Source organism: Mycobacterium sp. IDUB_5 (genome assembly GCF_055419565.1).
Genome location: NZ_JBVAXX010000006.1, coordinates 205,238 through 262,009, shown reverse-complemented (window position 1 = coordinate 262,009; position 56,772 = coordinate 205,238). Strand labels below are relative to the sequence as shown.

General features: G+C 69.0%; 55 protein-coding genes and 1 pseudogene (1 of these 56 running past the window's edge). 18 read left to right on the top strand and 38 right to left on the bottom strand.

Annotated features, from left to right (window positions below; all coding sequences use genetic code 11):
* The 3 genes from ACZY1G_RS21225 to rplS all read right to left on the bottom strand — a co-directional run.
* Nucleotides 1-567 carry the 5' portion of a ribonuclease HII gene (locus tag ACZY1G_RS21225; RefSeq protein ID WP_463816904.1) on the bottom strand. 198 nt of this gene lie to the left of the window's left edge, so only the first 567 of its 765 coding nucleotides appear in the window; its start codon is at nt 565-567; its stop codon lies beyond the left edge, outside the window.
* Between the two features lie 14 nt (nt 568-581).
* Nucleotides 582-1,400 carry a signal peptidase I gene (gene lepB, locus ACZY1G_RS21220; RefSeq protein WP_463816905.1) on the bottom strand — a complete coding sequence of 273 codons (819 nt, stop codon included), beginning with the start codon at nt 1,398-1,400 and terminating at the stop codon, nt 582-584.
* 61 nt (nt 1,401-1,461) lie between these two features.
* Nucleotides 1,462-1,803, bottom strand: coding sequence for a 50S ribosomal protein L19 (gene rplS / locus ACZY1G_RS21215; protein WP_463816906.1), 342 nt, complete (start codon nt 1,801-1,803; stop codon nt 1,462-1,464).
* 360 nt (nt 1,804-2,163) lie between these two features.
* Here rplS and ACZY1G_RS21210 point away from each other — a divergent pair, with 360 nt between their 5' ends.
* Both ACZY1G_RS21210 and ACZY1G_RS21205 read left to right on the top strand, forming a co-directional pair.
* Nucleotides 2,164-3,099, top strand: coding sequence for a serine hydrolase (locus tag ACZY1G_RS21210; protein ID WP_463816907.1), 936 nt, complete (start codon nt 2,164-2,166; stop codon nt 3,097-3,099).
* A 17-nt stretch (nt 3,100-3,116) separates the two neighbouring features.
* On the top strand, nt 3,117-4,031 hold the full coding sequence (locus ACZY1G_RS21205; RefSeq protein ID WP_463816908.1) for a serine hydrolase: 915 nt from the start codon (nt 3,117-3,119) through the stop codon (nt 4,029-4,031).
* A 14-nt stretch (nt 4,032-4,045) separates the two neighbouring features.
* Here ACZY1G_RS21205 and trmD read toward each other — a convergent pair whose 3' ends face one another.
* The 5 genes from trmD to ACZY1G_RS21180 all read right to left on the bottom strand — a co-directional run bounded on the left by trmD (nt 4,046) and on the right by ACZY1G_RS21180 (nt 6,614).
* Nucleotides 4,046-4,732 carry a tRNA (guanosine(37)-N1)-methyltransferase TrmD gene (trmD, locus tag ACZY1G_RS21200; RefSeq protein WP_463816909.1) on the bottom strand — a complete coding sequence of 229 codons (687 nt, stop codon included), beginning with the start codon at nt 4,730-4,732 and terminating at the stop codon, nt 4,046-4,048.
* Between the two features lie 12 nt (nt 4,733-4,744).
* The gene (gene rimM, locus ACZY1G_RS21195) at nt 4,745-5,266 is read right to left on the bottom strand and encodes a ribosome maturation factor RimM (protein ID WP_463823536.1); all 522 of its coding nucleotides are present in this window, start codon (nt 5,264-5,266) and stop codon (nt 4,745-4,747) included.
* Nucleotides 5,267-5,509: an RNA-binding protein gene (locus ACZY1G_RS21190; RefSeq protein ID WP_003928628.1), complete on the bottom strand. Its 243-nt coding sequence runs from the start codon at nt 5,507-5,509 to the stop codon at nt 5,267-5,269.
* Nucleotides 5,510-5,517: 8 nt separating this feature from the next.
* The gene (rpsP, locus tag ACZY1G_RS21185) at nt 5,518-6,027 is read right to left on the bottom strand and encodes a 30S ribosomal protein S16 (RefSeq protein ID WP_463816911.1); all 510 of its coding nucleotides are present in this window, start codon (nt 6,025-6,027) and stop codon (nt 5,518-5,520) included.
* Nucleotides 6,028-6,182: 155 nt separating this feature from the next.
* Complete coding sequence (locus ACZY1G_RS21180) at nt 6,183-6,614, bottom strand: nuclear transport factor 2 family protein (RefSeq protein ID WP_463816912.1); 432 nt, start codon at nt 6,612-6,614, stop codon at nt 6,183-6,185.
* Between the two features lie 45 nt (nt 6,615-6,659).
* Between ACZY1G_RS21180 and ACZY1G_RS21175 the strand changes: the two genes are divergently transcribed.
* The 4 genes from ACZY1G_RS21175 (at nt 6,660) to ACZY1G_RS21160 (ending at nt 10,746) form a co-directional block, all read left to right on the top strand.
* Nucleotides 6,660-7,544 (top strand): D-alanyl-D-alanine carboxypeptidase family protein, encoded by an 885-nt coding sequence (locus ACZY1G_RS21175; RefSeq protein WP_463816913.1) that lies wholly within the window; start codon nt 6,660-6,662, stop codon nt 7,542-7,544.
* A 103-nt stretch (nt 7,545-7,647) separates the two neighbouring features.
* Nucleotides 7,648-8,487, top strand: coding sequence for a D-alanyl-D-alanine carboxypeptidase family protein (locus ACZY1G_RS21170; RefSeq protein ID WP_463816914.1), 840 nt, complete (start codon nt 7,648-7,650; stop codon nt 8,485-8,487).
* 10 nt (nt 8,488-8,497) lie between these two features.
* A complete protein-coding gene (locus ACZY1G_RS21165; RefSeq protein WP_463816915.1) occupies nt 8,498-9,055 on the top strand; it encodes a hypothetical protein in 558 nt (185 codons plus the stop codon).
* Nucleotides 9,056-9,153: 98 nt separating this feature from the next.
* Nucleotides 9,154-10,746, top strand: a complete 1,593-nt coding sequence (locus tag ACZY1G_RS21160) for a diflavin oxidoreductase (protein WP_463823535.1) — start codon at nt 9,154-9,156, stop codon at nt 10,744-10,746.
* Here ACZY1G_RS21160 and ACZY1G_RS21155 read toward each other — a convergent pair.
* Together ACZY1G_RS21155 and ffh are read right to left on the bottom strand one after the other, a co-directional pair.
* Nucleotides 10,743-11,849 carry a metal-dependent hydrolase family protein gene (locus tag ACZY1G_RS21155; RefSeq protein WP_463823534.1) on the bottom strand — a complete coding sequence of 369 codons (1,107 nt, stop codon included), beginning with the start codon at nt 11,847-11,849 and terminating at the stop codon, nt 10,743-10,745. The two genes, ACZY1G_RS21160 and ACZY1G_RS21155, sit on opposite strands and share 4 nt — an antisense overlap.
* Entirely contained in the window at nt 11,849-13,417 is a 1,569-nt protein-coding gene (ffh, locus tag ACZY1G_RS21150; protein WP_463823533.1) for a signal recognition particle protein, read from the bottom strand. The genes ACZY1G_RS21155 and ffh overlap by 1 nt, the downstream gene beginning before the upstream one ends.
* A 112-nt stretch (nt 13,418-13,529) precedes the next feature.
* Here ffh and ACZY1G_RS21145 point away from each other — a divergent pair, with 112 nt between their 5' ends.
* The gene (locus tag ACZY1G_RS21145; protein WP_463823532.1) at nt 13,530-15,731 is read left to right on the top strand and encodes a molybdopterin-dependent oxidoreductase; all 2,202 of its coding nucleotides are present in this window, start codon (nt 13,530-13,532) and stop codon (nt 15,729-15,731) included.
* Nucleotides 15,732-15,735: 4 nt separating this feature from the next.
* Here the strand turns inward: ACZY1G_RS21145 and ACZY1G_RS21140 are convergent, their stop codons facing one another.
* The 4 genes from ACZY1G_RS21140 to ftsY form a co-directional block, all read right to left on the bottom strand.
* Nucleotides 15,736-18,195: a [protein-PII] uridylyltransferase gene (locus ACZY1G_RS21140; protein ID WP_463816920.1), complete on the bottom strand. Its 2,460-nt coding sequence runs from the start codon at nt 18,193-18,195 to the stop codon at nt 15,736-15,738.
* Nucleotides 18,196-18,271: 76 nt separating this feature from the next.
* Entirely contained in the window at nt 18,272-18,610 is a 339-nt protein-coding gene (locus ACZY1G_RS21135; protein WP_011779408.1) for a P-II family nitrogen regulator, read from the bottom strand.
* A gap of 5 nt (nt 18,611-18,615) precedes the next feature.
* Nucleotides 18,616-19,998 carry an ammonium transporter gene (locus tag ACZY1G_RS21130; protein WP_463816921.1) on the bottom strand — a complete coding sequence of 461 codons (1,383 nt, stop codon included), beginning with the start codon at nt 19,996-19,998 and terminating at the stop codon, nt 18,616-18,618.
* A gap of 171 nt (nt 19,999-20,169) precedes the next feature.
* Nucleotides 20,170-21,585: a signal recognition particle-docking protein FtsY gene (ftsY, locus tag ACZY1G_RS21125; protein WP_463816922.1), complete on the bottom strand. Its 1,416-nt coding sequence runs from the start codon at nt 21,583-21,585 to the stop codon at nt 20,170-20,172.
* A gap of 39 nt (nt 21,586-21,624) precedes the next feature.
* Here ftsY and fni point away from each other — a divergent pair, with 39 nt between their 5' ends.
* Entirely contained in the window at nt 21,625-22,686 is a 1,062-nt protein-coding gene (gene fni / locus ACZY1G_RS21120; protein ID WP_463816923.1) for a type 2 isopentenyl-diphosphate Delta-isomerase, read from the top strand.
* A 31-nt stretch (nt 22,687-22,717) separates the two neighbouring features.
* Here fni and smc read toward each other — a convergent pair whose 3' ends face one another.
* The 14 genes from smc to ACZY1G_RS21050 form a co-directional block, all read right to left on the bottom strand.
* Nucleotides 22,718-26,305: a chromosome segregation protein SMC gene (smc, locus tag ACZY1G_RS21115; RefSeq protein ID WP_463823531.1), complete on the bottom strand. Its 3,588-nt coding sequence runs from the start codon at nt 26,303-26,305 to the stop codon at nt 22,718-22,720.
* 26 nt (nt 26,306-26,331) lie between these two features.
* Entirely contained in the window at nt 26,332-26,616 is a 285-nt protein-coding gene (locus tag ACZY1G_RS21110; protein WP_241204088.1) for an acylphosphatase, read from the bottom strand.
* Nucleotides 26,600-27,016, bottom strand: a complete 417-nt coding sequence (locus tag ACZY1G_RS21105) for an OsmC family protein (protein WP_463823530.1) — start codon at nt 27,014-27,016, stop codon at nt 26,600-26,602. The genes ACZY1G_RS21110 and ACZY1G_RS21105 overlap by 17 nt, the downstream gene beginning before the upstream one ends.
* A gap of 100 nt (nt 27,017-27,116) precedes the next feature.
* Complete coding sequence (gene mutM / locus ACZY1G_RS21100) at nt 27,117-27,968, bottom strand: bifunctional DNA-formamidopyrimidine glycosylase/DNA-(apurinic or apyrimidinic site) lyase (RefSeq protein WP_463823529.1); 852 nt, start codon at nt 27,966-27,968, stop codon at nt 27,117-27,119.
* On the bottom strand, nt 27,961-28,662 hold the full coding sequence (gene rnc, locus ACZY1G_RS21095; RefSeq protein ID WP_463816927.1) for a ribonuclease III: 702 nt from the start codon (nt 28,660-28,662) through the stop codon (nt 27,961-27,963). The genes mutM and rnc overlap by 8 nt, the downstream gene beginning before the upstream one ends.
* Complete coding sequence (locus ACZY1G_RS21090; RefSeq protein WP_463816928.1) at nt 28,659-29,249, bottom strand: YceD family protein; 591 nt, start codon at nt 29,247-29,249, stop codon at nt 28,659-28,661. Before ACZY1G_RS21090 ends, rnc begins: the two co-directional genes overlap by 4 nt.
* 68 nt (nt 29,250-29,317) lie before the next feature.
* A complete protein-coding gene (gene sepIVA / locus ACZY1G_RS21085) occupies nt 29,318-30,055 on the bottom strand; it encodes a cell division protein SepIVA (protein WP_463816929.1) in 738 nt (245 codons plus the stop codon).
* Between the two features lie 108 nt (nt 30,056-30,163).
* Entirely contained in the window at nt 30,164-30,730 is a 567-nt protein-coding gene (locus ACZY1G_RS21080; RefSeq protein ID WP_463816930.1) for a hemerythrin domain-containing protein, read from the bottom strand.
* A 75-nt stretch (nt 30,731-30,805) separates the two neighbouring features.
* A complete protein-coding gene (gene coaD / locus ACZY1G_RS21075; protein ID WP_463816931.1) occupies nt 30,806-31,282 on the bottom strand; it encodes a pantetheine-phosphate adenylyltransferase in 477 nt (158 codons plus the stop codon).
* A gap of 60 nt (nt 31,283-31,342) precedes the next feature.
* On the bottom strand, nt 31,343-31,909 hold the full coding sequence (rsmD, locus tag ACZY1G_RS21070; RefSeq protein WP_463817190.1) for a 16S rRNA (guanine(966)-N(2))-methyltransferase RsmD: 567 nt from the start codon (nt 31,907-31,909) through the stop codon (nt 31,343-31,345).
* A complete protein-coding gene (locus ACZY1G_RS21065; RefSeq protein ID WP_463823656.1) occupies nt 31,906-35,331 on the bottom strand; it encodes a pyruvate carboxylase in 3,426 nt (1,141 codons plus the stop codon). Before ACZY1G_RS21065 ends, rsmD begins: the two co-directional genes overlap by 4 nt.
* Nucleotides 35,332-35,371: 40 nt before the next feature.
* Complete coding sequence (locus ACZY1G_RS21060; RefSeq protein WP_463823528.1) at nt 35,372-36,010, bottom strand: vitamin K epoxide reductase family protein; 639 nt, start codon at nt 36,008-36,010, stop codon at nt 35,372-35,374.
* Entirely contained in the window at nt 36,007-36,774 is a 768-nt protein-coding gene (locus ACZY1G_RS21055; protein WP_463816933.1) for a DsbA family protein, read from the bottom strand. The genes ACZY1G_RS21060 and ACZY1G_RS21055 overlap by 4 nt, the downstream gene beginning before the upstream one ends.
* 44 nt (nt 36,775-36,818) lie before the next feature.
* Complete coding sequence (locus ACZY1G_RS21050) at nt 36,819-37,913, bottom strand: alpha/beta hydrolase (protein ID WP_463823527.1); 1,095 nt, start codon at nt 37,911-37,913, stop codon at nt 36,819-36,821.
* 134 nt (nt 37,914-38,047) lie between these two features.
* Between ACZY1G_RS21050 and ACZY1G_RS21045 the strand changes: the two genes are divergently transcribed.
* From ACZY1G_RS21045 to ACZY1G_RS21030, 4 genes are all read left to right on the top strand, one after another.
* Nucleotides 38,048-38,887 carry an aldo/keto reductase gene (locus ACZY1G_RS21045; protein ID WP_463816935.1) on the top strand — a complete coding sequence of 280 codons (840 nt, stop codon included), beginning with the start codon at nt 38,048-38,050 and terminating at the stop codon, nt 38,885-38,887.
* 18 nt (nt 38,888-38,905) lie between these two features.
* A complete protein-coding gene (locus ACZY1G_RS21040) occupies nt 38,906-39,430 on the top strand; it encodes a hypothetical protein (RefSeq protein ID WP_463816936.1) in 525 nt (174 codons plus the stop codon).
* A gap of 135 nt (nt 39,431-39,565) precedes the next feature.
* A complete protein-coding gene (locus ACZY1G_RS21035) occupies nt 39,566-40,966 on the top strand; it encodes a PepSY-associated TM helix domain-containing protein (RefSeq protein WP_463823526.1) in 1,401 nt (466 codons plus the stop codon).
* A gap of 58 nt (nt 40,967-41,024) precedes the next feature.
* Nucleotides 41,025-41,282 carry a hypothetical protein gene (locus ACZY1G_RS21030; RefSeq protein ID WP_463816938.1) on the top strand — a complete coding sequence of 86 codons (258 nt, stop codon included), beginning with the start codon at nt 41,025-41,027 and terminating at the stop codon, nt 41,280-41,282.
* Between the two features lie 2 nt (nt 41,283-41,284).
* Here the strand turns inward: ACZY1G_RS21030 and ACZY1G_RS21025 are convergent, their stop codons facing one another.
* From ACZY1G_RS21025 to ACZY1G_RS21015, 3 genes are read right to left on the bottom strand one after another with little or no spacing between them, the layout of a single operon-like run.
* Entirely contained in the window at nt 41,285-41,992 is a 708-nt protein-coding gene (locus ACZY1G_RS21025) for an HNH endonuclease family protein (protein ID WP_463816939.1), read from the bottom strand.
* Complete coding sequence (gene recG / locus ACZY1G_RS21020) at nt 41,989-44,226, bottom strand: ATP-dependent DNA helicase RecG (RefSeq protein ID WP_463823525.1); 2,238 nt, start codon at nt 44,224-44,226, stop codon at nt 41,989-41,991. The genes ACZY1G_RS21025 and recG overlap by 4 nt, the downstream gene beginning before the upstream one ends.
* Before the next feature lies 1 nt (nt 44,227).
* On the bottom strand, nt 44,228-45,865 hold the full coding sequence (locus ACZY1G_RS21015) for a DAK2 domain-containing protein (protein ID WP_463816942.1): 1,638 nt from the start codon (nt 45,863-45,865) through the stop codon (nt 44,228-44,230).
* Between the two features lie 221 nt (nt 45,866-46,086).
* On the opposite strand from ACZY1G_RS21015, the gene rpmB reads away from it, so the two are divergent.
* Entirely contained in the window at nt 46,087-46,281 is a 195-nt protein-coding gene (rpmB, locus tag ACZY1G_RS21010; protein WP_014815134.1) for a 50S ribosomal protein L28, read from the top strand.
* A gap of 25 nt (nt 46,282-46,306) precedes the next feature.
* Here the strand turns inward: rpmB and ACZY1G_RS21005 are convergent, their stop codons facing one another.
* From ACZY1G_RS21005 to ACZY1G_RS20995, 3 genes are all read right to left on the bottom strand, one after another.
* On the bottom strand, nt 46,307-46,636 hold the full coding sequence (locus ACZY1G_RS21005; RefSeq protein WP_463823524.1) for a hypothetical protein: 330 nt from the start codon (nt 46,634-46,636) through the stop codon (nt 46,307-46,309).
* Between the two features lie 71 nt (nt 46,637-46,707).
* The gene (locus ACZY1G_RS21000) at nt 46,708-47,385 is read right to left on the bottom strand and encodes a uracil-DNA glycosylase (RefSeq protein WP_463823523.1); all 678 of its coding nucleotides are present in this window, start codon (nt 47,383-47,385) and stop codon (nt 46,708-46,710) included.
* Nucleotides 47,386-47,412: 27 nt separating this feature from the next.
* The gene (locus ACZY1G_RS20995; protein ID WP_463823522.1) at nt 47,413-48,369 is read right to left on the bottom strand and encodes a thiamine-phosphate kinase; all 957 of its coding nucleotides are present in this window, start codon (nt 48,367-48,369) and stop codon (nt 47,413-47,415) included.
* A gap of 128 nt (nt 48,370-48,497) precedes the next feature.
* Here ACZY1G_RS20995 and ACZY1G_RS20990 point away from each other — a divergent pair, with 128 nt between their 5' ends.
* The gene (locus ACZY1G_RS20990) at nt 48,498-48,752 is read left to right on the top strand and encodes an Lrp/AsnC ligand binding domain-containing protein (protein WP_463823521.1); all 255 of its coding nucleotides are present in this window, start codon (nt 48,498-48,500) and stop codon (nt 48,750-48,752) included.
* A 9-nt stretch (nt 48,753-48,761) separates the two neighbouring features.
* Nucleotides 48,762-49,310 (top strand): DUF3515 domain-containing protein, encoded by a 549-nt coding sequence (locus ACZY1G_RS20985; protein ID WP_463823520.1) that lies wholly within the window; start codon nt 48,762-48,764, stop codon nt 49,308-49,310.
* 3 nt (nt 49,311-49,313) lie between these two features.
* Here the strand turns inward: ACZY1G_RS20985 and ACZY1G_RS20980 are convergent, their stop codons facing one another.
* The 3 genes from ACZY1G_RS20980 to ACZY1G_RS20970 are packed head-to-tail and all read right to left on the bottom strand — an operon-like array spanning nt 49,314 to nt 52,528.
* Nucleotides 49,314-50,426: a D-alanine--D-alanine ligase family protein gene (locus ACZY1G_RS20980; RefSeq protein ID WP_463816948.1), complete on the bottom strand. Its 1,113-nt coding sequence runs from the start codon at nt 50,424-50,426 to the stop codon at nt 49,314-49,316.
* Between the two features lie 12 nt (nt 50,427-50,438).
* On the bottom strand, nt 50,439-51,551 hold the full coding sequence (locus tag ACZY1G_RS20975; RefSeq protein WP_463823655.1) for a cystathionine gamma-lyase: 1,113 nt from the start codon (nt 51,549-51,551) through the stop codon (nt 50,439-50,441).
* Nucleotides 51,551-52,528, bottom strand: coding sequence for an NAD(P)H-dependent glycerol-3-phosphate dehydrogenase (locus tag ACZY1G_RS20970; protein WP_463823654.1), 978 nt, complete (start codon nt 52,526-52,528; stop codon nt 51,551-51,553). The genes ACZY1G_RS20975 and ACZY1G_RS20970 overlap by 1 nt, the downstream gene beginning before the upstream one ends.
* Nucleotides 52,529-52,581: 53 nt before the next feature.
* On the opposite strand from ACZY1G_RS20970, the gene cofC reads away from it, so the two are divergent.
* The 3 genes from cofC to mutT1 are packed head-to-tail and all read left to right on the top strand — an operon-like array spanning nt 52,582 to nt 56,457.
* Nucleotides 52,582-53,265, top strand: coding sequence for a 2-phospho-L-lactate guanylyltransferase (gene cofC, locus ACZY1G_RS20965; protein WP_463816949.1), 684 nt, complete (start codon nt 52,582-52,584; stop codon nt 53,263-53,265).
* Nucleotides 53,266-53,319: 54 nt separating this feature from the next.
* Nucleotides 53,320-55,527: an RNA degradosome polyphosphate kinase gene (locus tag ACZY1G_RS20960; RefSeq protein ID WP_463823519.1), complete on the top strand. Its 2,208-nt coding sequence runs from the start codon at nt 53,320-53,322 to the stop codon at nt 55,525-55,527.
* Nucleotides 55,528-55,560: 33 nt separating this feature from the next.
* A complete protein-coding gene (mutT1, locus tag ACZY1G_RS20955; protein ID WP_463823518.1) occupies nt 55,561-56,457 on the top strand; it encodes an 8-oxo-(d)GTP phosphatase MutT1 in 897 nt (298 codons plus the stop codon).
* Nucleotides 56,458-56,555: 98 nt separating this feature from the next.
* On the opposite strand, the pseudogene ACZY1G_RS20950 reads toward mutT1, so the two are convergent.
* Nucleotides 56,556-56,681 (bottom strand): annotated as a pseudogene (locus ACZY1G_RS20950) (hypothetical protein); the annotation flags it as partial.
* Nucleotides 56,682-56,772 lie beyond the last annotated feature (91 nt).

The following is a 56,772-nucleotide window of genomic DNA, read 5'->3' as shown; positions in this document are numbered from 1 at the left end:
CCGCGTGCTGTACCCCTTGTGTTCGGCGAAACCGTAGCCGGGATGCTCGTCGTCCATCGCGACCATCAGCCGGTCACGGCTGACCTTGGCCAGCACGCTGGCCGCCGCGATGCACGCCGCCGCCGCGTCCCCGCGGATCACCGGCAGCGACGGCGTCGGCAACCCGGGCACCCGGAAACCGTCGCTCAGTACGTAACCGGGACGCAGCGGGAGGCCGGCCACCGCCCGTCGCATGCCCTCGATGTTCGCCACGTGCACGCCGCGGCGGTCGACCTCCACCGAGGGGATGAACACGACGTGGTAGGCGAGGGCATAGCGTTTGATCAGCGGGAACAACCGCTCACGTTCGGCTTCGCCCAGTTTCTTGGAGTCGTCGAGCGCGGCCAGGCTGTCCATGCGGTTGGGCCCCAGCACGCACGCCGCCACCACCAGCGGTCCGGCACACGCGCCTCGGCCCACTTCGTCGACGCCGGCCACCGGGCCGAGTCCGGCCCGGTACAGCGCCGATTCCAGGGTGCGCAGACCAGACGACCTGCGGATCACCATCCTCGGAGGCCACGCCGGCACTGTCGAGTCTCCCGCTAGCTCTGCGGATCCACCGAGCTCACGCCACCCCACCGCGACGGCGGCCAGGCGATGAAGCGGGCCTTGCCGATCACGTTGTCGACGGGGATCGTTCCTGCGACCGGGTCGCCGGTGCACAGAACGCCGCGCTGCACGTCAGCAGGCTCGTTGGAGCAGTGTGCGCGGGAGTCCGCCGAGTGGGTGCGGTTGTCGCCCATCACCCACAGCCTGCCCTCGGGTACCGTCACCGGCCCGAATTCGTTGCCCAGGCACGGGTAGACCGCCGGGTCGGCGTTCATGGTGTTCGGGTCGAGATAGGGCTCGTCGAGTTTCTTGCCGTCGACCGTCAATCCCGTGGTCACGCGGCATTCGACGGTCTGCCCGCCGACGGCGATGATTCGCTTGACCAGGTCGTTCTCGTCGGGCGGGACGAAGCCGATGAACGACAGCGCATTCTGCACGGTGCGGAGGGCCGGGTTCTCGGAACGGATCGACTTGTAGCCGATGCTCCAGTTGGGCGGACCTTTGAAAACGATGACGTCGCCGGGTTCCGGCTGGGAGAACCGGTAGGTCAGCTTGTCGACCATGATGCGATCGCCCACACACCCGTTGCAGCCGTGCAGCGTGGGCTCCATGGATTCCGAGGGAATCAGATAGGGCCGCGCGATGAAGGTCAACATCACGTAGTACAGGACCACCGCAACGGTGATCAGGATCGCCGCTTCGCGCAGCGCTCCCCGCTTCTTCTCCGGCGTGTCCTCGGCGGACTCCGGCGGGTCGAGCGTCTCGTCGGCGGACGTGTCGTCGGTCTCGGGGGTGTCCCTGGGTCCGGTCACGAGATCAGCGTAGCCACGAGCCAGCGTGACGCCGCGCCGATCACGGTCCGCCGAAGCGGTGTCAGCGCTTCTCCTTGATCTTCGCCTTCTTGCCGCGCAGCTCACGCAGGTAGTAGAGCTTGGCCCGGCGCACGTCACCGCGGGTGACGACGTCGATGTGGTCGATGTTGGGCGAATGCACCGGGAAGGTGCGCTCCACGCCGACGCCGTAGCTCTCCTTGCGGACGGTGAACGTCTCACGGATGCCACCGTTCTGGCGGCGGAGCACGACACCCTTGAAGACCTGGATGCGCTCCTTGGAGCCCTCGATGACCTTCACGTGAACGTTGATGGTGTCACCGGGACCGAAATCCGGGACGTCGTCGCGCAGCGACGTCTGGTCGACGAAATCCAGCGTGTTCATCGGTCACACTTCCTCGGTGTCGGCGGCTGCTGGCGGCGTCGCGGTGACGCGCGCAGAGCCTGGTGGTTCGGGCGTCTGGGGCCTGTCGTGCAGCGGGGCGCCGGAGTACCGGCCGTGCACAGACAACTGCCCAATTGTGCCAGACGGGGCCCCGATCTCCGAAATCGGCGCCGATCCCGGCGACTGGACCGATGACCGACCCGCGACCGGCGCGACGACGGGGCGATGACGGGGGCGCCGTCGGCGGGCTTGCCACGCGATGCCCAGCGGGTACACAGCAGTTACCCTGGACGCACGGGTGCGCCGTGTGTCGAACCCGTTCCAGGCTTCAGGTTAAGCCCACTCCCGGGAGGACGAGCGATGCGACCGCGGCCGAGGCAGCTGGCCAAGACCGCAGCTGGCCTGAGCGTTGTGGCCGTCGCCATGGGCGGCTGCCAGGCGGAGGTCTACGGCTCGCGGCCCACTGGTCCGCAGCTCACCGTGGTCGCGCCCGTGGGCACGGCCGAAGCGCTCCCCGACCAGCCCGTCGATCAACCGGCCCCCACATTCCGCGGCCTCGCCGACCGCGAGCGCCTGGCGACGGCGACGGCGGCTGATGAGGGTGCCGACATCACCGCGGCGGTGCTGGACCGCAACACCGGGCAACTGGTGACCAACGGCAACGACCGGCCCATCGCGATCGCCTCGGTGGTCAAGTTGTTCATCGCCGACGACCTGCTGCTGCAGGTGGCCACGGGACAGACGACGCTCTCGGCCGACGATCGCGACATGCTCGACGTGATGCTGCGCTCCTCCGATGACAGCGCAGCCGAGGTGTTCTGGAACCGCAGTGGCGGCACCGCGATCATCAATCGCGTGGTCAGCCGGTACGGGCTCACCTCGACGCGCCCACCCACCAACGGCAGGTGGTTCAACACGGTGAGCACGGCGACCGACCTGGTGCGCTACTACGACAAGCTGCTGGCCGGGACGGGCGGCCTACCCGGCGAACAGGCGAGCGTCATCCTTTCGAACCTGGCCGCATCGACGCCCACCGCCCCCGACGGCATGGTGCCCGGCGGGGTGTACCCCCAGCGGTTCGGCATCCCCGAGGGGCTGCCCGGCGATCCGGTCGCGGTCAAGCAAGGATGGATGTGCTGCGTGAATTCCGACTGGATGCATCTGTCCACCGGCGTGATCGGCCCGGACCGTCGCTATGTGATGGCCATCGGCTCGATGCAGGCATCGGACGCAGCGACTGCCCGCAAGACCATCACCGACGCGGTCCGCATGATGTTCCCGGACGGCCGCATATGACGACTTCGAGGAGATACATGCAGAGCTGGCCCCGGCGTCGCGTGACGTCCTCCGTGCTGTGCGCCGTCGCGCTCGTCGCCGGCGGCTGCCAGGCGCAGGCGCCCGCACCTGAGCGCACTCAGTCGTCGGCGGTAGCGCCGCAGAGCAATTCGGTGCCGCTGCCGGCCGCTCCCCCGGCGCAGCCGTCGGCCGGCATCGTCGACCTCGATGCCCGCATGCAGAAGGCCACCGATGACGCTGCGTCGGCCACGGGTGCCGACATGAGGGCCGTGGTGCTGGACCGCACCACCGGACAGGTGGTGTCTGACGGTGGCGATCGCCCCTTCCCGATCGCGTCGGTGGTGAAGTTGTTCATCGCCGACGACCTGCTGCTGCAGGTGTCGCAGGGAAAGACCACCCTCACACCCGCCGACCGGCAGCAGCTCGACATCATGTTGCGGTCCTCGGATGACAGTGCTGCACAGAACTTCTGGGATCGCAGCGGCGGCAACGCGATCATCGGGCGAGTGGTGGCCCGGTACGGGTTGACCGGCACGACGGCGCCGTACAACGGGCACTGGGACGTGACGCAGAGTACGGCGAGCGACCTCGTGCGCTACTACGCCAAGCTGCTCGACGGCAGCGGCGGGCTGCCCCGCGAGCAGGCCGACGTGATCCTCGGAAACCTGGCGCAATCCACCCCGACCGGCACCGACGGATATCCCCAGCGCTTCGGCATCCCCGAGGGCCTCTACGCCGAGCCGGTCGCCGTCAAGCAGGGCTGGTTCTGCTGTTGGAACGGCGGTAATCAACTCCACGTCTCGACCGGGGTGATCGGCGCCGACCGCCGGTACGTGATGGCGATCGGTTCACTGGACCCGACGAGTGAGGCGGGCGCGCGCAAGGACATCACCGAGGCCGTCGAGACGATGTTCCCCGGCGGCAGGATCTGAGGACGCGGCAGCTCTCAGTCCAGCAGGTCGGGCCGCCGCTCCCGGGTGCGCTCGAATCCCTGCTCCCGTCGCCACGCGGCGATCCGGGCGTGATCCCCCGAGCGCAGCACGTCCGGCACCTCGAGGTCGCGCCACACGGCGGGCCGGGTGTAGCTCGGCCCTTCGAGGAGTCCGCCGACCGACTCGGAGTGCGAGTCGTCGCGGTGGGATTCGGGATTGCCGAGCACCTCGGGCAGCAGCCGCAGCACGGCTTCGATCATCACCACGGCCGCCGATTCACCGCCGGGCAGGACGTAATCGCCGATGGACACTTCCTCGACCCGCATGCGCCGGCCCGCGTCGTCCATCACCCGCTGATCGATGCCCTCGTACCGGCCGCACGCGAACACGAGATGCTTCTCGGCCGTCCAGCGCTGCGCCACCCTCTGCGTGAACAGTCGACCGGCCGGGCTGGGCACCACGAGAAGCGTTTCAGCAGAACAGATCTCGTCGAGCGCTTCGCCCCACACGGGAGCCCGCATCACCATGCCGGGACCGCCTCCGTACGGGGCGTCGTCGACGGAGCGGTGGACGTCATGTGTCCAGCGGCGCAGATCGTGCACCGCCACGTCGACGATGCCGGCATCGATCGCCCGCCCGGGCAGCGACTGCCGCAACGGATCGAGAAACTGCGGGAAGATCGAGATCACGTCGATGCGCATGCGGGTGCCTTCTCAGCTCAGGTCGAGAAGACCCTCGGGCGGGTCGATCACCACGGAGCCCTCGGCGAGCGACACCGACACCACGATCGCGGACACGAACGGCACGAGCACCTCGGCCCCGTCCTCGCGCGTCACCGCCAGCAATTCGCCTGCGGCAGTGTGCAACACCTCGGCGACCGTGCCGACGATCACGCCGGCGACGGTCGAGACGGTGAGCCCCTCGAGTTGGTGGTCGTAGAACTCGTCGGGGTCGTCGATCGGGGGCAGCGTCTGCGCGTCGACGAGGAACAACGTGCCGCGCAGCGAATCGGCGGCGTCGCGATCGCCGACACCGTCGAGCCGGATGAGGAGCCGATCGCCGTGACTGCGTACCGACTCGATTCGGTACTCGCGCTCGGCGCCCCCGCGCGGCGCTCGGCCGCGCAGGGTGGCGCCGGAGACGAACCGGCCCTCCGGGTCGTCGGTACGGACGTCGACGGCGATCTCGCCGGTCACGCCGTGGGCCTTGACCACGCGCCCGACCACGAGGTCCATCTACTGGTCGGTGTCCACCACGTCGACGCGGATACCGCGGCCGCCGATACCGGCGACCAGGGTGCGCAGCGCGGTCGCGGTACGGCCACCGCGGCCGATGACCTTGCCCAGGTCATCCGGGTGCACGTGCACCTCGACCGTGCGCCCGCGGCGGTTGGTCACCATGTCGACCCGGACATCGTCGGGGTTGTCGACGATCCCGCGAACCAGATGCTCGACGGCGTCGACGACGACTGAACTCACGGTGTCGCTCAGCTTTCAGTGGCGCCGGCGACGGTGGCGTCCTCGCCCTCGGCGGCGGCCTCGGACTTGTCCGCGGACCCGGACGGATCAGCGGTCGCCTCGATGTCAGAGGCTTCCTTCTTGGCGGCCGGCGCCTTCTTCTTCTTGGGCGTGGTTGCCTCGGTGGACGGGCCACCCTCGGCCTCGGCCAGCGCGGCGTTGAACAGGTCCAGCTTGGAGGGCTTGGGTTCCTTGACCTTCAGCGTGCCCTCGGCGCCGGGCAGGCCCTTGAACTTCTGCCAGTCACCGGTGATCTTCAGCAGCGCGAGCACGGGCTCGGTGGGCTGAGCGCCCACACCCAGCCAGTACTGGGCGCGCTCGGAGTCGACCTGGATGAGGCTGGGCTCTTCCTTGGGGTGGTACCGGCCGATCACCTCGATGGCGCGACCGTCGCGGCGGCTGCGCGCGTCGGCGACGATGATGCGGTACTGCGGATTGCGGATCTTGCCCAGACGGGTCAGCTTGATCTTGACAGCCATGAAGAAACACTCCTACTGAGGTGCCACGCTGCAATTCGGCGATACAGGCGGGTTGCCCGATCCGGTTTTGCCTTACGTGTGTGACCGTCGCGGGGCCTGAGTCCCGGACAGACAGCCGCTCATTGTGCCAGAGCGCAGGGCGCGAACAGAAATCGTCACACGAGCTTGTCGAAGCACTTCTCTTCGACCCGCTTGCTCATCCGCCACCCGTGCTCGGTGCGGACGAACTCGTCGACGTACCAGATGCCGACGAAGTAGATCTGGGCAGGGTTCTTGTCGGGATCGCCACCCATCACCATCGGGTTGAAGCAGATCGCGCGCGATGTCGCGGTGTCGCCCGAGATACGGATGTCGACGTTGCCGAGCATGTGGTAGTAGATCGGGAAGTTCGGCAGCACCTCCTTCAACCAGGCCTTGACCTCGGGAAACCGTCCCTCGATACCGCCGGCGACGCTGTAGTCGATGTACGCGTCCGGGGTGAACACCGCGTCGAGATCGTCGAAGCGCTTCTGGTCGATCGCGGTCGAGTAGTCGACCAGCAACTGTTGGATCTCCAGCCGATCGGAAATCTCCTCGAGGCTCAACATTCCTCGATTGAACACGATCGAGGAATCCCGTTAGGCTCGGCCGCCATGATGAGGCTTCTCGCGTACCTGACGGTGATCATGGGCGTGGTCGGCGGGGTGAGCGCTCCTCACGCGGTCGCGACGCCGGTCGCCGGGGTGAGCCAGCCGGCGGGCAGCGTTCCGATCCCGGTCGGCCCCGCGGAGGCGTGGATCGTCGCGGACATGGACACCGGCGCGGTGCTCGCGGGCCGCGAGGAGAACACCCGGTTCGCGCCGGCGAGCACGATCAAGGTGCTGCTCGCACTGACCGTGCTCGACGAGCTGCCGCTCGACGCGACCCTCGTCGCCAATGAGGCCGACACCAGAGTCGAATGCAACTGCGCGGGTGTGACGCCGGGAATGACGTACACCACCCGACAGCTGCTGGAGGCGCTGCTGCTCGTCTCGGGCAACGACGCCGCCAACACGCTGGCGACCATGCTGGGCGGCCGCGACGTCGCGACGGCCAAGATGACCGCCAAGGCCGCCAGCCTCGGCGCGCTCGGCACCACTGCAGGTTCACCGTCGGGCATCGACGGCCCGGGGATCGACATCTGGTCCACGCCGCACGATCTCGCGGTGATCTTCCGCGCCGCGATGGCCAACCCGGTGTTCGCCCAGATCACGTCCCAGCCCACCGCGGTATTCCCCACCCGTACCGGCGACGTCGTACTGGTCAACCAGGACGAACTGCTGCACCGCTACCCGGGCACCTTCGGCGGCAAGACCGGGTACACCGATCTCGCGCAGAAGACGTTCGTCGGCGGCGCAGAGCGCGGCGGGCGGCACCTGGTCGTGGCGATGATGCACGGGCTCGTCAGAGAGGGCGGGCCGACCTACTGGGATCAGGCTGCCGCGCTGCTCGATTGGGGTTTCGCCCTAGGACCGAACGCGGGCATCGGCACGCTCTAGTGCGATTTCGGCGTGCTCGTCGTCGCTCGGCGACGGCAGTCACGCCGAAACCGGTACCCGACGGTGACCCGGCCGAGTCCTTCCGCGGATAGCGTCGCCCATCGTGCGGCGTGGATTCGCGGGGCTGGTGTGCGCCCTCGGTACGACGATGATCGCGGTGACGGTCATCGTGCCAGCCGCCCCGGTCGCTGCCCAACCGAGCGCCGAACCCGCTGCAGCACAAGCACTTCCACAAGGACCGGCACAGGCGTGGCTGGTCGCTGATCTGGACACCGGTCGCGTGCTGGCCAGTCGCGATCCGTACGGCCGCTACGCACCCGCCAGCACGATCAAGCCTCTGCTCGCGATGGTGGTGCTCGATCGGCTGCGACCGGACAATTTCGCGCGGGCCAACTCCTCACATGACGACGTCGAATGCTCGTGCGTGGGGCTCGTGCCCGGGCAGGCCTACACCACGACGCAGTTGCTCTCGGCGCTGCTGATGGTGTCGGGCAACGACGCGGCGAACATGCTCGCCGACATGCTGGGCGGGCAGCAGGCCGCGGTGGCGGCGATGAACCGCAAGGCCGCCCTCGTCGGCGCACGTAGCACCAGGGCGTCGTCGCCGTCCGGCCTGGACGGACCCGGCTGGGAGTCGGTCACCTCGCCCCACGATCTCGCGGTGATCTTTCGTGCGGCGCTTCAGTATCCACTCATCGCGACGATCATGCGATCGCCGACGGCGCCGTTCCCGGGCAAGACGCTGCACAATCAGAACGAGCTGCTGAGCCGTTACCCCGGGGATCTGGCCGGCAAGACCGGGTTCACCAACCTGGCCCGCAAGACCTACGTCGGTGCGGCCCAGCGTGGCAGCAAGCGGCTGGTGGTGGTCCAGATGTACGGCAGCGGTGACCTCTACGGGCAGGCGATCGACCTGTTCGACTACGGCTTCAGCCAGCCCTAGGCTGACCGGGATGGACACCGGCGCCGCCGAGCAGATCGATCGCCGGCTCGCGCCCTGGACCGGCCACCTCGGCGCCGACCTCACCGCCTACCGCAACCATGTGCTGCGGGTCCTGGCGTATTGCGATGCGCTGCACGCCATCTCCCCCGTCGCCGGCATCGAGCCCGTCCCCTCGTCCACCGAGGCCTACCTGACCGCGGCCGCGTTCCACGATCTCGGCATCTGGTCGGCAGGCACCTTCGACTATCTGGCTCCGTCCGCCGATCTGGCCCGCGCCTGGCTCGCCGAGCACGGCGAGGAGGACCTCGCCCCGCTCGTCACCGAGATGATCGTCGAACACCATCGGATTCGGCGCGCCGGACCGCCCAGCGCCCCTGTCGAGATCTTTCGCCGCGCCGATGCCGTCGACGTGTCGCTCGGCGTGGTGCGCTTCGGCCTTCCCCGCGCCTCCTGCCGGGCCGTGCGCAGAGAATGTCCCGATGCGGGCTTCCACGCCCGGCTCGTCGCGCTGACGCTGGCCCACGCCCGACGTCATCCCGGCTCTCCGCTGCCCATGTTCAAGTGGTGACACCCCGCCAGAGGGACGCCCCCATTGCTCGCTGCCAGCAAGTAAGGTCGCCCTAACTTGCGCCGCGTGGTGTGGTGCGCCGACCGAGGGAGCAGTCGTTGGCCGTCCAGCCCGAGTTCTCGCTGATCGTCGGATACGGCACCGACATGGGCAACGCCGAAGACGCGGCGTTGTCTTTCGCGGAGGCGTGTGTCGCCGCCGGCATCGGTGCCGAGGCCCGCGAACTCAATCAGATCGACATCGACGAACTGCGCAGCGTCAGCCATTTCGTCGCCGTCACCTCGACCTTCGGCGACGGTGAATTTCCCGACAACGCCGCACTGTTCTGGGAGTCACTCGCAGTCAGCGACACCCCGCTCGATCACCTGAGCTTCGCCGTACTGGCCCTCGGTGACATCGGCTACGACCTGTTCTGCAACGCCGGAAAACTGCTCGACGAGAGGCTCGAAGCGCTGGGAGCCACCCGGCTGACCGCACGTGTCGACATCGACGGCCCCTACGAGCGCCACGCCGCAGCGTGGACCACCGACGTGGTCAAGCTGCTGCAGGCCGCGCACACCCCCGCCGGCGTGGCACCACCGCCCGCCGAGCTCGCCGGCCGAGATCGGCACCATCCTGTGGCAACCCGGTGCACGGTCAATCGCGTTCTGTCGTCGGCCGACCCGGACCGCGAAGTCCGCCATTACGAGATCGACCTCACCGGATCCGGCATCACCTACTGCGCCGGCGACTCTCTGGCCGTGTACGCCCCCAACGATCCCGTGCTCGTCGACGCGCTGCTGGCCGAACTCGCCGCCGAACCCGATCATCTCGTCGCGGGCTACGACGAACCACTGGGCACCCTGCTCACTGAACGCCTCGAGATCCGGACACCCTCGCGCGCACTGCAGGCCCTCGTCGCCGCGCACACCCACGACGAACGCGCGGCCGCCGAGCTGCGCGCCGAGCCGACCCCGGCGCCGGGCTCGTGGTGTTACGGCAAAGACGTGCTCGACCTGGTGCGGCTGGCCGATCTCGACGTCGACGACGTCGTCGACACCCTGCGCCCCCTGCAGTTTCGCGACTATTCGATCGCGTCGAGTCCACTGGTGCATGCCGACAGCGCGCACCTGACCGTCGCCACGGTCCGCTACACCTGCGGCGGCCGCACACGCGGAGGTGTCGCGTCGACCTTCCTGGCCGACCGCGGCGATCGGCTCACGGTGCAGCTGCGCCCCAATCACGCGTTCCGCCTGCCGGATCCGGACATCCCGATCATCATGATCGGCCCTGGGACCGGCGTCGCACCGTTTCGCGGCTTCCTGCAGGAACGCCAGGTCACGGGTTCCTCCGGTGAGTCGTGGCTGTTCTTCGGAGACCGCAGGCGCGCCACCCACTACCTCTACGGCGAGGAACTGGAGGCCTTCGTCCAGGCCGGCACGCTGACCCGGCTCGATCTGGCGTTCTCCCGAGACTCGGACACGAAAGTGTATGTGCAGCAGCGCATGCGGGATCGGGGCGCCGACCTGTTCGCGTGGTTGCGCGCCGGCGCTCATCTGTACGTGTGCGGCGACGCCGACCGGATGGCCCGCGACGTCGACGCCGCGCTGCACGAGATCGTGGCCGAACACGGCGGGTTCGACGCCGAGGGCGCCCACGCATTCGTCAACGACCTGGTGAAGTCGCACCGCTACGTGCGCGACGTGTACTAGCGGGTCACGCGTCCACGCAGCACGACGCGATCAGGCGCCGCGAGCACTCCGGCACCTGTTCTCGGATCATCTGTGTAGCAGACGAAATCGGCGGACGCACCGTGCTCGAGACCCGGCCGGCGCAGCCACTCCCTGGCGTCCCAGCAGGCCGCGCCCAGCGCATCGGTCGGCGTCATGCCGATCCCCTTGAGCGCTTCCACCTCCTCGGCGATACGGCCGTGCGCCACAGCGCTGCCCGCATCCGAGCCCGCGTAGATGGGCACGCCCGCTTCCCGCGCCGCCGCGATGCGCTCCCCGCACGTGGCGTAGAGGGCACGCATGTGGCGCTGATAGCGCGGGTACTTGTGGGCGGCGGCGGCGATGTCGGGGAAGTTCTCGATGTTGATCAGCGTCGGCACCAGCGCGGTGCCGTACTCGACCATCAGATCGATCGTGTCCTCGGTGAGCCCGGTGCCGTGTTCGATGCAGTCGATGCCGGCGCGGATCAGGCCGGGCAGCGCCTCCTCGCTGAACACATGGGCCGTCACGCGGGCGCCGTGGTCGTGCGCGGCGTCGATCGCCGCGTCGAGGACCTCGTCAGACCACAGCGGAGCGAGATCGCCGGTGTCGCGGTCGATCCAGTCCCCCACGATCTTCACCCAACCGTCCCCGCGGCGCGCCTGCTCGGCGACCGCCGCAGGCAGCTGCGCTTCGTCGGCCAGTTCGGCGGCGAAGCCCCGCTGGTAGCGCTTGGGCCGGGCGATGTGACGCCCGGCCCTGATGATCCGCGGCAGGTCGTCACGCTCGTCGAGAATTCTTGTGTCGGTGGGAGATCCGGCGTCGCGCAGGAGCAGCGCGCCGACCTCACGCTCGACAAGCGCCTGCTCGATGGCCTCGTCGAGCGGGATCTCACCGTCAGGCCCCAGCCCGACGTGGCAGTGCGCGTCGACCAGGCCGGGCAGGATCCAGCCGCCATCGAAGACAGTCTCGGCGCCGGCGACCGGTTCGGCGGACAGGCGTCCGCGCCGCCCACCCTGTTCGGGCGAGCCCTCATCGACGACCCACCACTCGACGGGTTCCCCGTCGGGCAGCCCACGCCCGCGGACGTGCAGCGCCGCCGCCATCAGTTCTTGGGGAACTTCAGCTTCGACAGGTCGATGTCGGCGAGGCCCGGGGGCAGCTCGTCGAGGCCCTTGGGCATGTTTGACAGGTCCGGGAAACCGGCGGGCAGGCCGCCCATGCCGGCGCCGAGCGGATTGCGAGGCGGCGTCGGACCCTTGGTCGTCTGGCGGCCCTTCTTCTTGCCCGCCTGCTTGTTCTTGCCCTTGCCCGCCTTACGAGTGTTCTTGCGGCCAAACGGCATTCCCATCTGCCCGGCCATCTGCGACATCATCTTGCGCGCGTCGAAGAAGCGGTCCACCAGCTGGTTGACCTCGGCGACGGTCACCCCGGAGCCGTTTGCGATGCGCAACCGTCGGGAGGCGTTGATGATCTTCGGGTCGGCCCGCTCGGCCGGTGTCATGCCGCGGATTATGGCCTGCACCCGGTCGAGCTGGCTGTCGTCGACGGCGGCCAGCGCGTCCTTCATCTGACCGGCGCCGGGCAGCATGCCCAGCAGATTGCCGATCGGACCCATCTTGCGGATCATCAGCATCTGCTCGAGGAAGTCCTCGAGAGTCAGCTCTCCGCTGCCGATCTTGGCCGCGGTCGCCTCGGCCTGTTCAGCGTCGAAATGCTGCTCGGCCGCCTCGATCAGACTCAGCACGTCACCCATGCCGAGGATGCGGCTGGCCATCCGGTCGGGGTGGAAGACGTCGAAGTCCTCGAGCTTCTCGCCGCTGGATGCGAACAGGATCGGCACGCCGGTGACTTCGCGCACCGACAGCGCGGCCCCACCGCGGGCGTCACCGTCGAGCTTGGTCAGCACGACGCCGGTGAAGCCGACGCCTTCGCGGAACGCGTCGGCCGTGGTGACGGCATCCTGGCCGATCATCGCGTCCAGGACGAACAGCGTCTCGTCGGGCTGCACCGCGTCGCGGATCGCGGCGGCCTGGCTCATCAGCTCCTCGTCGATACCGAGGCGGCCCGCGGTGTCGACGATGACGACGTCGTAGTGCTTGGCCTTGGCCTCGGCCAGACCCGCGGCGGCCACCGCCACCGGATCGGCCGTGCCTTTGACCTCGGCGGCGCCGGGCGCGGTGCCCGGATGCGGCGCGAACACGCCGACCCCGGCGCGTTCGCCGACGATCTGCAGCTGATTGACCGCACCGGGCCGCTGCAGGTCGCAGGCCACCAGCAGCGGCGTGTGACCCTGGCCCTTGAGCCACTTGGCGAGCTTGCCCGCCAGCGTGGTCTTGCCCGAGCCCTGCAGGCCGGCCAGCATGATCACCGTCGGTGGGTTCCGCGCGAAGGCGAGCTGGCGCGTCTGACCGCCCAGGATCGCGACGAGCTCCTCGTTGACGATCTTGACGACCTGCTGGGCGGGGTTCAGCGCACCCGACACCTCGGCGCCCTTGGCGCGCTCCTTGATGTGGGACACGAACTGACGCACGACGGGCAACGACACGTCGGCTTCGAGCAGGGCCAGCCGGATCTCGCGGGCCGTCGCATCGATGTCGGCATCGGTCAGCCGGCCCTTGCCGCGCAGGCCCGACAGGGCACCGGTCAACCGGTCGGACAGGGATTCAAACACCTCGTCAGCCTAACGGTCGCCCGGTCGCGGCGAGAAAGCCGCGCTGAGGCCTGGTCGCGTGCGACCCCCACCCGTTACCGTGAGGGCCATCCGACAAGCCCGCGGAGGTTCCGTGACAGCGATCGATGTGCCCCTCACCACCTCGCGCCGGGACGCGGACGCGCCCCGAGGCCCGCTCACTGGAGTCACCCACATCAGCCAGTGCACGTTGTGTGAGGCGCACTGCGGGCTGCACGTCACCGTCACCGACGGGCAGGTCACCCGCATCGAGGGCAATCCCGACGACGTGCTGTCCCACGGCTACATCTGCCCCAAGGCCACCGCGATGGGCGGACTGCACCACGATCCCGACCGGGTACACACCCCGCTGCGCCGCGTGGGTGAGCGCTTCGTGCCGGTCGACTGGGACGAGGCGTTCACCGAGATCGGTCGACGGCTGCGGGCGGTGCGGGCCACCAGCGGCAGCCAGGCGCTGGGCATGTACCTGGGAAACCCGGCCGCGCACAGCTCCGGCGCGGCCTACGGCTTCCTCCTGAGCCGGGCGCTGCGCACCCCGAACTTCTTCACCGCGTCGTCGATCGACCAGATGCCGCACGAGTTCGCGGCGTGGAAGGTGTTCGGGTCCAACGCGCTGATTCCCGTCACCGACATCGACCGCACCCAGCGGCTCGTGATTCTCGGGGCCAACCCCGCGGTGTCCAACGGTTCGCTGTCGATCATGCCCGGCGCGAAACGGCGGATCCGAGCGATCCGCGAACGCGGCGGCACCGTCGTCGTCGTCGACCCGCGCCGGACCGAGACCGCCCGCCTGGCCGATCAGCACGTCGCGGTTCGCCCCGGCGGCGATCTGTTCCTGCTGCTGGGGATGCTGCACGTCCTGCTCTCCGAAAAGCTTTGCGACACAAAGGCTGTCGCTGCACAGTCGACGGGGATCGCCGAACTGGCCGACCTGGTTGCCGACGCGACGCCGGAGGCGATGGCCCCGCGGGCCGGGGTGGACGCGGAGGTGATCCGCACGCTGGCCCGCGAGCACGCAGCCGCGGAATCCGCGGCGATCTATGCGCGCATCGGTATCTGCCAGCAGCCGACGGGCACGCTGGTCAGCTGGCTGGTGATGGTCATCAACGCGGTGACGGGCAACCTCGACCGCGCGGGCGGCACGATGTTCACCACCCCCGTCGCGGATGTGCCGAGGCTGGCCAAACGGATACCGTTCCGGCCGGGCAGCTACACCGACCGGTCGGGGCGCTATCGCTCGTTCCGCTCGGAGCTGCCCGCCGTGGTGATGGCCGACGAGATCCTCACCCCTGGCCCCGGTCAGATCCGCGCGATGATCACCTACGCCGGCAATCCCGTGTCGTCGATCCCCCAGCGCGGCCGTCTCGACGATGCGCTGGACTCGCTGGACTTCTACGTGGCGGTCGACATGTACGTCACCGAGACCACGCGGCACGCCGACTTCATCCTGCCGCCGGTGTCGCCGCTCGAACGCGACGACGTCAGCCTGCTGACGCCGGTATTCCAGGTGCGCAACACCGTTCGCTTTCAACATCGTTCGTTCGACCCACCGTCCGATGGCTTGGAGGACTGGGAGATCCTGACGCGCCTGGCGCTCGAACTGCTGCCGCGGCCGCTGCGGTCACTGCCCGGCCCGCTGCGCTCACGGCTCGTGTCGGCGATCAACCCGCTACGCCTGGCGGCGCTGGCCGTAGCCACCGGACCACACGGCCGACTTCGACAGGGCCGCAGGGGCATCACGATGCGGCAGATCCGCACCAGCCCGGGAGGTGTCGATCTCGGCCCGCTGCAGCCGCGCCTGCGCGAGGTCATCGCAACGAAAGACCGACGCGTGCACCTGGCGCCCGAAGAGTTCGTCGCCGCGGCACGCGCCTGTCTGGCGGATACCGACGCGGCGCCCACCGCCGAATACGACCTGCAGCTGATCGGCCGCCGGCAGCTGCGGAGCAACAATTCCTGGCTGCACAACGTGCCGTCGATGACGGGTGGCAGCAACCGGTGCACGGTGCTGATGCACCCGCACGACGCGGCATCGCGCGGCCTGGCCGACGGCGACACCGTGTCCGTTGCCTCGGCCGTGGGCCGCATCGAGGTACCACTGGACGTCACCGCCGACATCCGCGCCGGAACCGTTGCCGTTCCTCATGGTTGGGGCCATCAAGACACCGGGTGGCGCCACGCGCGCACGTTGGCCGGCGCCAACGTCAATGCCCTGCACGACCCGGATCTCGTCGACACGTTCACCGGCACCGCGGCAGTCAACGGGACCTGGGTCTCGGTCACCGCCGCGCACTGACCGTCTAGCTGGCTTCCTCGACGGCGGGCGGCGGCGCGGGCAGCACCGCGAACAGCTCCCGATCCAGGGTCTGGCGCACAGCGGCGCTGTCCTGTGGCAGCACGACGCCGAACGCGTCGACCACCGAGGAACCCAGCGTCGTCACCTTCGCCCAGGCGATGTCCACCCCGTTGCGCTCGAACACCGCGGTCAGCGCGCTCAACAATCCGGCGCGGTCGGTGGTCCGGATCTCGAGCACCGTCCGCCCGGCCTCGTCGGCGTCGTGCCACAGGACCCGCGACGGCGCGGCAGGAGCATGGACGGGCACCGCCGGCCGGATCTCGCCGGCACGGCCCGCCGCCTGAGGATCGCCCTTCTTCTCCAGCGAGGACACCACGTCGAGATCGCCGTCGAGCGCCAGGATCAACTGCTGGCGCAGCAGCTCGGCCGCCGGCGGTGAACCGAAATGCGGTGAGACGACGAAGGTGTTGACCGCAGACCCGTTGTGGCCGTTGACCGAAGCCGAATGCACACGCAGCGAGTTCAGCGCCAGCACACCGGCGGCCTTCGACAGCAGACCGCGCTGGTCCGCCGCGATCATCGTGACGGTGAAGATGTGCGGACTGTCGCCGGGCGCCAGCTCCACGTGCACCCCGGGTTGGCCGGCCATCTCGAGGAAGCGGGGATCGATCGGATCCGGTTGCGGCAGAGGCTCCCCCGCCATCACCAGCCGGCATCGCCGGACCAGATCACCGAGCAAAGAGGCCTTCCAGTCACCCCACACGCCGGGACCGGTGGCCAGGGAATCGGCCTCGGCCAACGCGTGCAGGAGCTCGAGCACCGTCAGATCCCCGCCCATCGCATCGACGACGGTCGCGATGGTCGCGGGGTCCTGCAGGTCACGTCGAGTCGCGGTGTGCGGCAGGAGCAGGTGATGCCGCACGACGGCAGACAGGATCGTGATGTCCGACGGCCACAACCCCAGCCGCGTGCCGATCTGATGGGCCAGCTCGGCACCGATGACGCTGTGGTCCCCGCCGCGGCCCTTGCCGATGTCGTGGATCAGCGCACCGAGCACGAGCAGATCGGGCCGGGCGACGCGCGTGGTCAAAGCGCTTGCCCGCGAGACGGTTTCGACGAGGTGACGATCGACAGTCCAGATGTGCACGACGTCGCGGGGGGGCAGGTCGCGCACCGCACCCCACTCGGGGAAGAGCCGGCCCCACAGGCCCGTGCGGTCGAGGGCCTCGATGGTGCCGACCGCCGAGGGGCCGGCGGCGAGCATCACCAGCAGGTCCTTGAGCGCCTGACGCGGCCACGGCGTGCGCAGTTCGGGCGCTGTTTCCACCAATCGGCTCAGCGTCGAGGCCGCCATCGGGAGACCGGTGGTCGCCGACGCGGCCGCCACCCGCAGGATGAGCCCGGGATCGCGTTCCGGACGTGCGTCTCTGGCGAGGATGACTTCGCCATTGAACTCGATGACGCCCTCGTCGAGCGGGCGGCGCACGGGGCGGCGCAGCGCCGACAGCCCGCGGCGTGGCAGCGCGTTGCCTGCCGTTCGGATGCCGGCGTCGACGTAGTAGCTGACCGTGCGGGCGGCGTCGGAGAGCATGCGGGCGAGATCGAATCGGTCCCCGATGCGCAGCGACGCACCGATCTCGTCGGCATGCTGGGCGAGGAGCAGTTCCCGGCCGCGTCCGGCGACGCGATGCAGTTCCGTGCGTACGTTCAGAAGGGCCAGATGCGCCTCGCCCAGAGTCTCGGTGGGAGAGGCCAGCGATCGGCTGGGATACACGTCGGCGAGCTGCGCGATGGCCAACGCGTTGAGCAGTTGCACGTCGCGCAGGCCGCCGCGACCGCATTTGAGATCGGGTTCGGCGCGGTGTGCGATCTGACCGCTACGCTGCCACCGGGCCCGGGTGTGCTCGACGAGTTCCTCGAAGCGCGAGCCGATCCCGGTACGCCACTGGCGGCGCGCACCACCGATCAGCAGCGCTGAGAGGTCCGCGTCGCCGGCGATGTGACGCGCCTCGAGCATCGCGAGCCCGGCCGACATGTCGTCGGCGGCGACGCGCAGCGCCTCGGGCACCGTGCGCACACTGTGGTCGAGCCGAATGTTGGCGTCCCACAACGGATACCACAGCAGCTCGGCGACCTCGCCCACGATGTCGGACGGCATGTTGTCGTGCAGCAGCATCAGGTCGAGGTCGGAGTACGGGAGTACTTCACCGCGGCCCAGACCGCCGGTGGCGACGATGGCGAACCCACTGCTGGCAGTGATACCGATGTCGTTCGCCTTGGTGGTGAGCCAGAAATCGTAGAGATCGAGCAGGGCGTCGCGCAGCGCCGCCGAGTCCAATCGCGCTCCCCCGGACCGCAATTGCTCGACGGCGGCAGTCAGATCAGTTGCCGGACTTGACGATCCCGCCGCCGGACGCACCCAACGGGGTGCGCCGGCGGCGGGACGCGGTGTCTGTTCTGTCATGAGTTGTCCTCCCGGCACTTGACGATCCAGCGCACCCGGCGCGGGCCGGGAGACGACTCGGTGTTCGACTGCTCCGTCAGAGAGCGTCGGCTCCCCTCTCGCCGGTGCGCACCCGCACCACCGTCTCGACCGGGCTCACCCAGACCTTGCCGTCACCGATCTTGCCGGTGCGGGCGGCCTGCACGATGACGTCGACCACCTTGTCCACGGCGGCGTCGTCGACGACGACCTCGACGCGAACCTTCGGCACGAAGTCCACCGAGTACTCCGCCCCGCGGTACACCTCCGTGTGGCCCTTCTGCCGACCGTAGCCCTGAACTTCGCTGACGGTCATGCCGAGGATGCCCGTCTGTTCCAGACCGGTCTTGACATCTTCGAGTGTGAACGGCTTGACGATCGCAGTTATCAGCTTCATATCCCTTATCCCTCCACGCCTGGGTGACGACCGAGTGCCGAGCCTCCGCCGACCGAAGCGAAGTCGTAGGCGGTTTCAGCGTGCTCCGATTCGTCAGCCCCGGTGGATTCATCCTCCTCGCTGAGCCGAAGTCCGACGGTGTACTTCACTATCAGAGCCAAGATAGCTGTCCCGATGGCCGAGTAGAGCAGAACCGCTCCCGCACCAACGGCCTGGCGCCACAGCTGGTCGAAACCGCCACCGTAGAAGAGCCCGGCCACACCAGCGCCGGTCTCGGGCGCGGCGACCAGCCCGACGAGCAGAGTGCCGACGATGCCGCCGACCAGGTGGACGCCCACCACGTCGAGCGAGTCGTCATATCCCAGTTTATATTTCAGGCCGACGGCCAAGGCGCACAGGGCACCTGCGACGACGCCGATCACGAGAGCTCCGACCACGTTCACCGACGAGCACGACGGGGTGATCGCGACCAGGCCGGCCACGATGCCCGAGGCGGCACCCAGCGAGGTGGCCTTGCCGTCACGGATGCGCTCGGTGAGCAGCCAGGCAAGCATCGCCGCACCCGTGGCGACAGTCGTGGTGACGAAGGTCGAACCGGCCAGGCCGCCCGAGGACGTCGCCGAACCGGCGTTGAAGCCGTACCAGCCGAACCACAGCAGACCGGCGCCGAGCATCACGAACGGCAGGTTGTGCGGGCGCATCGGGGTGCCCGGCCAGCCGCGGCGCTTGCCGAGGATGATCGCGAGAACCAGGCCCGCGGTACCGGCGTTGATGTGCACCGCGGTGCCACCGGCGAAGTCGACTGCGGCGAGCTTGTTGGCGATCCAGCCGCCCGTCTCGGCGGTGACCCCGTCGAACGAGAAGACCCAGTGCGCGACCGGGAAGTACACGACGGTGACCCACAGTGCGGTGAACAGCAGCCAGCCGCCGAACTTGATGCGGTCGGCGACCGCGCCCGAGATCAGCGCGACGGTGATGATCGCGAACATCAGCTGGAAGGCGACGAACACCGTGGCCGGCAGCGTACCCACCAGCGGGATGTTCACCGCGTCCACGGCTTCCACGCCGGCGGCCGGGTCGGCGACGACGGCTGCCGCCGCGTTGCCCCCGATCAGCCCCTTGAGTCCGAAGAACTGGGCGGGGTTGCCGAACAGGTTGCCCACGTCGTTGCCGAAGGCGAGCGAGTAGCCGTAGAGCACCCACAGCACGGTGACGACACCCATGGCCGAAACGCTCATCATGATCATGTTGAGCACGCTCTTGGCGCGCACCATGCCGCCATAGAAGAACGCCAGGCCGGGGGTCATCAGCAACACCAGCGCGGCGCTGGCAAGCATCCACGCGGTATCACCGGTGTCCGGTATACCCATCGTCGGGAATTGGTCCACTCGCAGATTCCTCCTTCGTCATGCCACGGCCGCGCCAAATGACGTCCGTTGCCTGGGACATGACAATGCGCAGTGGTTGTTTCGACGAAGACGCGCCGGTGTTTCGCTCGTGTGAACGGATGGACCGGTCAGGTTTCGCTGCTGTTACATCACGCGATTCAGGCGGCGCGCTCAGCCGAGTAGGGCGTCGACGAAGGCCGCCGGTTCGAACGGGGCGAGGTCATCGGCGCCCTCACCCAGGCCCACCAGCTTCACGGGAACGCCGAGCTCCTGCTGCACCCGGAACACGATGCCGCCCTTGGCGGTGCCGTCCAGTTTGGTGAGCACGACGCCCGTGATGTCGACCACTTCGGCGAATACCCGGGCCTGCGGCAGACTGTTCTGACCGATCGTCGCGTCCAGGACCAGGAGTACCTCGTCGACCTGGGCGCGTCGGCTGACCACCCGCTTGACCTTGCCGAGCTCGTCCATCAGGCCGGTCTTGGTGTGCAGCCGGCCCGCGGTGTCGATCACCACGACGTCGGCGCCCGACGCGATGCCGGTGTCGACGGCGTCGAAGGCCACCGAGGCCGGATCGGCCCCCTCGGCGCCGCGAACCACCTGCGCACCGACCCGTGACGCCCAGGTCTCCAGCTGATCGGCCGCAGCGGCTCGGAACGTGTCCGCGGCGCCCAACACGACGCGGCGGCCGTCGGCCACCAGCACGCGGGCCAGCTTGCCCACCGTGGTCGTCTTGCCTGTGCCGTTGACACCGACGACCAGCAGCACCGACGGCTTGTCCTCGTGGGGCAGGGCCCTGATCGAGCGATCCATATCGGCCTTGAGCTCGGCGATCAGCACGTCGCGCAGCACCGCGCGGGCGTCGGCCTCGGTGCGGACGTTGGCCGATGCCATTCGCGCGCGCAGTGCGCTCACCACCGATTCGGTGACCACCGGGCCGAGATCGGCGATCAGCAGCGTGTCCTCGATCTCCTCCCAGGAGTCTTCGTCGAGGTCACCGCCGCCGAGCAGGCCCAGCATGCTGCGGCCCAGCGTGTTCTGCGACTTCGCCAGGCGGCCACGCAGCCGGTCCAGACGGCCTTCCGCCGGCGCGATGTCGTCGATCTCGGGGGTGACCGCCGGGGCCGGCGGCTCGTCCGGGACGACCACGTCTGGTTCGGCAACGTCTGGCCCCACAACATCGGGAACCACGACGTCGGGAACCACGGTGTCCGGCGCCTCTACGGGCGGTTCAGGACGGGCCTCGGTGACGGGATCAGGCAGCCGCACGTCGGAGATGCGCCGTTTGGGTGCATCCCGCGGGATGGTGGCATCATCGCCGACGGCGGGCAGTCCGGTGGTGTCGATGCGCTCAGGCGCCTTCGCAGTGCGCGGCGCGGGCGGCTGAGGGGGCGCCTCGGTGGGCGCTGACGCCGAGAACGTGATGCCCGAGGCGGCCTTGTAGCCGCCCGACCGATCGACAGGAGTGGCGGTGTCTCGAGCGGACAGGCTGATGCGACGCCGGCGGTACCGCACCAGGCCCACCACGAGCGCGACGAGCAGCAGGACGGCGATGACCGCAATGGCGATCCAGAGACCCTCACTCACCCGGCCATTGTCGCAGGGGCCCGGAACGGGCCACAGCCGGTGAGCTTCAACCCGGGCTCGGCCCTGCATCAGCGCAAACGCCGCCACATCGATGTCTGCCTGACCGAGGCGGTCGACTACCAGACGGTGACCACGGGCTTCGAGCGCTACCGGTTGCCCTACAACGCGCTGACTCAGACCGACCTGCGTGCGATCGACCTGGGTACCGACTTCCTCGGCCGCCGGCTGCAGGCGCCCGTGCTGATCGGCGCGATGACCGGCGGTGCGGAGCTCTCGGGGATCATCAACCGCAATCTGGCGGCGGCGGCGCAGCAACTGGGCATCGGCATGATGCTGGGGTCGCAGCGGGTGATGATCGACGACGAGGGCGCCGCGGCCAGCTTCGCGGTCCGCGAGGTCGCGCCCGACGTGCTCGTGATCGGCAACGTGGGGCTGGCCCAGGTGTCCCCGGACATGGTGCCCGGGCTGGCGGCCGCGCTACAGCGTGTCGGCGCTGATGCCGTCGCGGTGCACACCAATCCGCTGCAGGAGGCCATGCAGCACATGGGCGACACGGATTTCTCCGGGTCACTGGGCCGGCTGGGCGACGTCATCGGAGCGCTGGACTACCCGGTGATGATCAAGGAGGTCGGGCACGGCATCGGCGCCGTCGCGGCGGCAGAGCTGGTGCGGTATCCGGTGGCTGCGGTCGACGTCGCCGGTGCGGGCGGCACCTCCTGGGCGCGCATCGAGCAGTTCGTCCGATACGGGGAAATCCGCCATCCGGCGCTGGCCGAGTGGGGCATCCCGACCGCACAGGCGCTGCAGGAGGTGCGTCAGACGCTGCCGGACATGCCGCTGGTGGCCTCGGGCGGAATCCGCACCGGCATGGACGCCGCCAAAGCTCTCGCCATGGGCGCGCAGGTCGTCGCCATTGCCCGGCCGTTACTCGCGCCGGCGATCGAATCCGTTGCCGCCGTGGTCGATTGGCTGGAAGTCTTCCTCGAGGAGCTGTTGATCTGCCTGCACGGCAGCGGCGCGGCCGACCTCGCGGCCCTGCGCGCCGCCGGCGTCACCCCCCACTCCGCCCAAACCGACGTTTGGGCGGGAAAGAGCGAGTAGAACCCACCATTACGTCGATCTGGACGCGGCCTCACGACGGGCTGGTGACCAGCTCCTGCCCTCGCATCCGCTGCGAGATGACCGTGGTGATGCCGTCGCCGCGCATCGTGACGCCGTACAGCGCGTCGGCGACCTCCATCGTCGGCTTCTGGTGGGTGATGACGATCAGCTGGGAGCGCTCACGCAGCTGCTCGAACAAGCTGATCAACCGCCGCAGGTTGACGTCGTCGAGCGCGGCCTCCACCTCGTCCATCACGTAGAACGGTGACGGCCGGGCCCTGAAGATGGCCACCAGCATCGCCACGGCGGTCAGCGACTTCTCCCCGCCCGAGAGCAGTGAGAGGCGCTTGATCTTCTTGCCCGGCGGTCGGGCTTCGACCTCGATGCCGGTGGTCAACATGTCGCTCGGGTCGGTCAACAGCAACCGGCCTTCTCCACCGGGGAACAACGTCGAAAACACTTGGGAGAACTCACGTTCCACATCGTTGTACGCCTCGGCGAACACCTGCAGGATGCGGGCGTCGACTTCGGCGACCACATCGAGCAGATCTTTGCGCGCAGCCTTGACGTCCTCCAGCTGAGTCGACAAGAAGTTGTAGCGCTCCTCGAGCGCCGCGAACTCCTCGAGCGCCAGCGGATTCACCCGGCCCAGTTCGGCCAGCTCCCGTTCGGCTCTCTTGGCGCGCCGCTGTTGGGTGGGCCGGTCGTAGGGCATCGGCGCCGGCGCGGTGACCTGCTCGCCGCGTTCACGCGCCTGCTCGTACTCGGCCATCTCGAGCTCGGTCGGCGGCAACGCCACATCGGGCCCGTACTCGGCGACCAGATCGGCCGCCGCCATTCCGAATTGTTCGAGGACCTGCGCCTCGAGCTGCTCGATGCGCAGGGCAGCCTGCGCCTTGGCGACCTCGTCGCGGTGCAGTGCGTCGGTGAGCGCGGCGATCCGGGTGGTGAGCTCGGAGACTTCTTCGCGGGCCTTGCCCAGGGCTGCGGCGCGGACCTGACGTTCAGCGGCGATTTCGTCGCGCACCCTCGACGCCACGCCCACCGCGCTACTCAGCCGTGCCGCGACGAGTCGGCCGGACTCGGCCACCGCAGCGGCTACGGCCGCGGTGCGCACGCGCGCCTCGCGCGCATTCTGGGCCCGCACGCGGGCCTCCCGCTCGGCTGATGCTGCCCGACGGAGCGAATCCGCCCGTCCGCGAACGGCATTGGCGCGTTCTTCAGCCGTGCGGACCGCGAGCCGGGCTTCCACCTCCGCAGCCCGCGCAGCCTCGGCCGCGGCCGTCCATTCCTGGCGGTCGACGGGCTCGGCGTCGAACATCGGCTCCTGCTGGGCGTGGCGCAGTCGCGCCTCGAGCTCGCTCAGTTCGGCGATGGTGCGGTTGCGCCCCACCTCCAGTTCGTCGCGCTGGGTGATCAGCCGCTGCCATTCGTCGTCGGCGGTGCGGGCCTCTTGCCCCAACCGGCCGAGCTGCTCGTAGATGGCCGAGATCGCCGTGTCCGACTCGTTGAGCGCGGCAAGGGCCTGTTCGGCCGCATCCTGGCGGCTGGCCTGCTCGGCGAGCGCACCGGACAGCGCAGCCGACAGTTCGGCGGTCTGCCGTTCGGCGTCGACGAGCTCGGACCGCGCCTTGTCGACCTCGGACTGGATCTCCAGTGTGCTCGGCTTGCGGTCCGACCCGCCACTGACCCAGCCCGCTCCCACCAGGTCGCCGTCGGCGGTCACAGCACGCAGATCTGGTTGTGCGGCAACGAATTCCAGGGCGGTGCGCAGGTCGTCGACCACCGCGACCCCGGCGAGCATCGCCGTCACAGCGCCGTGCAGGCGCGGCGCGGGTTCCACCACGTCACGCGCCCACACCGCACCGGTAGGCAACGACCGGGGGGCGGCACCCGTCGGCTGCGGCCAGTCGCCCAGCACCAGCGCCGCACGGCCGCCGTCGGAGTCCTTGAGGGCGCGCAATGCATCTGCCGCGCTGCCGATCCCGTCGACGGCAAGAGCGTCGGCGGCCGCGCCCAGCACGGCGGCGATGGCCGATTCGTGACCGGGGGCCACCTTGACCATCGCGGCCAGAGAGCCCAAAAGCCCGCTACCGCTGTGGTTCTGCTGCAGCCAGGCCGCTCCGTCCTTGCGATCGAGCCCGACGGAGAGCGCATCGATGCGGGCCTGCAGAGAGGCGACCTGCCGTTCGGCGGCGCGCTCCGCGGTCTGCAGCTCGGCGACTCGCTCGTCGGCCAGCCGCAGAGCGGTCACGGTCCTGTCGTGGTGTTCGTCGAGGCCGACTTCGCCGGCGTCGAGTTCACTGACGCGGGCCTGCACTGTCTCGAACTCGGCTTGGGCCTGCTGCGCCCGGGTAGCGGCGTCGTCGATGCCTGCGCTCAGCCGCGCAACGGTCTCGTCGATGGACTCGACCCGGGTGCGCATGGTGTCGACCTGGCCGGCGAGCCGCGCCAGACCCTCGCGACGATCAGCTTCGGCCCGCGCCGCCGCCATGTGGGCGCGCTCGGCGTCGGCGGCCACGCGCTCGCGCTCGGCGAGCTCGGCACGTGCGCCGTCGAGCCGTTCGCGCGATTCCTCGAGCTGCTCGAGCAGGGCCTGCTCCTGCTCGGCGATCTCGTCGGCCTGGGCCTCGAGCTCGTCGGGGTCAGGTCCGCTGGACCGCTCGGGTTCGGCGTCGAGGTACTGGGCGCGTTCGTTGGCGATGCGTACGGTGGCCGCGACTCGCTCGGCGAGCGCCGAGAGCCGGAACCATCGCTGCTGCGCGGTGTCGGCACGCTCGCTGAGGTCGGCCACCGCACTCTCGTGGGCGTCCAGTTCCAGGGTGCGAGTCTGCAGCCGCGCGCTGAGTTCGTCGTGTTCGCGGCGCAGCGTGGTCTCGGCCTGGTTGGTGTCGTCGAACTCGGACTTGCGAGTCACCAGGTCGTCTGCGGCAAGCCGCAGGCGGGCGTCGCGCAGATCGGCCTGGATGGTTTGCGCTCGCCGGGCCATCTCAGCCTGCCGGCCGAGCGGTTTGAGCTGACGCCGCAGTTCCGTGGTGAGGTCGGTGAGCCGAGCCAGGTTGGCCGCCATCGAATCGAGCTTGCGTACGGCTTTTTCCCTGCGCTTGCGGTGCTTGAGCACCCCGGCGGCTTCCTCGATGAACGCCCGACGGTCCTCGGGGCGCGATTCGAGGATCTCCGAGAGCTTGCCCTGGCCGACGATCACGTGCATCTCGCGGCCGATGCCGGAGTCGCTGAGCAGTTCCTGCACATCGGCCAAACGGCAACGGCTGCCGTTGATCTCGTATTCACCGGCGCCGTCACGGAACATCCGACGGGTGATCGACACCTCGGAGTACTCGATCGGCAGCGCGTTGTCGGAGTTGTCGATCGTCAGCGTCACCTCGGCGCGCCCGAGCGGCGCGCGCGACGACGTGCCGGCGAAGATGACGTCTTCCATCTTGCCGCCGCGCAGCGTCTTGGCGCCCTGCTCCCCCATCACCCAGGTCAGGGCGTCGACGACGTTGGACTTACCCGACCCGTTGGGGCCCACGACACACGTGATGCCCGGCTCGAAGCGAAGAGTCGTCGGCGAGGCGAAGGACTTGAAGCCCTTCAGCGTCAGACTCTTCAAGTGCATGACGCGTTACCCTACCGTCGCTGACCTCAGCGCTCGGTGAAGCCGGAGAGCGCGTCGGACGCCGCGGACCAGTCGGCGACGACGGTGTCGACACGGCCGGGCGTGTCACCGTGTTCGAGCAGGTCGAGGAGCTTTTCGCAGGCCTCCCGCGGGCCTTGCGCGACCACCTGGACGCGTCCGTCGGCCTTGTTCGCGGCGAAGCCGGTCAGCCCCAGTTCCAGCGCGCGAGAGCGCGTCCACCAGCGGAAACCCACCCCCTGGACGTGACCGTGCACCCAGGCGGTGAGGCGGACCTCACTCTCCCCCAACATCTTTGACCTCAAATGTCACTTCAGTTCCCGATTTCAACGTGCGTCCCACCGTGCACACCGAGTCGATCGCGCGTTCGACGACGGTCAGCAACCGGGCCTTCTCTTCGGGCGACAGGCTGGAGAGGTCGATCTCCAACCACTCCGCGAGATGCGGGTAGCGCTCCTGGTCGCGGTCAGCAGCGCCGGACACCCGGATCGTGGTGCGGTAGTCGTCGCCGAGGCGCCGCCGCAGCGGCTGATCGCTGGACATCCCGCTGCAGGCCGCCAGCGCGATCTTCATCAGTTCGCCGGGCGTGAAGACGCCGTCGACGTCTTCGGAGCCGACGAGGACTTCCGCACCGCGCGTGCTGCGCCCGGTGTAGCGCCGCACGCCGGTGCGTTCCACCCACAGTTCCGTCATGCCCTATTTCTACAACCCCGTGCGGAATAGCATTCCTGGTCGCCCCCAGCGGCGTGGCGCAGCCATGGCTTCTCACCCGCGCAGGACAACGGCGGGCGCGTCAGCGAGTGCGCGGGCGCGGTTGGCACCGCGGGCAGTAGCACGACGAGCGGTTCATGAACTTCTCCCGCCGCATGATCGCCCCGCACCGCCGGCACGGTTGGCCGTCGCGACCGTACGCGTCCAGCGATCGATCGAAGTACCCCGACTCCCCGTTGACGTTCACATAGAGCGAGTCGAACGAGGTGCCGCCCTGACCCAGCGCGTCGGTCATCACCGCGGTGGCAGCCTCGAGCACCTCGGCCAGCTTGGCTTTCGACAGACCGGACGCCAGCCGCGCCCCGTTGACCTTCGCGCGCCACAGCGCCTCATCGGCGTAGATGTTGCCGATCCCGGACACCACCGTCTGATCGAGCAGTTGGCGTTTGATCTCGGAATGCTTGCGCCGCAACACCGCAACAACAGCGTCGCGATCGAAGTCCGGGTCGAGCGGGTCCCGGGCGATGTGCGCTACGGGCACGGGCACCTCCGTCCCGTCGATGGTCACCATGTCGGCGAGCATCCATCCGCCGAACGTGCGCTGGTCGACGAAGCTGAGCGTGGTGCCGTCGTCCAGCAGTGCGGCGATGCGCAGATGGTTTTCGTTGGGCACGGGACCCAAGAGCATCTGCCCACTCATTCCGAGGTGCACGACCACGGCCGATCCGTCGGAGAGCGTGAGCCACAGGTACTTCCCCCGCCGCCCCGTGCCTGTGATCGTCATGTCGAGCAGACGCGCGGTCAGGTCGGCAGGGCCAGCCTCGTGGCGGCGCACCGCGCGCGGATGGTAAACGCGGACGCCGGTGAGGGTCTTACCGGTGACGTGCGCGGCCAAGCCGCGACGGACCACCTCGACTTCGGGAAGTTCAGGCATTCCGCTCTTCGGTCAGCGCGTTCCACGCAGCGGCGGCGGCTTTGAGCTCCGCTTCTTTCTTCGTCTTGCCCACGCCGGTGCCGTAGTCCCGCTCGGCGACGACGACGGTGGCGGTGAACTCTTTGTCGTGATCCGGCCCGGTGGAGGACACGACGTAGCTCGGCGCCCCGAGACCTCGGGCCGCGGTGAGTTCCTGCAGGCTGCTCTTCCAGTCCAGACCGGCACCCAATGTGGGTGCGGTGTCGAGCAGTTCGCTGAACAATCGGAGGATCACCTCGCGGGCTACCTCCGCGCCGTGCTCCAGATAGATGGCGCCCAGCAGAGATTCGACACCATCGGCGAGGATGCTGGACTTGTCCGCACCGCCCGAGTTCTCCTCACCCTTGCCGAGCAGCAGGTAGTTCCCCAGGCCCTTGTCCGAGAGCCGCCGTCCGACATCGGCGAGCGCCTGGGTGTTGACGATGCTGGCCCGCAACTTGGCCAGGTCGCCTTCGGACCGTTCGGGGTGACGGTGGTAGAGCTCCTCGGTGATGGTGAGACCGAGCACGGAGTCGCCGAGGAACTCCAGGCGTTCGTTGGTCGGCAGGCCGCCGTTCTCGTAGGAGTAGCTGCGGTGGGTCAGCGCGATCGTGAGCAGATCCGGGGCCAGCCGTACGCCGAGGGCTTCGATCAGTGGTTCGCGGTCGACCGTCACTGCTCGTCTCCGGTCGGCTCGCGGAGCTGGGCGAGTTTGGCCCACCGCGGGTCGATCTGGTCGTGGTGGTGCCCGGGCTCGGCGTCGGCCATCCTCACTCCGCATTCGGGGCACAAGCCGGCGCAGTCAGGGGTGCAGGCCGGGGAGAACGGCAGGGCGAGCCCCACCGCGTCGATGATCGGCTGCTCGAGGTCGACGGTGTCGGTGCCGCCGTCGCGGCCGACCCTGGGGATCTCGTCCTCCTCGGTGGTGGCCTCGGTGGTGCTGTCGGGGTAGGCGTACAACTCCGTCAGGTCGATCGAGACATCGCCGGTGACCGGTGTGAGGCAGCGGGCACACTCCCCTTGGGTGGGCCCGGAGACCGTGCCGGTGACCAGCACGCCTTCGGACACCGACTCCAGCCGGAGCTCCAGGTGCAGGGGCGCGCCCTCGGGGACCGCGATCAGGTCCAGCCCGATACGGAAGGGGCTCGCCACCGTATCCTCGACGGTGATCATCGAGCCGGGCCGCCTGCCGAGCCGGGAGATGTCGATGACCAACGGCGACCGTGATCCCCGGCGCGCCGCAGTGTTAACGCGCGTCGCCATGCCTGCATCGTAGACGCGCCGCCCCGGCGCAATACGGGTGTATGCCGCGAGGGCGGGCAGACGCCCGGTTAGCGGGATACGTAGTCGTGTGTACCGGCGGCGGTGCGCAGCTGATGCCGGCCGCGGCCGACCGATCGGATGGTCCCGTTGAGGAAGTCTTCGAACTCGGCGAGCTTGCTGTCGACGTAGATGTCGCATTCGCCGCGCAGCCGGTCAGCCTCGGCATGCGCCGAGTCGATCATCCGGGTGGCTTCCGCGGTCGCCGTTGCCACGATCTCGGTCTGGCTGACCAGCCGTTGCTGCTCCTTGATGCCTTCCTGGACAGCCTTCTCGTAGGCCATGTTGCCGCTCTCGATCAGGCGGTCGGCCTCCGACTTGGCCCGCCCGGTGCTGGCCTCGTACTCACGCTTGGCGGTGGCCGAGATCCGGGCGGCCTCCTCGCGGGCCTCGGCGACCATGCGCTCGCTGTGCTGGCGCGCCTCGGCGACCATGCGGTCGGCCTGGGCTTTCGCGTCGGCCAGCAACCGGTCTGCCTCCGCGCGGGCGTGGTTGACCATCGAATCGGCCTCGGCATTGGCCGTCGACACCGTCGATTCGGCGTGGTCCTTGGCTTCCCGCAGCATCCCGTCACGGGCATCGAGCACGTCCTGCGCGTCGTCGAGTTCGCCGGGGATGGCGTCCTTGATGTCGTCGATCAGTTCCAGCACGTCCCCACGGGGCACGACGCAGCCGGCCGTCATCGGCACGCCGCGGGCCTCTTCGACGATGGCACCCAATTCATCGAGCGCTTCAAAAACTCGGTACACGGCGACACCCTCCAGGCGTAGTTGTTAGTGACCAGTGTGCCTGGTGTTACGCCTGTGACTCGGCTTCCTGTCCGGTGTGTCGCCGTCGATTCGGCGGCGCGATCGTATTCAGCGCAGTGCAGCGCCGATCGCGTCCCTGGCGCGGTCGAGCATCGAGGCGAACGGACCCACCGCGAAGTTGAGCTTCGCCGATTCGACGCCCGGGTGCGGGCGCGTGGGCGCGATCGCCTCGGCGGCGCGCACCGCGGCGGCAAGTCCCCTGAGCTCGGTTTCGTCGAGGTCCTTCTTCAGTGAGGTGAACTCCTCGGTTTCCTCGCGCTCGGCGTGCTCGAGCACCGCCTCGCGGAACGCGGTCAATTCGACGATGAACTCGTCGGAGGCGATGTCGAGCGACTCCAGCTTCGACAGTTGCTCTTTGGCTTCGTGCTCCTCGCGCAGCCGGGCATCGACGACGGCGTCCCCGGCCGCTCCGTCGCGACGGGCGCGCGGATGTACGACCATCTCCTCGGCCGTCTCGTGAACGGCGAGAAGCTGGCGCAGTTCGACGAACGCCGTCTCGCGGGCCTTCGGCTCGGAGGCGTGCAGGACCTCCTCGAACAAGTCCTTGATCAGATTGTGCTGGTCGCGCAGGAACGCCACGACGTCGTCGGTCGATTGCACGAATGTCTCAACCACGGCAGATACCTCCGTCAACGGGATGCGGCGCGCGGGCTGTCGCGCCTGCGCTTTCACTACCCGCCGACGTCGGCGTCAACCGCTCAGTTTCGCCTGAAGTCGGGCGTTGACGGCCGCGGGCAACAGATCGGAGACGTCGCCACCCAGTTGGGCGACCTCTTTGGCCAGCGACGACGACACGAACGAGTACCGGGGCGTCGTGGCAACGAAGAACGTGTCCACGCCGGCGACGTGTTTGTTCATCTGCGCCATCTGCAGCTCGTACTCGAAGTCGGTGCCGGTACGTAGACCTTTCACGATCGCGGTCAACCCACGGTCCTTGACGAAGTCGACGACCAGGCCGCTGCCTGACTCCACGCGCAGATTCGACAGATGCGACGTCGATTCGGCGATCATCTCGATGCGTTCCTCGACGGCGAACATGCCCTTCTTCGCCGGGTTCACCAACACCGCGACGACGACCTCGTCGAACTGGGCGGCGGCGCGTTCGAAGATGTCGATGTGCCCCAGCGTCACCGGGTCGAAGGATCCCGGACAGACAGCTCCGCTCATGGACGACGACGCTAGCAGGGGGTGGGCGTACCCAGGCGGGGGTTGTGGTCGTGGTCGAGCTCAGTCCGCGGTGCCGATCTCCAGGCGCGTGTCACCGTAGCGGCGGGGTGAGTCCGCCGACCATCCGGCGGGCCAGGCGATCTCGGCCGCGCCGGTGGGGCGTTCGACGACGGCGACCGCACCGGGCGCTGTCCAGCGGTGAGTGACCAGATCGCCCAGTAGCGCTTGCACCGTGGCGGTCGACACCTCATAGGGCGGGTCGGCCAGCACCAGGTCGACGGGCCGTGGCGCCGGACCCGCCACCACACTCGCCGCCGGCGCGCGCCGCACCTGCGCTCCCCGTGCTCCCAAAGCGGCGATGTTCTTCTCGATGACCGCGGCCGCCCGGGCGTCTGATTCGACGAACACCGCCGAGCGGGCCCCGCGCGAGAGCGCCTCGAGTCCCAGCGCGCCCGACCCCGCGAACAGGTCGAGTACGTCAAGTCCCTCGAAATCCACCCGCGCGGCGAGCATGTTGAACATCGACTCCCGGACGCGGTCGGTGGTGGGCCGGGTTCCGCGGCCGGACTTCTGTTGCGGCACGGCGATTCGGCGCCCGCCGTATGCGCCGGCGATGATCCGGGTCAGCTGGCGTCCTCGGTGTTCCCGCGACCCGCCGATCCGACGACCACGAGCAGGTCACCGCCCTCGACCTGCGCGGTGGCCGAAACAGCGACGCGTGCAACGGTTCCGGCCTTGGGTGCGGTGATCGCGGCCTCCATCTTCATCGCCTCGATCGTCGCGATGGTCTGGCCGGCCTCGACGGTGTCTCCCTCTGCCACGCCGACGGTCACCACGCCGGCGAACGGGGCCGCGACGTGGTCGGGGTTGGTGCGGTCGGCCTTCTCGGCGGCGGGGACATCGCTGGCGACGCTGCGGTCGCGGACGACGACGGGACGCAGCTGCCCGTTGATGATGCACATGACGGTGCGCATCCCGCGCTCGTCGGGATCGGAGATCGCCTCGAGCCCGATGAGCAGCTGCACCCCCCGCTCGAGCGTGACGCGGTGCTCGTCACCGTGGCGCAGTCCGTAGAAGAACTGGTTGGCCGACAGGCTCGATGTGTCGCCGAATTGTTCCCGGTGTGCCTCGAACTCCTTGGTGGGGCCGGGGAACAACAACCTGTTCAGTGTGGCCTGCCGCTGCGGGCCCTCCTGGCCGAGGGCTTTCTCGTCCTCGGCGCTGAGCTCTTCGGCCGGCTTGGCCGCCGCACGTCCGGCCAAGGCCTTGGTGCGCAACGGCTCCGGCCAACCCCCAGGAGGGTCGCCGAGTTCACCGCGCAAGAATCCGATGACGGAGTCCGGGATGTCGAAACGGTCTGGCTCGGCGGCGAATTCGTCAGCAGTCACACCAGCGCCCACGAGCGCCAGGGCGAGATCACCGACCACCTTCGACGACGGGGTCACCTTCACCAGCCGCCCCAGGATTCGGTCGGCACCGGCATAGGCGGCCTCGATCTCCTCGAAGCGGTCGCCGAGACCCAGCGCGGTGGCCTGCTGGCGCAGGTTCGACAGCTGACCGCCGGGGATCTCGTGGGTGTACACCCGCCCCGTCGGCGTCGTGGGTCCGGCCTTGGCGACGTCGAAGGGCGAGTACACCTTTCGCAGCGCCTCCCAGTAGGGCTCGAGCTCACAGACCGCCGCGAGCGACAGACCGCTGTCGTATTCGGTGTGCGCGGTCGCCGCCACGATGGAGCTCAGGGCCGGCTGGCTGGTGGTGCCTGCGAGCGGCGCCGAGGCGCCGTCGACAGCGCTCGCGCCCGCCTGCCATGCCGCAAGGTAGGTGGCCAGCTGCCCGCCGGGAGTGTCATGGGTGTGCACATGCACCGGCAGGTCGAAACGACTGCGCAAGGCGCGGACCAACATCGCGGCCGCCTGTGGCCGCAGCAGCCCGGCCATGTCCTTGATCGCGAGCACGTGCGCACCGGCGTCGACGATCTGCTCCGCAAGCTTCAGGTAGTAGTCCAGCGTGTAGAGGTTCTCCCCCGGGTCGGACAGGTCGCCGGTGTAGCTCATCGCGACTTCTGCGACGGCGGTACCGGTTTCACGCACTGCGTCGATGGCTGGTCGCATCGAGTCGACGTTGTTGAGCGCGTCGAAGATCCGGTAGATGTCGATGCCGGTGGCCGTCGCCTCCTGCACGAAGGCATGCGTCACCGACTCCGGATAGGGGGTGTAGCCCACCGTGTTCCGGCCGCGAAGGAGCATCTGCAGGCAGATGTTCGGCACGGCTTCGCGCAGGGCCGCCAGCCGCTCCCAGGGGTCCTCCTTGAGGAAGCGCAGCGCCACGTCGTAGGTCGCACCGCCCCAGCATTCGATCGACAGCAGCTGCGGGGTCAGCCGCGCGATGTAGGGCGCGACCATCAGTAGGCCGGAGGTCCGGATGCGGGTGGCGAGCAACGACTGATGCGCGTCACGGAACGTGGTGTCGGTGATGCCGACCGACTTCGACTCACGCATCCACCGCGCGAACCCCTCGGGCCCGACTTCGGTCAGCAGGTGCTTGCTGCCCCGCGGCGGCATCGTGTCGAGGTCGATGGACGGCAGCTTGTCGTTCGGATACACCGACGATGTCCGCGGTCCGTGGGGCTGGTTGACCGTGACGTCGGCCAGATAGTTGAGGATCTTGGTGCCGCGGTCGGCGGGGGCACGCGCGGTGAGCAGATAGGGCCGTTCATCGATGAATGACGTCGTGACCCGGCCTGCACGGAAGTCGGGATCGTCGACGACGGCCTGCAGGAACGGTATGTTCGTCGACACCCCGCGCACCCGGAACTCGGCGAGCGCTCGATGAGCGCGGGCCACCGCGGTGTCGAAATCCCTTCCGCGACAGGTCAACTTGACCAACATGGAGTCGAAGTGGGCGCCGATCTCCGCGCCGAGCACAGCACCGCCGTCCAGGCGGATGCCCGCACCACCGGGTGACCGGTAGGCCGTGATGCGGCCCGTGTCGGGCCGGAACCCGTTGGCGGGATCCTCGGTGGTGATCCGGCACTGCATCGCGAATCCGCGAGGCGCGGTGAGCATGTCCTGGCTCAGCCCGAGATCGGCGAGCGTCTTGCCCGAAGCGATGCGCAGCTGGCTCGCCACCAGGTCCACGTCGGTGATCTCCTCGGTCACCGTGTGCTCCACCTGGATTCGCGGGTTGCACTCGATGAACACGTGGTGGCCGCGCTCGTCGAGCAGGAACTCCACGGTGCCCGCACACGAGTAGCCGATGCCGCGGGCAAACGCGACCGCGTCCTCGCAGATGCGCTGCCGCAGTTCGGCGGGCATGTTCGGGGCCGGCGCCAGCTCGATCACCTTCTGGTGTCGACGCTGCACGCTGCAGTCGCGCTCGAAGAGGTGCATGACGTTGCCGTCGGTGTCGGCGAGGATCTGCACCTCGATGTGGCGGGGGTTGAGTACCGCCTGCTCCAGGTACACCGTCGGGTCGCCGAACGCCGACTCAGCCTCGCGGCTGGCGGCGTCGACTGCTTCGGCCAGTGCGCCGAACTCGGTGACCCGCCGCATGCCGCGGCCGCCGCCTCCCGAGACCGCTTTCACGAAGAGCGGGAACTCCATGTCGCGCGCTGCGGCGACCAGCTCGTCCACCGACGAGGACGGTGCCGACGACGACAGCACCGGCAGACCCGCGGCCCGGGCGGCCTCGATGGCACGTGCCTTGTTGCCGGTCAGCTCGAGGACGTCGGCACTGGGACCGACGAAGGTGATGCCGGCGGCCGCACACGCCGCGGCCAGTTCGGGGTTCTCCGAGAGGAATCCGTACCCAGGGTAGACCGCGTCGGCGCCGGCCTCCAGCGCGACCCGCATGATCTCGCCGACCGAGAGATACGCCCGCACGGGGTGCCCGGTCTCCCCGATTTGATAGGACTCGTCGGCCTTGAGCCGGTGCAGGGAATTGCGGTCTTCGTACGGATACACCGCCACCGTGGCGATGCCCATCTCGTAGGCGGCACGGAACGCCCGAATGGCGATCTCACCACGATTGGCGACGAGGACTTTGGTTATCTGGCCGGGCACGGTTCACCTTAACCCGCGCTGGTGCAGGTCAGATCAGTGTCGACCAGTAGTTCCAGAACCGTTCCAGGATCAACAGCACCACCGCGGTGAACCACAGTGCCACCAGCGACCAGCGCCACGTGTAGATCCCGCGCACCACCACGTTGTCGCTGCGCTGCGGCGCCACGGCGATCGAGGTGGCGACCACGAGAAGCGGAATCGTCACGCTCCAGACCACCATGCAGTACGGGCACAGCGCCCCGATTCGGTAGAGGCTCTGGAAGATCAACCAGTGCACGAACAACGTGCCCAGCGCTGCGCCGACAGCCAGCCCCGCCCAGTACCAGCGAGGCAGCGCCACCCGGGCGACGGCCAGCACACCGGTCACCACCACCACGGCGAAGCCGACGATGCCGAGCAGGGGGTTGGGGAAGCCGAACACCGAGGCCTGGGGGGTGATCATCACCGAACCGCAGGACAGAACCGGATTGATGCTGCAGGACGGTACGTAGTCCGGGTTGATCAGGATCTCGATCTTCTCGATCGTCAGCGTCAGCGCGGACGCGAGCCCGATGACACCGGCGATCAGGACCCACCACGCGCTGCGGCGCGACACCGCGACATCACCCGTCCCGCCGTCCGACGACGGGTCGGCCTGCTCGACGGGTCCTGCCGCGGTGACGGTCATGACGCGGGAGCCGGTGCGGGTGCGGGCGGTGCGGCTGCCAGACCGGGCACGTCACCGACGATGCTGCGCAGCTTGGTGATCAGCTCGTCAGGGGTGCTGTACTGATAGTCCTCGCCGTTGATCCGGACGGTCGGCGTGGCCTTGATGTTGGTGGCGCCCGCCAGCCCCTTCACCATGTCGACGAAGCGACCCTTGCTGATGCACTCGGGGACGGTGCCTGCCGCGCCGGCCTGCCGCGCCACCTCGATCAGGCGGGCGTTGTCGGGGTAGCTGGACCCGGTCTCGCTCGGCTGCTGGGCATACAGCGCGGCATGGAATCTGCGGAAGGCGTCGTTCGACTCCGCGGCCACGCAATACGCGGCCCCACCGGAGCGTGACGAATAGTTCTGGTTCTGCGGCCGGTCGAGAATGCTGACCATGTAGTAGTCGGCGGCGATCACACCGGCGTCGACGAGCTTGTTGATCGTCGGACCGAACTGCTGCTCGAACGCGCCGCAGTGCGGGCACAGGAAGTCTTCGTACATCGACACCACGGCCTTCGGCTCGTCGGTGCCCTCCTTCTTGATGACACTCGCCGACGCCACCCGGATGGACTGAGCCTCGCCGGCGGTGGGCTGGTCGTCGGCGGACATCACGATGTAGAGCACCAAGACGACCGCGAAGACGACGACGACCGAGGTCAGACCGATCTGCACGAACAGGTTGCGCTTGCGATCGGCCGCCTTCAGGTCGTACCGCGCGTTCTTCTTGGGTTTCGTGGCCACGTGGACAGACTACCGGCGGCTCGATGGACGGGGCGGTGGCCTCATCAGACGCGACTCAGATGTGCCCGCATCGCCGAGATCACATCGGCGGTGGCCGTGGCGCTGGCCCCGCCGAGGGTGAAGAAGTTCGCGAACCCGTGCACGACGGCGCCGTACTCGCGGTAGTCGACCGGGGTGCCGGCCGCGCGCAGCGCGTCGGCATAGAGCCGACCCTCGTCGCGCAGCGGGTCGAAGCCGGCAGTCGCGATGAGCGCGGGAGCGAGGCCGGAGTGGTCGGCGGCGAGCAGCGGGGACACGTCAGGGTGGTCTCCGCCGACCGACGCGCCGTCGAGGAACCGGGTGGTGAACCAGTCCATGTCACGTTGGGTCAGGAAGAAGCCGCTTGCGAACAGGGTCCGCGACCGGGTCTGGGCGCCGTGATCGGTGACGGGATAGAGCAGCAACTGGAGCGCGGGCTGCGGCGCGCCGAGGGCGCGGGCGCGTAGCGCCACCACCGCGGACAGGTTGGCACCCGCGCTGTCGCCACCCACGGCGACCCGCTGCGGATCGGCGCCGAGTTCTGCGGCGTGGTCTCGGGCCCACAGGTAGGCCGCGTAGGCGTCGTCGGCGCCGGAGGGTGCCTTGTGTTCGGGCGCGAGCCGGTAATCCACCGACAGCACGTGGACCGCACCGGACCGGCAGATCTCCCGGCACAGGTCGTCGTGGGTGTCCATGCTGCCGATGGCGTGGCCGCCACCGTGGAAGAACACCAGCAGCGGAGCGTCGGGCTCGGCGGTGCGGTAGTGCCGGGCGCGGATCGGACCGGCCGCACCGCTGACCGTCAGGTCGCGCACCTGGGTCACCGGGATGCGGCGCGCGAAACTGGCAGACAACAGCTCCAACTGGGCACGCGCCGCCGCGACGTCATCGCCGTTGACCAGACCGTCGAGCCCGATGGCTTTCTGCCCGGCCAGCATCAACTGCAGGGTGGTGTCCAGGGTGTTGCCGTCGATGACGATCGATCGACCACCCAGCATCGCTCGCTTCACGGGTTCCGGGATGCGCGGCAGGGCGCGCAGTGTCAGACCCGCGATGGCGTTGGCGGCAACGTCACGACGCCGGGCCCGCGGCTGTGCGGTACGAGTGAGCGTCTCGGTCATGTGGTGGCCCTTTCGCCGGCGGAACCCGATGAGCGCAGGCCCTGCGGCATGGCGCTGATTATGCGGGGTAATACTGCGGCAATATAGTCAGTCATCACGCATCGCAAGCCCCCCACTTCAGCAGAGAAGGTGACATGACTTCGGCGGCCGCAATCCCCACAGTCACGCTCAACGACGACAACACGATGCCGGTGATCGGCCTCGGTGTGGGCGAGCTGACGGATTCCGAGACCGAACGATCGGTTCGCACGGCGCTCGACGCCGGCTACCGCCTCATCGACACCGCGGCCGCGTACGGCAACGAGGCAGCGGTGGGTCGCGCCATCGCGGATTCGGGCGTGCCGCGCGACGAGGTGTTCGTCACCACGAAGTTGTCGCCCGAGGAGTTCGGCTTCCAGTCCTCCCAGGATGCGCTCAAGGCCAGCCTGCAGCGGCTCGGGCTCGATTACGTCGATCTCTACCTGCTCCACTGGCCGGCCGGCGACGAGGGCAAGTACGTCGACAGCTGGGGCGGCCTCATGAAGGCCAAAGAGGTCGGCGACACCCGCTCGATCGGCGTGTGCAACTTCCACGAACACCACCTCGACGACATCATCAGCCTCTCGTTCTTCACCCCGGCGGTGAATCAGATCGAACTGCACCCCCTGCTGAACCAGGCCGAGTTGCGGGCGGTCAACGCCGGGCACGGTATCGCCACCGAGGCCTACGGCCCGCTCGGCGTCGGCCGGCTCCTGGAGCACCCCGCGGTGGCGGCGATCGCCGAGGCCCACAGCCGGACGCCGGCGCAGGTGCTGATCCGCTGGAGCATTCAGCTGGGCAACATCGTGATCCCCCGCTCGTCGTCGCCCGAACGCATCGAGGCCAACTTCGACGTGTTCGGGTTCGAGCTCTCCGACGAGCAGATGGCATCGTTGAACGGACTCAACGACGGCACCCGGTTCCGGCCGGATCCGGAGTCGTACACGGGCGCCTAGCCCGATAGGGTGCGTGGCGTGACCAGGCCCGCCGCGCGTGCGCGTCAGCTGCGAGGCGCGCTCGTCGGGGTCGCCTCGGCCATGATGACGACCGGCGCGCACGCCGCCGGCGGCGGTGGACTTCCGCGCGGTCCCGCGTTGATCGTCGTCCTGCTGATCTGCCTGACCGCCGGCGCTCTGGCCACCTGCGTTCGGTCGGACCGCGGGGCGTACGCCGTGACCGCGGCGGCCCTGTGCGGCGCGCAACTGTCAGGTCACCTCGCGATGGCGATGGCGGCCCACCACCATGGCAGCGCACTCGGTTGGTCGATGGCCGCGGCACATCTCGGCGCTGCCCTGCTGCTGGCGGCCGCGATCACATCCGTCGAATTCCTCTACGCGGTGTGTGTTTCCGTCCTGTGCTGGGTGCGTCTGTTCGCACGACGAGCACCGCGGCCTTCTGCACCCCGCACCCGCTATCGCGTGACGACGGCGCGGCCTCGCCCGGTTCCGATCGGCGGGACGGGTATGCGGGCCCCGCCAGCGCTGTCGCCGGCCTGCTAGCGGCCCCCACTTCCCGTCATCGACGCGCAGCGTGCGCTGCGCTCGTCTGTCGGCTGCGCCCGGATCACCGGCGCAGCCTTCCGTTCGTGTTCTTCCCCACCAGTGCGTCCGCGCGCCCATTCCGAAAGTCCTGTCATGACCCTGTCCGACGACACCGTCGAACCCCTGTCCCCCGCCGTCCCGTCACCTCCTTCTCGACGCGATGGGCGTCCCCTCCTCGTTCGCCTGCACTTTTATGCGGGCGTCCTCGTCGGGCCGTTCCTGGTCGTCGCCGCGCTCACCGGCGGCCTCTACGCCGTGGCGCCGAGCATCGAGCGCGTCGTCTACCGCGATCTGCTGTCCGTCGACACTCGGCCTCCCATCCCCCTCGACGAGCAGGTGCAGCGCGCGCGTGCCGCTCACCCGGATCTCCCGATCAGCTCCGTGCGCCCGGCGGCCTCGGCGGGTGACACCACACGCGTCTCGCTCGCTGATCCGGCACTGCCGCAGGATCATTCACGCACGGTGTTCGTCGACCCGGGCACCGGCCAGATCCTCGGCGAACAGGTGACGTGGTTGGGATATCTGCCCGTCAGCACGTGGCTCGACGGTCTGCACCGCCACCTGAATCTCGGCGAACCCGGCCGGATCTACAGCGAGATCGCCGCATCGTGGCTGTGGGTGGTGGCACTCGGCGGTACCGCGCTGTGGGTGAGCAAGGCCGCCCGGGACCGTCACCGCGGGCGCCGCGGCCGCATCGTCGGTGTGGAGCGCAGCGCCACCGGACGGACCCTCACGATGAACTGGCATGGGGCGACCGGCATCTGGCTGCTGGGTGGACTGGTGTTCCTGTCCGCCACCGGTATCACCTGGTCCACCTACGCCGGCGCGCACGTCACCGAGATTCGGTCGGCATTCAATTGGCAACGACCACAGGTGAACACGGAATCCGCCGATCCGCACGCCGCGCATCACGGCGGCGCGACGGCCGATGCCGGTGCGGTCGACTACTCCGGGCTGGTGGCTGCCGCGGCCGCGCACGGCGTGCACGCCCCGGTCGAGATCACGATGCCCGCCGAGCCTGGTCGAGCCGCCACGGTGTCCGAGGTCGACGCGCCGTTCCGCCTGACCACGAACGTGGCCGCCGTGAACCCCCGCGACCTCTCGGTGGGCAGCGTCGTCGACTACTGGCGGGACTACTCGACCATGGCCAAGCTCGCCGACTGGGGCATCCGGGCCCACATGGGCTTCCTGTTCGGCCTGCTCAACCAGCTCCTGCTGCTGGCGGTCGCGGTCGGCCTGTTGACGGTCATCGTGCGTGGATATCGAATGTGGTGGCAGCGCAGGCCCACTCGCGGCTCAGCCTGGGCACTCGGGCGGCCACCTGCCCGCGGCGGCCTGCGCGCGGTGCATCCCGCGGTTGCCGCTGTCGTCGTGGTCGGCGCGGTCGCGGTGGGTTGGTTTCTCCCCCTGCTGGGCTGGACCCTGGCCGGTTTCGTGGTGGCCGATGTCCTCGTCGGGTGGTGGAAACGTCGAGCCGCCGGCAGAAGCCTCTAGCGCGAGCGGCCGCGACGGGGTGCAATGAGAGCACGCTCTCTCGGCGAAAGGGACGACCATGCCGACACGGATTCTCATCACCGCTGCGCTCGCCGCGCTCACGATCGGTGCGGCGCTGTCGACCGTCTCGGCTCCGGCATCTCAGGTCGCCCAGCAGCCGTGGGACCCCGGCTGCTGGGGGCCGTTCGCCTGGGGCTCGAATGAGTGCGACTGGTCGCCGACCTCGGGCCCCTCGTCGGGTGGTCCCTGGGATCCGTCGGTGACCGGCCCCGGTCAGTTCAACCGGTCCGGAACCGGTTCTGGCTCGAGGCCCTGACCTCAGCCCGTCGGGCAGGTCGCTGCGGCATCGCGCAGCACCGGCACCGACGGCGCGTCAACCGGTAACCCGTAGCCGCGCAGAACGGCGATGAACTGCATCGCGTACTGGCAGTGGAAGGCTTGATTGGGGGGCATCCACAGGGCAGGCTCCTTGTCCCCCTTGTCCTGGTTCGCCGGGCCGTCGACCGCGAGCAGGTTGGCCGGATCGTTGGCGAACCGGGCGCGCAGGTCGTCCGGCCAGCCTCGCGCTCCGAGATCCCAGGCCAGCGCCAGCGGCACGATGTGGTCGATCTGGACGGCCGCGCCGACCTGATTGCCGCGGGTGAACGCCACCACGACGCTGGTGTACGGGTCGAGAAGGGTGCCTGTGGCCACCGCGGTGGGACACCGCTTGATCGCGACGTAGGTCTTCTCCTGCAAGTCCCGGTCGAGGATGTCGTTGCGGGTGTCGCAGCCGTTGTGTCCGCCGGGGGCCGTGGTGTCGTCGGTCCACGATTCGCCGAACGCGTCTCGGCGGTAGTCGTGGCTGCGGACGCGCGCGGGGATCTCGGCGACGCCGGCGAGGACGTCGACACCGGGTGCGACAGTGGGAATGTCGGCCTGGGCGATGAACCGCGTCGCACCGCGCGGTGACGTGCCGACCTGGACGGCGACGACGACGGCCAGCGCGGTGGCGACCGTGAGCCACAGCAGCTGCCGACGGGTCACGACATGTCCAGGTACTGGACGCGGTCGGCGTCGACGAACGGCGCCGACAGCGTCGCCATCCCGGGGTCCTGCGGATCGTGTTCGAACACCTTCTCGCACAGCTCTTTTGCCGTCTCGATGATCTCGCGGTGGCTGGCCAGTGACAGGAAGCGCAGCGTGATCGCGCGGCCGGACTGGTGCAGGCCCAGCACGTCGCCTTCGCTGCGCTCGAGCAGGTCGAGGTCGGCGAGAGCGAACCCGTCCAGAGTGCCGGCGACGGCCGTGAGGCGCTGACCCGCCTTCGAGGTCTGAGGCAGGTTGGTGGCCAACAGGCACAGGCTGGGATGCTGCCCGCGCCCGATCCGGCCACGCAGCTGGTGCAACTGGCTGATGCCGAAGCGGTCGGCGTCCATCACCACCATCACGGTGGCGTTGGGCACGTCGACGCCCACTTCGATCACCGTCGTGCACACCAGCACATCGATGTCGCCGGCGCGGAACGCCGACATCACCGCGTCCTTGTCGTCGGCCGCGAGCCGGCCGTGCATCAGGCCGAGCCGCAGCCCGGCCAATGGCCCGTCGGCCAACCGCTCGAACATCTGGACCACCGTGACCGGCGGCGGCCCACCCTGTGCAGCGTCCCCGGTGTTGTTGCCGCCCTTGCCCTTGGCCGGTTTGTCGTTCTCGTCGATGCGGGAGGCCACCACATAGGCCTGCCGGCCGGAGCGGACTTCCTCCACGACCCGCTGCCAGGCACGCTGCAGCCACGCCGGCTTCTCCCTGACGAAGATCGCGGTCGTGGTGATCGGCTGACGGCCGCGCGGCAGCTCCCGCAACGTGGAAGTCTCGAGGTCTCCGTAGACCGTCAGCGCCACGGTCCTCGGGATGGGCGTCGCCGTCATCACCAGAAGGTGCGGCGTGATGCCCTCAGGAGCCTTGGCGCGCAACCGATCTCGTTGCTCGACCCCGAACCGGTGCTGCTCGTCGACGACGACCATGCCGAGGTTGTCGAATTCCACGCCGTCCTGTAGCAGCGCGTGCGTCCCGATCACGATGCCGGCGGTCCCGCTTGCGACCTCCCGGCGTGCATCGCGCTTCTGCTGCGCCGTCATCGAGCCGGTCAGCAGCGCCACCGCGGTGGCCTGGTCGGTGGCACCGAGCTGCCCGGCCGTCGCCAGCGGGCCCAGCATGGCGCGGATCGACTGGGCGTGCTGGGCGGCAAGCACTTCGGTCGGCGCGAGCAGCGCGCACTGATAGCCGGCGTCGATCATCTGCAGCATCGCCAGCAGCGCGACAACCGTTTTGCCGGAACCGACTTCGCCCTGCAACATCCGGTTCATCGGGTGCACGCCGGCCAGCTCAGCGGAGATCACGTCGAGGACCTCACGCTGGCCAGCGGTCAGTTCGAACGGCAGCTGCGCCGCCATCGCAGCGGCCAGACCGTCGTCGCGGGGGTCGGCCGCGGGCCCGGTTCCGGAGAGCTCGCTGTGCCTACGCACCACCAGGCCCCACTGCAGCCCGATCGCCTCGTCGTAGGTGAGGCGTTCGATCGCCCGTTCGCGTTCGCGGGTGTCCTCGGACATGTGCACTGCGCGCAGCGCGGCGTCCTCGGACATCAGATCGTGTTCTCGGACAACCCATTCCGGCAGCGGATCGGGCACCGGGTCGAGCACCGCGAGCATCTGACGCATGCAGGCGTAGATGTCCCAGGTCTGCACCTTGGATGTCGCCGGATAGATCGGGAAGTATTCCTTCTCGAACGCGGCCAGAACGTCGGTGCCGCCTGCGGCATCGGCGATCGTCGACAGGGATTTGGTGCCCTTGGCGGTACCGTCCTCGCGCAGGATCAGAAACGCGGGGTGGGTGAGCTGCATGACGCCGCGGAAGTATCCGACCTCGCCGGACAGCATCACCTTGGTGCCCTCCACCAGAGAGTGTTTGAGGTACTTGGCGTTGAAGAAGGTGGCGGTGACCTTGGGCTTGCGCCGCCCGAGCGTCACGACCAGGAATTCGCGCTTGGGCTGCCGGTTGGTCCACCGCAGGGTGGCCTCTGTGATGACGTCGACGAACGTGACGTGCTCGCCTTCTTCGAGGTCGAGCTCCTCCCCCTCGTCGCGCACGCTCATCGCGTCGCTGTACTTGCGAGGGAAGTACCGCACCAGGTCCCCGCAGGTGCGCAGCCCCAGATGCTCCTCCAGCGGCTCGGCAGCCTTACGACCCAGCACGAAGTCGAGCCGATCACTCAGTGTCGCCACGTCATTCGACTCCGATCAGCAGCACATCGCCGCCGTGGCCGGTGTGAAAGCTCACCATGTCGGTTCCCGGATGTTCGCGCCGGACGTGCTCGGCCAGGGCGTCGGCGACGTCGGGCTGCACGCCGGCACCGGTGAGCACTGTCACCAGCTCGCCACCGGCGGCCAGGAGCAGGTCGATCAGCCCTGCGCCCACGTCGGCCACGCTGTCGCTGACCAGGACCACCTCGTCGCCGGCGATGCCCAGTCCGTCGCCCGGCCGGCATGCACCCGCCCACGTCAGGGCCTCTTGCGCAGCGACGCGCACCGATCCGTAGCGAGCCCCCGCCGCGGCCCTGGCCATCGTGTAGCTGTCGTCGACGAGTTCATGACCGGGGTCGTGGACGGCCAGCGCCGCCAGACCCTGAACCATCGAGCCGGAGTACACGGGCACCATGGTGATCCCCCGGGCCGAGGCCACGGCCCACCCGGCGAGCAGCTCCTCGGCGGCGACGTAGCCGTTGGGCAGCACCATGACCTGTTCGGCGCCGGTGTTCACCAGCGCGTGCAGCAGGTGGTGTGCGCTCACGGGCAGTCCGGGTTCCGGCCGCAAGATCTGCGCACCCTCGCTGGTGAAGAGCTCCTCGGCACCGTCGCCGTCGACGACGGCCAGCACCGCGCGTTCCCGCGCCCACCCGCCGGCGGGATGGCGGTCGGCCCCTCCGGTCAGCGACGTGATCTGGATGCGGCTGGGCCTGCCGACCTGGAGGGCGGCCTCCACGGCGGCACCCGCGTCGTCGACGTGGACGTGCACTGAGTACTGGCCCGCCTCCGCCGAGGCGGCGATGGCGACGGACTCCCCGAGCTCGTCCAGGCGCGCGCGCAGCACCTCCACTGCCGCCCGCTCGGCGCCGCTGAGCAGGTACATCACTTCGAACTGCGGGGTCGGGGCGGTCGCCGCGTGGGCCGCCTCGACCGCGGGTGTCTCGACGGGTTCGGGCCGGTACCGCGGCCGCGGTCGGGCGTGCCCGGTGAGCGTGGTGGTCAGCGCGTCGAGGAGCACCAGCAGGCCGCGCCCGCCGGCGTCCACCACACCGGCGTCGGCGAGCACGTCGAGCTGGCTGGGGGTGCGGTCCAGCGCGGCGACGGCCGCCTGGGCGGCAGCGGCCACCACCGCGGCCACGTCCTCCTGTTCGTCGGCCTCACGGGCGGCGGCGTCGGCGGCGTCCTGCAGCACCGAGGTGATGGTCCCGGGGACGGCCTCACCCATCGACGTGACGACCAGGGTGACGGCGTGACGCAGCGCAGCGGCCAACAGCGGGCCGTCGATGTCGGCGATGACGCGGTCCTCGGTGGCAGCGGCGGTGACGTCGGCCACCGCACGCAGGATCTGCGACAGGATCACCCCGGAGTTGCCGCGGGCGCCGCGCAGTGCTCCGTCGGCCAGCGCGGCCGCCACCTCGGTGACGTCGTCACCGGCGCTGCAGGAGTCGGCCTGCGCCCAGGCGGCGCGCATCGTGAACAGCATGTTGGTGCCGGTGTCGGCGTCGGCGACCGGGAAGACGTTCAGCGCGTTGATCTCGTCGGTGTGGCTGATCAGGTCCGACACCGCGGTGTGTGCCCAGCGCCGCAGCGTCGACGCATCGAGCCGCCGAGCCGACATCCTCACCTCCGAACGCCTGGGCGCCGCTACGCCGGTGCATGCGCCGCGCCGGCGCCAGCCTAGCCATTGCGTCGGACAGGGAAGAGGGACGAGTTCGGTCCTGTTGACAGCCATGGATGCCGTTTTGGCGAACCTCGGGGCGGCCCGGTAGTCTGATCGGGTTGTCGGGTCACCCGTCAGGTCGTTGACCCCCAAGCACTGACTTACGAGGAGTTCTCACTATGGCTGCCGTGTGCGATATCTGCGGGAAGGGCCCCGGCTTCGGTAAGTCGGTGTCGCACTCCCATCGCCGGACGAGCCGTCGGTGGAATCCGAACATCCAGTCGGTGCGCGCGGTGGCCCGTCCGGGCGGAAACAAGCAGCGCGTCAACGTGTGCACGTCGTGCCTGAAGGCCGGCAAGGTCACCCGCGGCTGATCAAGCCGGCTCGACGAACCGCCCCTCAGGGGCACATGAACGCGAACGGCGGGCAGACGAACGTCCCCGGCGGAAGCGGACCTTCTGCATAGACGCCGGGTTGCCCGGATACCTGGTGATACTCGTGGCAGACATTCATGTCCCAGGTGGCAGCGAGCGCTTCGGTCCGAAAGCTGATCGGATCTCCAGGACACCACGTGCCGTGGCACGCCGGGTCGCATCGAACGTTGTCGGGCTGCGCCGCGGCGATCTGCAATCCCAAGGCAGGAATCCACATCGTGGCGGCCGCGCCGACGGTCGAGAGTGCGGCGCCCGCGAGAATCCGGGTGAGCGAGCGGGTCGAGGTCGTGATCATGACGGAAGTACACACCGCGGGCACCGGCTACCGATCCCAATTCGCAGGATTCCCACAGGTTCGGTCGTTCGTCAGGGCAGTCGCCAATCCACGGGCTCCGCACCCATCTGCGCCAGCATGTCGTTGGCGCGGCTGAACGGCCTCGACCCGAAGAAGCCCCGCGACGCCGACAGCGGCGACGGATGCGCCGACTCGATCACGGCGGTATCCCCCAGCATCGGCTTCAGCGTCGCGGCATCTCGCCCCCACAGCACCGCTACCAACGGCCGTCCCCGGGCCACCAGGGCCCGGATGGCGCATTCGGTGACGGCCTCCCACCCCTTACCCCGATGCGAGGCCGGCGTGCCGGGTCGCACGGTCAGCACCCTGTTCAGCAGCATCACGCCCTGTTCGGACCACGGGGTCAGGTCACCGTTGGCCGGCGCCGGGCAGCCGAGGTCCTGCTGGTATTCGGTGTAGATGTTGGCCAGGCTGCGCGGCAGCGGACGCACGTCGGCACCGACGGAGAAGCTCAGTCCGACGGCATGACCGGGAGTCGGATACGGGTCCTGTCCGACGATGAGGACGCGAACGTCGTCAAAGGGATAGGAAAAGGCCCGCAGCACCTGCGACCCAGTCGGGAGGTAGCGGTGTCCGGCGGCCAGTTCGGCGCGAAGGAACTCCCCCATCTCGGCGACGCGGGCATGCACGGGTTCCAGGGCAGCTGCCCAGGACTCGTCGATCAACTCCTGCAGCGGGCGTGCGGTCACGACAGGCCAACTTAGTGCCCCCGCGGTTCAGTAGGACTGCCAGCCCGCACTGCCCGTCCATGCCGCGCCGTCCACGGTGATCTCGCCCGCGCCGAATGCCGCTGCGGGACCCTCGACCCGTCCGATGATCCGCCAGCCCGGCGGGGGCTCGGCAGGGAAGGTGGCCACCAGCGCGTGATCTTCACCACCGCCGAGCACCCACTGCCGAGCGTCCGCCGCTGCGGCTTCTGCAGCCGGTCCGAGCACCTCGAGGTCGGTGCGCAACAGCTCGAGGGACAGGTCGATGTGGACACCTGATGCGGCCGCGATGTGCCCGAGGTCGGCGAGCAGCCCATCGGAGACGTCGGTCATCGCGGTGGCACCCGCCCGGGCTGCGACGACGCCCTGACCGTAGGGCGGAGCCGGAACCAGGTGGCGCCGCCGCAGTGCATCGAATCCGTGGATGTCGTTGTGCCACAGTGCATACCCGGCTCCCGACCACCCGATGTCCCCCGCCAGCGCGACCACGTCACCGGGCCTGGCACCGCTGCGCAGCACCGGTGGGTGGCCATCGAGGTCACCCAGCACCGTCACCGAAATGACCCACTGCGGGGCGGCGACCATGTCGCCACCGACGATGCCTGCCCCCAGTCGCGCCGCCTCCTCCCACAGCCCGTCGGCCAGCGCAACGGCCTGACCGGTGTCGGTGTCACCCGGTGCGCCGAAGCCGACGACGAACGCGGTGGCGCGGCCGCCCATCGCCTCGATGTCGGAGGCGTTCTGCGCGATGGCTTTTCGGCCCACATCGTGCGGTGTCGACCAGTCGAGCCGAAAGTGCCTGTCCTGTACCAACATGTCGGTACTCACCGCGGTCGCGCCCCCGCCGGCGAGAACGGCGGCGTCGTCGCCCGGGCCGACGACGACGAACGGTGGTTGCCGGCGCCCGGCGACCAGACGGTCGATGACCGCGAACTCCCCGTCTCCTGCCAGCGTGCCGTCGGCCATGACTGCTCCCTCGCCTGTTGGATCGTGGCCTGAACCCTGGGCTCACCTGCGGTACGGTCCCCACAGAGCTTATGCGGCGCCGTCGACGCCGCCGGCGATGAGTACAGACCGAACGGAGGGATCGCGGCGTGGTCGAGGCTTTCGTGCTCATCCAGACCGAAGTCGGCCGTGCCGAGATCGTTGCCAAACAGCTCGCCGGTCTCCCCGGTGTGCTGTCGTCGGAGTCCGTGACCGGACCCTACGACGTGATCGTGCGGGTGGGGGCGCCGACGCTGGCCGAGCTGACGTCGGGTGTGGTGCCCGCCGTGCAACAGGTGGCGGGCATCACCCGGACGTTGACGTGCCCGATCGCCGTCCCGATTGGTGAGGTCGCCCGCCCGTAGAGTGTCGCCATGACCGACACGACCGGCGACGGTCCGCCCCGCGCTGCGCTCGTCGGGGCGATCGTGCTGGCAGTCGGAGCGGCCGTCGGCTTCCTGGTGTTCGCGACGGTCACACAGCACCGGCAGGGCCCCGCACCCGTAGCACTCTCGAGCGTGCCGGCTCCCCGTGCGGACGGTCCCGACTGCGCCGCTCTGGTGGAGAAGCTGCCCGACGAATTGGGCGATTACCGGCGCGCACCACTGGTCGATCCCGCGCCGGCGGGGGCGGTCGCATGGCAGCGTGACGACGGCGGCGAACCGCTGGTGCTGCGGTGCGGCGTGGAACGCCCGACCGACTTCGTGGTCGGCGCCCCGCTCACCGTGGTCGACGCGGTCTCGTGGTTCCAGGTGCAGGACTCAGCCGACACCGAGCGAGCCACGTGGTTCGCGGTGGACCGGCCCGTCTACGTGGCGTTGACCCTGCCCTCCGGCTCAGGGCCCGACGCCATCCAGACGGTGTCGAAGACCCTGGCCGACGCGTTGCCGGCGCGACCGGTCGATCCCGGCCCGGCCACGTAGCGGCTAGCGCAGGCCGGTGCCGCGGGCGACGGCGGTGTCGACCATCGTGGCGAGCAGGGTCGGGTAGTCCAGCCCGCTGGCCGCCCACATGCGCGGATACATCGAGATCGTGGTGAAGCCCGGCATGGTGTTGATCTCGTTGATGACCGGGCCGTCGTCGGTGAGGAAGAAGTCGACGCGGGCCAGTCCCTGGCAGTCGATGGCCTGGAATGCCCGGATCGACAGTGCGCGGATCTCGTCGGCGACGTCGTCGTCCACCTTGGCCGGCACGTCCAGTTCGGCCGCGTCGTCGAGATATTTGGTCTCGAAGTCGTAGAAGCCGTCGTCGCGGCCACGCACACCGGCGACGCGGATCTCGCCGACCGTGCTGGCACCGAGGCGGCCGTCGGGAAACTCCAGGACTCCGCACTCGAGCTCGCGGCCGAGAACGGCGGCCTCGACGATCACCTTCGGGTCGTGGCGCCGCGCCAGCTCGATCGCGGCCGGCAGCAGATCCCACGAAGTGACGCGACTGACCCCGATCGACGAGCCGCCGCGGGCGGGCTTGACGAAGACCGGCAGCCCGAGCCGCTCGCGGTCGGTCAGCGACACCAGCGACTCTGTGGTGTCCTGGGGCCGCAGCACGATCTGGTCCCCGATCGGCAGGTCGGCGGCGGCCAACAGCTTCTTGGTGAACTCCTTGTCCATCCCCACCGCGCTCGCGAGGACGCCCGCGCCGACGTACGGCACTCCGGCCAGCTCGAGCAGGCCCTGGATGGTGCCGTCCTCCCCGTAGGGGCCGTGCAGCACCGGGAACACGACGTCGACCGAGGCCAGTACCTCGCCGGCGGCCTCCCCCATGGACAGCAGTTGCCCGCGCCGGGCCGGATCGGGCGAGAGCGCGAGCGCGGTTCCGGACGCCTCGCTCACACCGGGCAGCGAGCCGTCGGTGATGGCCAAGCTCTCAGGGCGGCCGTCGCCGAGCACCCAGGATCCGTGCGGGGTGATCCCGACGGCGACCACCTCGAACCGCTGCGGGTCGAGGTTGCGCAGGATGCTGCCTGCGGAAACACACGAGATCGCGTGCTCAGAACTCCGTCCGCCATAGACGACGGCAACGCGGGTGCGGGCAGTCACAGTCTGGAGAGGCTACCGGCCGACCCCGGCGAGGGCCGACTCGATATCGGCGAGCAGGTCGTCGGTGTCCTCGATTCCACAGGAGATGCGGGCGAAGCCGGCTGGTACCGGATCGCCCCAGCGCGCCCTGCGGTCGACCGAGGTGTGCACGCCGCCGAAGCTGGTGGCTCCGACAACCAGGGCACTGCGGCGCACCAGCTCGTGCACCGCATCAGCGTCGGCCAACTCGACCGAGACGATGCCCCCGAAGCGACGCATCTGCCGGGCGGCGACGGCGTGGGACGGATCGTCGGGCAGACCGGGGTAGCGCACGGCCGCGACCGCGGGATGCGAGCGCAACATCATCGCCAGCGCCGCGGCGTTCTGGCATTGCCGTTCGAACCGCAGGCCCAGGGTGCCCAGGCCGCGCAACACCAGCCACGCCTCGAACGCACCGAGGATCGGCCCGGCGAGGAGCCGCTCGCGCTGCAGCCGGTCTATCACGTCGGTCCGGTTACCGGCGACGTAGCCGGCGAGCAGATCGTGATGCCCGGCGAGCGCCTTGGTGGCGCTGGCCACCACGAGATCGGCGCCGAGCGAAAGCGGTTGCTGTCCCAGCGGTGTCGCCGTCGTGTTGTCGACCACGAGCAGCGCGCCCCGGGGCCGGCACTGCATCGCCAGATGGTGCAGATTCACGACATCCAGGACCGGGTTCGACGGCGTCTCGGCCAGCACCACGTCGGCGTCGCGGGCTGCCTCGCACATGTCCTCGCTGCGAGCCTGGACGACGGTGACCCCGCGGGGGGCGAGGTATTCGGTGGCGTAAGCCCGCACCAGGTAGTACCCGTCAGCCGGAACGACGAGCGTGCTACCCGGTTCGGTCACCACCCGCAGCAGGGATGTGATCGCCGCCATGCCCGATGCGAACGTCACCGCTGCGGCGGCGCCTTCGAGCTGCGCCAGGGCCGATTCCAGCTGCCGCCACGTGGGATTGTGTCGCCGGCCGTAGCTGTCGAGCGCGTCGTCCTCGTCGGCATCGATGTGGTAGGCCGACGCCGGCACCGGTACCGGACCCACCGGTTGACCGGGAACATGTTCGCCAGCAATCGCTTTCAAGCTCCGCGTGGAATCCCCGTACGTCATCATCACTCCGGTTTCGTCGAACGGCCGAGCAACAGAGACACTGCATCCTCCACCGACAGACCCTTGTGGCACACCCCGTGCACGGCCTCGGTCAGCGGCATCTCGACGTCGTAGCTCGCCGAGAGCGCCAGCACGGACCGGCACGAGGTCACCCCTTCGGCGACGTGGCCGCCGGTGGCGGCCAGCGCTGCCTCCATCGTGCCGCCCTGCCCCAACCGCTCTCCGAAGGACCGATTGCGCGAACGCGGGGACATGCACGTCGCGACGAGATCCCCGATGCCGGCCAGACCTGCCAGTGTCGCCGGTTTGGCGCCCAACGCGATTCCGAGCCGCATGATCTCGGCCAGCCCGCGGGTGATGATGGCCGCGGCGGTGTTCTCACCCAGCCCCGCGCCCGCAGCCATCCCCGACGCGAGGGCGATCACGTTCTTGCACGCTCCGCCGATCTCGGCACCGATGACATCGGCGTTGGTGTAGGGCCGGAAGTACCCGGTGGCCAGCGCCCGCTGCAGCGCCACCGCGCGACCCGAGTCACTGCACGCGATGACGGTCGCGGCGGGCTGTTCGGCGGCGACCTCGCTGGCGAGATTGGGACCGGTCACGACGGCCACGCGAGCGGCGTCGACACCGGTCACCTGCACCACCACCTGGCTCATCCGCATCAGTGTGTCCAGCTCGATGCCCTTGGCGAGGCTCACCAGGGTGGTGTCCGCACCGAGATGCGGCGTCCACTGGGTCAGATTGGCGCGCAGCGTCTGCGACGGTACGGCGAGCAGCACGGTGCATGCGCCACTGAGCGCCTCGGCGTGATCGCCGGTGGCCCGAATGGAGGTGGGCAGCGGGCCGTCGACGTATCCGGGATTGCAGTGCGTCCGGTTGATCTCGGCGGCCCGCTCCGGATCACGCGCCCACAATCTCACCCCGTTGCCGGCATCGGCCAGCACCTTCGCCAGGGCCGTGCCCCATGCTCCTGCACCCATCACCGCAGCCTCGACCACGGCTGCAACACTAGTCGGGAATAACTGCTGGCAGGATGGCGCTCGTGACCGGCATGAACACCTTTCCGGGCGCGCGCGTGCGAAGCAGGGACGCGGGCGTCAGTGTGGTGATCGCGGTCAAGCGGCTGACCGCGGCGAAGACGCGCCTTGCGCCGGCGTTCCCGCCGGCCACCCGCGGCGGTGTGGTCCTCGCCATGCTCGAGGACACGATCGCCGCTGCCATTGCCGTGCCGGCTGTCCGGTCGGTCATCGTGGTCACACCCGACGCCGATGCCGCGGCCGCCGCCGGCCGCCTGGGCGCGCTGGCCCTGGAGGATCCGACACCGGCTGGTCATCACGATCCGCTCAACCACGCGTTGGCCGCGGGGGAAACGCTGGCCCGCGACAGCACCACCAATGTGGTTGCGTTGCAAGGAGATCTGCCCGCCCTGCGCGAGTCGGAGCTGGCCGAGGCGATCACCGCGGCGGGTGCGCACCGGCGAAGTTATGTGGCCGACCGCCATGGCACGGGGACGGCTGCGCTGTTCGCATTCGGCGTACCGCTTCGCCCTCTGTTCGGTGCTGACTCCGCCGCGCGCCATCGCCGTTCGGGTGCTGCCGAATTGACCGGCGCCTGGCCCGGGCTGCGATGCGACATCGACACCGCGCAGGACCTCGCCGACGCCCGTCATCTTGGGCTCGGGTCGGCGACCTCGCAGGTGATCGGCGCACTGCGGTGAGCGCAAGTCCCTTCTGCTAGCCGCGGCGCCGGTGGATAGGGAATCATCGGGGGCATGACCGAAGCGCAGACCCGGCCGGACCCCGCGGAGACCACGGCAGACACGGTGGCGGACTCCGTGGCGGACTCGGTGGCGGGCACCACCGAATCGGCGGTACCCGATACCGCACCCGAAGCGCCACCGGCCGCGACCGCGCCCCCGGTCGAGAACCCACTTCCCGAAGACCGTTATCTGAACCGCGAGTTGAGTTGGCTCGACTTCAACGCCAGAGTCCTCGCGCTGGCGGCCGATCCGTCACTGCCGCTGTTGGAACGCTTGAAGTTCCTGGCGATCTTCGCGTCCAATCTCGACGAGTTCTACATGGTTCGCGTCGCCGGCCTCAAACGCCGCGACGAGATGGGTTTGTCGGTGCGCTCGGCCGACGGCCTGTCTCCCCGTGAACAACTCCGCCGGATCAGCGAGCGCACCCAGCAGCTCGCCAGTCGGCACGCGCATGTGTTCCTGGACGCGGTGCGCCCGGCGCTGGCCGACGAAGGCATCGTGATCGTGACGTGGGCCGAACTCGACGACGACGAACGCAGCCGCCTATCGACGTACTTTCACGAGCAGGTGTTCCCGGTGCTGACTCCGTTGGCCGTCGATCCTGCGCACCCCTTCCCGTTCGTGAGCGGCCTGAGCCTGAACCTCGCGATCACCGTCAAGCACCCGGACGGTGGACAGCACTTCGCGCGAATCAAGGTGCCCGACAACGTGGACCGCTTCGTCGAGCTCGCCGCCCGCGAGGGGACCACCGACGTCGCACGCTTCCTGCCGATGGAGGAACTGATCGCTGCGTTCCTCCCCGTGCTGTTCCCCGGCCTGGAAATCGTGGAGCACCACGCGTTCCGGATCACCCGCAACGCCGACTTCGAGGTGGAGGAGGACCGCGACGAAGACCTGCTCAAAGCCCTCGAACGAGAGCTCGCGCGGCGCAGGTTCGGGTCCCCCGTGCGGCTCGAGGTCTCCGATGACATGACCGAGGGCATGCTGGAACTGCTGCTTCGCGAACTCGACGTGGCCGCGGGCGACGTCGTGGAAGTGCCGGGACTGCTGGACCTCTCGTCGCTGTGGCAGGTCTACGGCGTCGACCGGCCGGCACTCAAGGACCGTCCGTTCGTGCCGGCCACGCCCCCGGCGTTCGGCGAACGGGAGACACCCAAGAGCATCTTCTCGACGCTGCGCGACGGTGACGTGCTGGTGCACCATCCCTACGACTCGTTCTCCACCACGGTGCAACGGTTCATCGAGCAGGCTGCCGCCGATCCCAATGTGCTCGCGATCAAGCAGACGCTCTACCGCACCTCGGGTGACTCACCGATCGTCAATGCGCTGATCGATGCCGCCGAAGCGGGCAAACAGGTCGTGGCGCTGGTCGAGATCAAGGCCCGGTTCGACGAACAGGCCAACATCAAGTGGGCGCGCGCACTCGAGCAGGCCGGCGTGCACGTGGTGTACGGGCTCATCGGACTCAAAACCCATTGCAAGACATGCCTGGTCGTCCGCCGCGAAGGGTCGATGATCCGTCGTTACTGCCACATCGGCACCGGCAACTACAACCCCAAGACCGCCCGGCTGTACGAGGACGTGGGTCTGCTGACGGCCGCCCCGGACATCGGCGCGGACCTCACCGACCTGTTCAACTCCCTCACCGGGTACTCGCGCAAGGAGTCCTACCGCAACCTGCTCGTCGCGCCCTTCGGCGTGCGCCGCGGCATCGTCGAACGCATCGACCGCGAGATCGCCGCCACCCGTGACGGTGCCGAGGGTCGAATCCGGTTGAAGGCCAACGCATTGGTCGACGAGCAGGTCATCGACGCGCTGTACCGGGCATCCCAGGCCGGCGTCCGGGTCGAGGTGGTGGTGCGCGGCATCTGCGCGCTGCGGCCCGGCGGGGAAGGATTCTCGGAGAACATCGTGGTGCGCTCGATCCTCGGTCGGTTCCTCGAGCATTCACGGATCATTCACTTCCGCGCCATCGATGAATACTGGATCGGCAGCGCCGACATGATGCATCGTAATCTGGACCGCCGCGTCGAGGTCATGGCGCAGGTCAAGGATCCGCGATTGACGACCTCGCTGAACGACATCTTCGAATCCGCCATGGATCCGCGGACGCGCTGCTGGGAGCTCGGCGCCGACGGCAAATGGACGGCATTGCCTCAGGAAGGACAGACCGTGCGCGATCATCAGGTCTCGATGATGGAAAGCCACCGCCATCCGTGATCGGCCGATTCACCAGAGTGGGTACGTGACGCCGTGAAGACCGAACCCATCCTGGCCGCCGGCGCTGTTCTGTGGCGCCCGCAGGAGTCCACGGGTCATCCGGAGATCGCTGTGGTCCACCGTCCGCGGTATGACGACTGGTCCCTCCCCAAGGGGAAACTCGAACGCGGTGAGATCGAACCGGTCGCTGCCGTTCGAGAAATAGAGGAGGAGACGGGCTTCCGCGCCCATCTCGGGCGTCATCTGACGACGGTCAGCTATCCCGTCAAGGACACCACGAAGAAGGTTCGGTACTGGGCTGCCCGCACGGTCACAGGCGAGTTCGCGGCCAACGACGAAGTGGACGAACTGAAGTGGCTTCCCCTGGAGCACGCGATGAGCCAGGTGGACTATGCGCTGGATCGCAAGGTGCTGCGCCGGTTCGGCAAGTCGCCGGTCGACACATCCACGGTGCTCGTCGTCCGGCACGCCACCGCGGGAAGCAAGAGGCGGTACTCCGGCGACGATCGCAAGCGCCCGCTCGACAAGAACGGCCGCGCCCAGGCCGAGGCGCTCGTGGATCTCCTGCTGGCGTTCGGGGCCGGCCAGTTGTTCGCTGCCGACCGGGTCCGCTGCCATCAGACCCTCGGACCTCTCGCCGAGGAGTTGGGCGTCCCGGTGGTCACCGAAACCGCCTTGACCGCAGAGGCATACGCGGAGAAGCCGAAGAGGGCTCGCCAGCGGGTGTTGGAGATCGCCGAGACCGCGTCTCACCCCGTGATCTGCACGCAGGGCGAGGTCATTCCCGATCTGATCGCGTGGTGGTGTGAGCGCGACGGTGTGCGCCCCGCCAAGTCACGCAATCGCAAGGGCAGCACCTGGGTACTGACGCTGGCAGGTGGACAGCTGATCAGCGCTGACCACCTCAGCTCACCGCTGGCGTCCCACTAGCCCGACACGCGACGACGCCGTGAGCCTTGGCTCACGGCGTCGCCTGAAACTGCGTCGTCTGAAACTTCGGTGTCTGAAACCGATTACTTGCGACCGCGCTTGGCCGGAGCCTTCTTGGCAGGCGCTGCCTTCTTCGCAGGTGCGGCCTTCTTGGCGGGAGCCTTGGTCGCGGCCTTCTTGGCCGGGGCCTTGGTCGCGGCCTTCTTGGCGGGAGCCTTGGTCGCGGCCTTCTTGGCGGGAGCCTTCTTGGCAGGCGCTGCCTTCTTCGCAGGTGCGGCCTTCTTGGCGGGAGCCTTGGTCGCGGCCTTCTTGGCC

Excerpts from the sequence above, each read along its gene's own strand:
- ACZY1G_RS21035 (WP_463823526.1), top strand. The coding sequence starts at position 39,566 with ATGACCCTGTCCGACGACACCGTCGAACCCCTGTCCCCCGCCGTCCCG.
- rplS (WP_463816906.1), bottom strand. The coding sequence starts at position 1,803 with ATGAACACGCTGGATTTCGTCGACCAGACGTCGCTGCGCGACGACGTC.
- rimM (WP_463823536.1), bottom strand. The coding sequence starts at position 5,266 with ATGGACCTCGTGGTCGGGCGCGTGGTCAAGGCCCACGGCGTGACCGGC.
- ACZY1G_RS20975 (WP_463823655.1), bottom strand. The coding sequence starts at position 51,551 with ATGATGACGTACGGGGATTCCACGCGGAGCTTGAAAGCGATTGCTGGC.
- ACZY1G_RS21110 (WP_241204088.1), bottom strand. The coding sequence starts at position 26,616 with ATGTTGGGGGAGAGTGAGGTCCGCCTCACCGCCTGGGTGCACGGTCAC.
- ACZY1G_RS21210 (WP_463816907.1), top strand. The coding sequence starts at position 2,164 with ATGCGACCGCGGCCGAGGCAGCTGGCCAAGACCGCAGCTGGCCTGAGC.
- ACZY1G_RS21045 (WP_463816935.1), top strand. The coding sequence starts at position 38,048 with ATGACTTCGGCGGCCGCAATCCCCACAGTCACGCTCAACGACGACAAC.
- ACZY1G_RS21205 (WP_463816908.1), top strand. The coding sequence starts at position 3,117 with ATGCAGAGCTGGCCCCGGCGTCGCGTGACGTCCTCCGTGCTGTGCGCC.
- cofC (WP_463816949.1), top strand. The coding sequence starts at position 52,582 with ATGGCGCTCGTGACCGGCATGAACACCTTTCCGGGCGCGCGCGTGCGA.
- ACZY1G_RS21005 (WP_463823524.1), bottom strand. The coding sequence starts at position 46,636 with ATGATCACGACCTCGACCCGCTCGCTCACCCGGATTCTCGCGGGCGCC.
- ACZY1G_RS20960 (WP_463823519.1), top strand. The coding sequence starts at position 53,320 with ATGACCGAAGCGCAGACCCGGCCGGACCCCGCGGAGACCACGGCAGAC.
- ACZY1G_RS21105 (WP_463823530.1), bottom strand. The coding sequence starts at position 27,016 with ATGACGGAACTGTGGGTGGAACGCACCGGCGTGCGGCGCTACACCGGG.
- rpmB (WP_014815134.1), top strand. The coding sequence starts at position 46,087 with ATGGCTGCCGTGTGCGATATCTGCGGGAAGGGCCCCGGCTTCGGTAAG.
- ACZY1G_RS20995 (WP_463823522.1), bottom strand. The coding sequence starts at position 48,369 with ATGGCCGACGGCACGCTGGCAGGAGACGGGGAGTTCGCGGTCATCGAC.
- trmD (WP_463816909.1), bottom strand. The coding sequence starts at position 4,732 with ATGCGCATCGACGTGATCTCGATCTTCCCGCAGTTTCTCGATCCGTTG.
- ACZY1G_RS20970 (WP_463823654.1), bottom strand. The coding sequence starts at position 52,528 with ATGGGTGCAGGAGCATGGGGCACGGCCCTGGCGAAGGTGCTGGCCGAT.
- ACZY1G_RS21030 (WP_463816938.1), top strand. The coding sequence starts at position 41,025 with ATGCCGACACGGATTCTCATCACCGCTGCGCTCGCCGCGCTCACGATC.
- ACZY1G_RS21175 (WP_463816913.1), top strand. The coding sequence starts at position 6,660 with ATGATGAGGCTTCTCGCGTACCTGACGGTGATCATGGGCGTGGTCGGC.
- ACZY1G_RS21180 (WP_463816912.1), bottom strand. The coding sequence starts at position 6,614 with ATGTTGAGCCTCGAGGAGATTTCCGATCGGCTGGAGATCCAACAGTTG.
- ACZY1G_RS21140 (WP_463816920.1), bottom strand. The coding sequence starts at position 18,195 with ATGACAGAACAGACACCGCGTCCCGCCGCCGGCGCACCCCGTTGGGTG.
- ACZY1G_RS21015 (WP_463816942.1), bottom strand. The coding sequence starts at position 45,865 with ATGTCGGCTCGGCGGCTCGATGCGTCGACGCTGCGGCGCTGGGCACAC.
- ACZY1G_RS20985 (WP_463823520.1), top strand. The coding sequence starts at position 48,762 with ATGACCGACACGACCGGCGACGGTCCGCCCCGCGCTGCGCTCGTCGGG.
- smc (WP_463823531.1), bottom strand. The coding sequence starts at position 26,305 with ATGCACTTGAAGAGTCTGACGCTGAAGGGCTTCAAGTCCTTCGCCTCG.
- rpsP (WP_463816911.1), bottom strand. The coding sequence starts at position 6,027 with ATGGCTGTCAAGATCAAGCTGACCCGTCTGGGCAAGATCCGCAATCCG.
- ACZY1G_RS21060 (WP_463823528.1), bottom strand. The coding sequence starts at position 36,010 with ATGACCGTCACCGCGGCAGGACCCGTCGAGCAGGCCGACCCGTCGTCG.
- ACZY1G_RS21165 (WP_463816915.1), top strand. The coding sequence starts at position 8,498 with ATGGACACCGGCGCCGCCGAGCAGATCGATCGCCGGCTCGCGCCCTGG.
- mutM (WP_463823529.1), bottom strand. The coding sequence starts at position 27,968 with ATGCCTGAACTTCCCGAAGTCGAGGTGGTCCGTCGCGGCTTGGCCGCG.
- coaD (WP_463816931.1), bottom strand. The coding sequence starts at position 31,282 with ATGAGCGGAGCTGTCTGTCCGGGATCCTTCGACCCGGTGACGCTGGGG.
- ACZY1G_RS21090 (WP_463816928.1), bottom strand. The coding sequence starts at position 29,249 with ATGGCGACGCGCGTTAACACTGCGGCGCGCCGGGGATCACGGTCGCCG.
- ACZY1G_RS21155 (WP_463823534.1), bottom strand. The coding sequence starts at position 11,849 with ATGGCGGCGGCGCTGCACGTCCGCGGGCGTGGGCTGCCCGACGGGGAA.
- ACZY1G_RS21050 (WP_463823527.1), bottom strand. The coding sequence starts at position 37,913 with ATGACCGAGACGCTCACTCGTACCGCACAGCCGCGGGCCCGGCGTCGT.
- ACZY1G_RS21135 (WP_011779408.1), bottom strand. The coding sequence starts at position 18,610 with ATGAAGCTGATAACTGCGATCGTCAAGCCGTTCACACTCGAAGATGTC.